Origin of the sequence: Nitratireductor pacificus pht-3B, from assembly GCF_000300335.1 — a bacterium.
In the GTDB taxonomy this organism is placed as follows: Bacteria; Pseudomonadota; Alphaproteobacteria; order Rhizobiales; family Rhizobiaceae; genus Nitratireductor; species Nitratireductor pacificus.
The window spans coordinates 56842-113492 of record NZ_AMRM01000014.1 but is presented as its reverse complement, the minus strand read 5'-3'; the positions used below and the strand labels follow the sequence as shown (position 1 = coordinate 113492).

Sequence of the window (56651 nt, the reverse complement as noted above, 5' to 3'; positions counted from 1 at the left end):
GCTCTTCATCGGTCGCCGGCTGGTGCGCATGGCAGTGGAGGACATCGGGCTTGCCGATCCGCAGGCGCTCGGCATCGCCAATGCCGCCAAGGACGCTTATGACTATCTCGGTTCGCCGGAGGGGGAGCTGGCGCTCGCGCAGGCCTGCGTCTATCTCGCCACGGCGCCGAAGTCGAATGCGGTCTATACCGCCTTCAAGCAAGCGTTCGCCGCCGCCAAGGAGCACGGTTCGCTGCTGCCGCCGAAGCATATCCTCAACGCGCCGACCAGGCTGATGAAGGAGAGCGGATACGGCGCTGGCTACGCCTATGATCACGATGCGCCCGACGCCTTCTCCGGGCAGGACTACTTTCCCGAGGCGATGGGCCGCCGCCAGTTCTACGATCCGCCGGAGCGCGGTTTCGAGCGTGAGATCCGCAAGCGGCTCGACTACTGGGCGAAGCTGCGCCGGGAACGCGGGGAGGGGGCGTGATGGCGCTTGTTGCTTTTTGCGCAGCTTCTGCGAAAAGGGCGCCATGAGTCATTTGCTGATCGTTGCTGCCGGCGGCGCAATCGGCGCGAGCCTGAGGCACCTGACCGGGCTGGCGGCGATGCGCCTGTGGGGCGCCGGCTTTCCCTGGGGAACGCTGACCGTCAACTTGGTCGGCTCGTTCATCATGGGTCTCTTCATCGAGTGGCTGGCACGGCGGGCCGGGACGCCGCCCGAGCTGCGGCTCCTGATCGCGACCGGGCTTCTGGGCGGGTTCACCACCTTCTCGGCCTTTTCGCTGGATGTGGCCGTGCTGTGGGAGCGGGGCGCCGTCGTCATGGCTGCGGCCTATGTCCTCGTCAGCGTTTGCGGGGCGATCGCCGCCCTTTTTGCCGGCCTGTGGCTGGCGCGGCACTTCGCGTAAGCGCGTTTGCCCGGATTTCAGAACGGATTCTTCGTCATGGCGGGTGTGCAGCAGATGGAAGTGCAGAAGGACGAGGCGGATATGCGCCTCGACCGCTGGTTCAAGGTGCATTTTCCCGGTCTGGGTTTCGGCCATCTGCAGAAACTGCTGCGTTCCGGGCAGGTGCGGGTCGATGGTGGCCGTGCGAAGGCAGATACGCGGGTCAAGGCCGGCCAGATGGTGCGCATCCCGCCGCTCGCCGTCGACCGCAAGGGCAGTGACGGCATGACGGCGCGCAGCCTGCGCGACACGGGCGACGCCGAGGCGCTGTCGCAGATGCTGCTCTACGAGGACCCCAAGGTCTTCGTCTTCAACAAGCCGGCGGGCCTCGCGGTGCAGGGCGGCTCCGGCGTTCACCGGCATGTGGATGACATGCTGGAGGCCTGGCGCAACAAGAAGGGCGAGAAGCCGCGTCTCGTGCACCGGATCGACAGGGACACATCCGGCGTGCTGGTCGTCGCACGCACGCGGCAGGCGGCGATGCGGCTCGCCGAGGCTTTCCGCGCGCGCGAGACCAAGAAGACCTATTGGGCACTGGTCAAGGGCGTGCCGAAGCAGCGCGAGGGCCGCATATCGACCTGGCTGGTCAAGGAACAGACGCCCGATGGCGACCGCATGCGCGTGACCAAGCATGGCGAGCCCGATTCCGATCACGCCGTGTCCAACTACCGTCTGATCGAGCAGGCGGGGATGACGCTCTCATGGCTCGAGATGGAGCCCTATACCGGCCGCACGCACCAGCTGCGCGTTCACGCGGCCCATATCGGCTGCCCGATCATCGGCGACCCGAAATATTTCGAGGCCGACCAGAACTGGGAGTTTCCCGGCGGCCTCCAAAACAGGCTGCACCTGCATGCGCGACGGATCGTCATCCCGCATCCCGATCAGGGCAGGATCGACGTGACCGCGCCGCTGCCGCCGCACATGCGGCAGAGCTGGAACCTGCTCGGCTTCGAGGAATCTGCGGCGGAGGATGAGCGATGAGCGTCGTCGCAGCAAATGGCGGACGGCACGACGCGATCGACACCTTTGCCGCGACCACGATGGTCTGCCTGTGCTTCTTCTGGGGCCTGAACCAGGTGGCGATCAAGGTCGCCAATACGGGCTACGACCCGATCTTCATGGTCTTCTCGCGCTCCGCCCTCGCGGCGGTGCTGGTGTTCTTGTGGTGCCGCTATCGCGGCATCCGCCTGTTCGAGAAGGACGGGACGCTCATTCCCGGCATTGTTGCAGGCGTTCTGTTCGGCCTGGAGTTTGCCTGCCTTTTCGTCGCCATGGAGTATACCAGCGCGGCGCGCGGCGCCCTGATGCTCAACGCAATGCCGTTCTGGGTGCTGATCGGCGGTCATTTCCTGCTCGGCGAAAAAATCTCGGTGGTGAAGTTCCTGGGGCTCCTTCTGGCCTTCACGGGTGTCGCTCTCGTCTTCTCGGACGGATTGAGCCTTCCCGGTCCCGATGCGCTCATCGGTGACGTCCTTTGTCTTGTCGGCGGCGTCCTGTGGGCTGCCACGACCATCGTAATCAAGCAATCGCGACTGACAGACGCCAGCGCGGAGAAGACGCTCCTTTACCAGTTGACAGTCTCCGGATTGATGGCCGGGCTGTTCCTCCCCTTTGTCGGGCCGCTGCTGCGGGATGTCTCGTGGCTTGCCACCGGGGCCTTCCTCTACCAGGCGGTCTTCGTCGTCGCCTTCACCTATGGGCTGTGGTTCTGGCTGATGCGGCGCTACCCGGCGTCGGGCCTGTCGAGCTTCGCCTTTCTGACACCTGCCTTCGGCGTGCTGAGCGGCGCGCTCTTCCTCGGCGAGCCGCTGACACTGAAGATCGTCCTGGCGCTGTTCCTGATCGGGCTTGGCCTGGTAGTGGTCAACCGGCCGCATCGTCGTGTCGTTCCGGGCTGAAAGGACTATATGTGAACCATGCGTGATCTCCTGAACGACCTCGAGAACGGGAAAACCGCCGCCGAACAGGATCCCGTGCGGCGCGCCCAGAGCACCATGAAGCGGCCGCTGCCGAAGCGGTTCTACGGTGCGGCGTCCGTCGGGGAGGAAGGCGATGCCTTCACGGTTCTTCTCGACGGCCGCATGGTCCGGACGCCGGGCGCGGCCACCGTCCTTCTCCCGACGCGCGTCGCCGCCGAGCTGGTGGCGAATGAATATGCCGGGCAGGGGGAGGTGATCGACCCCGCGACCATGCCGGTGACGCGTCTCGTCAACACGGCGCTCGATGGCGTGGCGCATCACGCCCAGCCGGTGCTGGAGGATGTGCTGCGCTACGCCTCGAGCGACCTTCTGTGCTACCGCGCGCCCTCGCCGGAAAGCCTGGTCGCCAGGCAGGCGGAGCTCTGGGACCCGGTTCTTGACTGGGCGCAGCAGGCCATGGGTGCGCATTTCGTCCTGGCCGAGGGGATCGTCCATGTGGAGCAGCCACGCGCGGCGATCCAAGCCGTCAGCGCGCATCTGCGGCAGCGTTCGCAGCCGCTGCGCCTGGCCGCCCTGCATGTGATGACGGCGCTTACCGGTTCGCTGCTTCTGGCGCTTGCCGTCGAGGCAGATGCGATCAGCGCCGCGGATGCATGGAGCGCTGCCCATGTCGATGAAGACTGGAACCGGGCGCAGTGGGGCGAGGATGCGGAAGCCGCCGCACGGCGCGCGGCGCGCGAGCGCGACATGATGGGGGCGGCGGCCCTTCTGGCGGCGCTATAGGCTATTGCAGTCAGGTGGAAACACCTGACGCCCGCATGAACACGGAAAACAGAGTGATGGATTCATCCGGCGTTTCAATGAAACGGCGAACGAGACCGGACGTCTGAAGCCTATCTGTTTCCGAACGCCTGATAGATCATGCCGGCGATCTCGCTTTCCAGCGGGAAGGACAGCATGCCCATGACCGAATAGCCGAGCAGCCAGGGCATCAGGTAGAAGCGGATCATGAAGAAGAACCACGCCACATAGACCGGGATCAGCGGCTCCAGCAGGAAGCCGGGGGTGATCGGGCGGAACAGCCGCAGGATCGGGTTTGTCGCGCGCACGAAGAAGCGCATGAAGAAGAAGCTGGAATCCTCGGGCAGGAAGATGCCCATCGCCGCGCGGCCGATCAGCGTCCACATGATGACGCCGAGAGCGTAGTCGAGCGCGATCACCCAGATGGGAAAGGCGGCCATGGTTTCCGGCATTCAAACAGTCCTCCCGACGCGAATCGGGGGCGGGTAAACCCGCCCCCGTCGTCACTTTAGCCCGATCAGTGCTTCGAGCCTAGAATGGTCGGACCCGTCGGAACGCGGGTTTCGTCCACCATGCGCTGGATCTCCTCGTCCGGAGCCGGCGTCAGCAGCGTGACGACGACCATGGCGACGAGGCTGACGGCCATGCCGACAATGCCGAACCGCAGATGGTCGAGACCGAACCACGGCGTGCCGCCCGTGTAGACGTAGTAGAGATAGAGCGAACCTGCGATGAAGCCCGCCGCCATGCCGGCGATTGCGCCTTCCCGGTTGGCCCGCTTCCACCAGACGCCGAGGGCGAGCGGGAAGAAGAGGCCGGAGCAGGCAAAGCAGAAGGCCCAGGCAACCGCGCCGAGGATGCCCGTGAGCTGCAGCGAGGCGATCAGGGCGCCGAGCGCGCCGATGGCCAGGAGAAGCACGCGGGCAACGATCAGCCGGACGGCCGTGTCGGCCTTCGGGTCGATCATCTTGTAGTAGAGATCGTGGCTGAGCGCGTTGGCGATGGCCAGCAGCAGTCCGTCGGCCGTCGACATGGCTGCCGCCATGCCACCCGCGGCGACGAGGCCGGAGATGACGTAGGGCAGGCCGGCGATCTCCGGCGTGGCCAGAACGACGATGTCGGGCCGCATGAAGAACTCGTTCAGCTGCAGGATGCCGTCCGCATTCTGGTCGGCGATGGCCAGGAAGCCGACGGAGGACCAGTTCTGGATCCAGTCCAGCGCGGCGACTTCGGCAAAGGGCTTGCCGATGATGGCCGTGGGCAGGTTGGGATCGAGAAGCTGGAGCTTCGTCAGCGTGGCAAGCGCCGGCGCCGTGAAGTACAGCAGGAAGATGAACAGGAGCGACCATGCGACCGACTTGCGGGCCGAGCGCACGGACGGCGTCGTGAAGTAGCGCATCAGGATGTGCGGCAGCGATGCGGTGCCGGCCATCATGCAGAGCGCCAGCGTGACGAACTTCCACTCCGCGTAGTCGCCCACCGGACCGGTGTGCGGGGTCGTCAGGACCGACAGGCCCCTGATCGCTTCGGCAGGCGCGTTGAGGCCGTATTGCGTCTCGAACTGCGCCATGGAGGTCGCCGCTTCGCCATAGGTGAAGTGCGGGATGATGCCGAAGCCCTGCGCGTTGGACATCCAGATCACCGGTACCAGATAGGCGACGATGAGGACGATGTACTGCGCCACCTGGGTCCAGGTGACGGCGCGCATGCCGCCCAGCATTGAACACAGCAGGATGCCCAAAAGGCCGAACCATACGCCGTAGCTATAGGGGATGTGCAGGGCGCGCGCGGCGATCGTGCCGGTGGCGTCGATCTGCGCGGTGACGTAGGTGAAGGACGCAACCACCAGAACGATGACGGCGCAGAGGCGTGCAAGATTACCGCCGTAACGCGTGCCGATGAAATCGGGCACGGTGTAGCAGCCGAACTTGCGCAGATAGGGCGCCATCAGCGAGTTGACGAGCACATAGCCGCCGGTCCAGCCGACGATGAAGGCCATGTAGCCGTAGCCACCGAAATAGATGCCGCCGGCGAGCGCGACGAAGGATGCTCCCGACATCCAGTCGGCGGCGGTCGCCATGCCGTTGTAGACAGCCGGCACCTGACGCCCGGCCACGTAGTAGGCGTCGACCTCCATGGTGCGCGAAAGCCAGCCGATGATGGCGTAGATGGCGATCGTGAAGGCGACGAACAGAATGCCGATCGTATTCGCGCTAACGCCGAGCTGTTCCAGGATCGCCATCAGGATGATGAAGGCGACGAAGCCGCCCGTGTAGATTCCGTAAACCCGACCGATGTTGTCGATGAACCGTCCCTGTATCAAAGCCATGTCGGGTCCTCCCTATTCTTCGTCGCCGAAGCCGAACTCATCATCGATCGCATCCTGGCGCCAGTTCTGCACCCAGATGATGACCACGAATGCGATGAGCGAGCCCTGTGCGATCATGTAGAAGCCCAGCGGAAAGCCGATGAACGTGTACTGATTGAGCGTTCCGGTCATCCATGGGACAACCAGCGAGAAAAACGCCCAGAGCGCCAGGACGACAATCGTCAGATTCCTGGTCTTCGCCCAATAGCGATCCCTCGCATCGTCAGCGTTGTTAGTGGACATGATGTCCTCCTCCCTAAGATCCGTTAGCGACGAAAGTCGTTAACCGCCGCCATTGCGATCCGCGTGAATCGGAATCACAATGGCTTGTCTCAAGCATTGGGCATCTCCTTACCAAAGGGAATTGAGACATTGGTCGTATCCGGGAGGGAGCGCGATGGGCGTCGAGTGGTCGAAAAGCATGGCGTTCCTGCGCGAGGCGGCGGGGCGGCTGCGTTTCCGGCGGGAGCGCGCGCCGATCGACACGGTCGATGCGCTTTGCGGGTTCGTCAGCACGCGGGCAGCCTTCGTGGCGCAGAAGAAGCTGTACGGTTACCTGAAGGCGCGCATGGGCACGCGCTATCCGACCATGTTCGAGGACGATGTCTTCGTCGGATCGATCAACGTGGCGAAGCTGCATGTCTTCGCCGCCTGCCTGTCCGATCTGTCGCTCCACGGTGTGGCGCGGGTCGTGGCGGCCGGCGGCCTCGGGCGGGAAGGGGGAACAGCGCTGGCGCGCCATTGCTTCCAGGCGGGCCTCGCCGACAATGAAGCGCATCTGCCCGAACCCGGCGTCACCGATGCCTGGCGGGCCGCGTTTGAGGCCCGTCTTGCCGACGTGCACTGGGACAATCTCGCCGCCGGCGGGGACAGTTTCACCGAAAGCCCGAAGGCGCTGTTTCACTGGGCGCCGATCGCCGAAAAGCTGAAACGCTACGATCAGGAGATCGTCGAGAACTCCATCCGCTTCGCCTTCGGCGAGGTGACGCGGGAGTTCCGCCAGCGCGCCGTTCCGGCATCGATCGCGGCAGACTGGAGCGCCCGCGGCCGCGCATGAAAAAGGCCCCGCCGGCGGGGCGGGGCCTTGATCGTTCGGAGGACTGCGTCAGACCGAGTAGTACATGTCGAACTCGACCGGGTGCGGCGTCATCTCGTAGCGCAGCACTTCGGCCATCTTGAGCTCGATATAGGCATCGATCTGGTCGTCGTCGAAGACGCCGCCGGCCTTCAGGAAGCCGCGGTCCTTGTCGAGGCTCATCAGCGCCTCACGCAGCGATCCGCAGACGGTCGGCACCTTCTTCAGTTCCTTCGGCGGCAGGTCGTACAGATCCTTGTCCATGGCCTGGCCGGGATGGATCTTGTTCTTGATGCCGTCGATGCCGGCCATCAGCATGGCGGCAAAGGCCAGATACGGGTTCGCGCCCGGATCGGGGAAACGGACTTCCACGCGCTTCGCCTTGGGGGACGAGCCGAACGGGATGCGGCAGGAGGCCGAGCGGTTGCGCGCCGAATAGGCGAGCAGAACCGGCGCCTCGAAGCCCGGCACCAGGCGCTTGTAGGAATTGGTCAGCGGGTTGGTGAAGGCGTTGATGGCCTTGGCATGCTTGATGACGCCGCCGATGTAGAACAGGCAGGTCTCGGAGAGGCCTGCATACTCATTGCCGGCGAAGGTCGGCTTGCCGTCCTTCCAGATCGACTGGTGCACGTGCATTCCCGAGCCGTTGTCGCCATAGATCGGCTTCGGCATGAAGGTGGCCGTCTTGCCATAGGCGTTGGCGACCTGATGCACGGCATATTTGAACTTCTGCACGCTGTCGGCGCTCTGCAGCAGCGGCTCGAACTTGATGCCGAGTTCGTGCTGGGCGGCGCCCACCTCGTGGTGGTGCTTCTCGACGAGCACGCCCATCTCGGAAAGGACCGTCAGCATCTCGGAGCGCATGTCCTGCGCGGAATCGATCGGCGGAACCGGGAAATAGCCGCCCTTCATGCGCGGGCGGTGACCCAGATTGCCGGTCTCGTAGTCGGTGTCGTCGTTGGACGGCAGTTCGCTGCAGTCGAGCTTGAAGCCGGTGTTGAACGGGTCGGCCTTGTATTTGACGTCGTCGAAGATGAAGAATTCCGGCTCCGGCCCGATGTAGATGGCGTCGCCGAGGCCTTCCGACTTGACGAAGGCTTCCGCCTTCTTGGCCGTGCCGCGCGGATCGCGGTTATAGGCTTCACCGGAGATCGGATCGAGAATGTCGCACAGGACGACCATGGTCGACTGGGCGAAGAAGGGATCCATATGGGCCGTTTCCGGCTCGGGCATCAGGACCATGTCGGACTCGTTGATCGCCTTCCAGCCGCCGATGGACGAGCCGTCGAACATCACGCCATCGGCGAACATGTCCTCATCGACAGCCGCCACATCCATCGTCACATGGTGCAGTTTGCCCCGGGGATCGGTGAAGCGCAGATCGACGAATTTCACGTCATTGTCCTTGATCTGCTTCAAGAGGTCCTGTGCTGTCGTCATAATTGCTTTCCTGTTTGGGATGGTATTGCCTGGGTGGCCCCAGCGAATGCCGGGACCGGAAGAAAAATGGATCAGACGGCGTCCGCGCCGGTCTCGCCGGTCCGGATGCGGATCACCTCCTCGACATTGGTGACGAAGATCTTGCCGTCGCCGATGCGGCCGGTCTGGGCCGCCTTGCGGATTGCCTCGATGGCCGCCTCGACCATCTCGTCGGGGATGACGACCTCGATCTTCACCTTGGGAAGAAAGTCGACGACATATTCGGCGCCGCGATAGAGTTCCGTATGACCCTTCTGACGGCCAAAACCCTTGGCCTCGATGACGGTGATGCCTTGCAGCCCGACTTCCTGGAGGGCTTCCTTCACCTCGTCGAGCTTGAAGGGTTTGATGATCGCTTCGACCTTTTTCATGCCGGGGTAGTCTCCAATGGTTTCGAGGACGGGTACGGCGCCCCTTGTCGTTCCGGTTCGGTTAAAGCACGAAACATGCCAAGTCTCGCCGAGGCCTTGCACGAAGCGTGCCAAGCGCTGCATTGTGGGGTTCCGCGCCGCAAATGGCAGGCTTTGCCGCGCCGAAGCAGGGAAGGGTGCCGGCTGAAAGCGGCAAAATGCGTCAGACGCCCCACAGGCCAGTCTGGCCCGTGCCCAAAAAATATGCAATGCGCCGAAGAAAGCGGCAGGAGAGCGATGCCATGGAAGTCCTGACGCCGGAGGAGATGAGCGCGATCGACCGCCGGGCGGCGGAGGCCGGGCCGTTCGACGGATACCATCTCATGCGCAATGCGGGCGCCGTGGCGGCGGCGGAGATTCTCGTGCGCTTCGCCGATGCAGCCGGCTTCGACGTCCTGTGCGGTCCCGGCAACAATGGCGGGGACGGCTATGTGGTGGCGCGGCTGCTGGCGGAGCGCGGCCTGGACGTGCGCCTGCTTGCCGCCGTGCCGCCGCGCAAGGGCAGCGACGCCGCTCGGGCTGCTGACGACTGCCCGCTCGCCGCCCGGCCGCTGGATGCCTTCCGGCCCGCACCGGATCGTATCGTTGTCGACGCCCTGTTCGGCGCCGGGCTGTCCAGGCCCGTATCGGGGGCGGAAGCCGCCGCCATCGCCGGGGTCGCCGCGGCCGGCGCGCGCGTTGTCGCCCTCGATCTCCCGTCGGGTATATCAAGCGATAGCGGGCAGGTCATGGGCGCTGCGTTCGACGCGGCGCTGACCGTCACCTTCTTCCGCAAGAAACCCGGGCATCTCCTCTATCCCGGCCGCGCCCGGTGCGGCGAGACGGTGCTCGCCGATATCGGCATTGCCGGTGCGCTGCTTGAGGCAGCGGGCACGACGCTCTGGGAGAACCTGCCGGCGCTCTGGCGGTCTGCTCTACCGACCGCCGGGCCGGACACGCACAAATATAACCGCGGCCATGTCGCCGTCTTTTCGGGAGGGCCGACCAGCACGGGCGCCGCGCGGCTCGCCGCGCGCGCCGCGGCGCGGTCTGGCGCCGGGGCGGTGACGCTTCTGTCGCCGGCGAGCGCCCTGATGGTCAACGCCATGCACCTGACCGCGATAATGCTCAGGCGCGCCGAGACTGTGACAGAGGTCGAGCAGTTCCTCGCCGATCGCCGTCCGGCCGCAATTGTCCTCGGACCGGGTTTCGGCGTGGGCGACTGGGTTCGGACGCTGGCTCTCCTGCTACTGCGGCAGGCGGCAGCGGAGCGGGGCGGGCTGGTTCTCGACGCGGACGCGATCAGCGCTTTTGCCGCCAATCCCGGCGAACTGTTCGACGCGGCACGCGGGGAGACGGCCCCGCCGCTGGTCCTGACACCACATGAGGGCGAATTCGCGCGGCTCTTTCCGGATCTCGCCGAGCGGGAAGGTTCGAAGATTGTCCGGGCGCGCCGGGCGGCGGAGCGCGCCGGCGGGGTCATGGTGCTGAAGGGAGCCGACACGGTGATCGCATCTCCCGACGGCCGCGCGGCGATCAATGGCAACGGGACGGCGTTCCTCGCCACGGCGGGCTCGGGCGACGTTCTGGCCGGCATCATCGCCGGCCTGCTGGCGCAGGGCATGCCGGCCTTCGAGGCGTCCTGCGCGGGCGTCTGGCTGCATGCGGAAGCGGCCCGGCTGTTCGGGCCGGGACTGATTGCGGAAGATTTGCCCGAGCTTCTGCCGGAGGTTCTGGCCGGGCTGATCGATTGAAGGCGACGCGGGACGATTTCGTGCTTTCAGAGTGCGGTTTGATGATCGGAGAAGAGGGGTGCCTGCCTTCTGCACAGGGTGTTGTGCGTGGTTCGACAAGCTCTCCATGAGGAAGGTGGAGCTTGGCGGGAAGCGCTGGTTCGGGGACGGTCACAGGTGCGTTTTGCAACCCGCACCCTTCCTCGTAATGAGCTTGTCGAACCACGCATCACGCTGCTGCAAACAAGACCGAAGGCGAACGAGACCGTCACGCATTGCGGATCGCGGACCCCAAAAGAAAGACCCCAGCGCCTGATCCCGCGCATTCATGCAGATTTGGGCTGACCCCAGCCGACTGTGTCAGTCGACCCGCTTCATGAACGCCTGCGCGGCCTGCGGCGCGCGGATCTTGCCTTCGTGGATGAAGTAGACGAACACGTCGCGCGGCTTCTTCTCCGGCACGGAGGAGGGGTCGGCGAGCGGCAGGTCGTCGGGCTGTCCGCCCGCGGCCCACAGCTCCGCCCGCTTCGCCCAGGCGTCGAGTTCGGCCGGCGGATAGGCGGTCGGAACGGAATCCTCGCCGCGTTGCAGCCGGGCATAGACGAAGTCCGCCGTCACGTCGGCGAACTCCGGATAGGTGTTGTGGTGCGCGTAGCAGATGGTCGCGCCATATTTGCGCGCCAGCGCGACGAATTCGGGAACGACGAAACTGTCGTGGCGCACCTCGAGCACATGGCGCAGCCCGACGCCGTCGCGGCTGGCCGGAAGCAGCTTTAGAAAACCCTCGAAATCCTCGGGATCGAACTTCTTCGTCGGCGCGAACTGCCAGACGAGGGGACCGAGCTTTCCGCCCAGTTCTGAAATGCCCGATCCAAGGAATTTCTCAAGAGATTCAGCGGCATCCGATAGAATCTTGCGGTTTGTGACGAAGCGGTTGCCTTTCAACGCGAAGACGAAATCGTCCGGCGCTTCGCTGCCCCATTTGGCATAGACCGCCGGCTTCTGGCTGCCATAATAGGTGCCGTTGACCTCGATGGTCGGGATCTGCCGGCTGGCATATTCGAGCTGCCGCTTCTTCGGCAGGTCGTCGGGATAGAAGGTGCCTTCCCACGGCTCGAACGTCCAGCCGCCGATGCCGGCGCGAATGGTGCCCTTGGTCATGTTCACTCCGCTGCCTGTGCCTTGCCGGCGGGGCGCCGCTCGAGCAGCTCCTTCAGGAACTTGCCCGTGTAGCTGCGCGGCTCCGCCATGATGTCGTCGATCGAGCCGGCGGCAACCAGCTCGCCGCCGCCGTCGCCGCCCTCGGGGCCGAGGTCGAGCACCCAGTCGGCGGTCTTGATGACCTCCAGATTGTGCTCGATCACCACCACCGTGTTGCCCTGATCGACCAGCTCGTGCAGCACCTCGAGCAGCTTCGCCACGTCGTGGAAATGCAGACCGGTCGTCGGTTCGTCCAGGATGTACAGGGTGCGGCCCGTTGCGCGTTTCGACAGTTCCTTGGCTAGCTTGATGCGCTGCGCCTCGCCACCCGAAAGCGTGTTGGCCTGCTGGCCGACATGGATGTAGCCGAGGCCGACGCGCGACAGGGTGACAAGCTTGTCGCGCACGGCCGGCACGGCGGCGAAGAATTCGACGCCCTCGTCGACCGTCATCTCGAGCACGTCGGCGATCGACTTGCCCTTGAAGGTGACGTCGAGCGTCTCGCGGTTGTAGCGCTTGCCGTGGCAGACGTCGCAGGTGACGTAGACATCCGGCAGGAAGTGCATCTCGATCTTGATGACGCCGTCGCCCTGGCAGGCCTCGCAGCGGCCGCCCTTGACGTTGAAGGAGAAGCGGCCCGGCTGGTAGCCGCGCGCCTTCGCCTCCGGCAGGCCGGCGAACCAGTCGCGGATCGGCGTGAAGGCGCCCGTATAGGTGGCCGGGTTGGAGCGCGGCGTGCGACCGATGGGCGACTGGTCGATGTCGATGACCTTGTCCAGATGCTCCAGACCCTCGACACGGTCGTGCTCGGCCGGATGCTCGCGCGATCCCATGATGCGGCGCGAGGCGGATTTGAACAGGGTCTCGATAAGAAGCGTCGACTTGCCGCCGCCCGACACGCCGGTAACGGCGGAGAAGGTGCCGAGCGGGATCTCCGCCGTGACATTCTTCAGGTTGTTGCCGCGCGCGCCGACGACGCGGATGCGCCGCTTCTTCGGAATCTCGCGCCGCGTCTCCGGCATGGGGATCGCCAGCGCGCCGGTCAGATACTTGCCGGTGACGGAAGCCGGGTTGGCCATGATGTCGCGCGGCGTGCCCTCGGCGATGATCCGGCCGCCATGCACGCCGGCCGCCGGGCCGATGTCCACCACGTGGTCGGCGGTGAGGATGGCGTCCTCGTCATGCTCGACGACGATGACCGTGTTGCCCAAATCGCGCAGGTGACGCAGCGTGGCGAGCAGACGGTCGTTGTCGCGCTGGTGCAGGCCGATGGAGGGTTCGTCGAGCACGTAGAGCACGCCGGTGAGGCCGGAGCCGATCTGCGAGGCAAGGCGGATGCGCTGGCTCTCGCCGCCCGACAGCGTGCCCGAATTGCGCGACAGGGTCAGATAGTCGAGGCCGACATCGTTCAGGAAGGTCAGGCGCTCGCGGATCTCCTTGAGGATACGCGCGGCGATCTCGTTCTGCTTGTCGTTGAGGCGCTCGGGCAGGGTCTCGAACCACTGGCCGGCCGCGCGGATGGACATCTGCGTGACCTCGCCGATGTGCAGCCGGTCGACCTTGACGGCCAGCGCCTCGGGCTTCAGCCGGTGGCCGCCGCAGGCGGGGCAGGGATGCGCCGACATGTAGCGCTCGATCTCCTCGCGCATCCAGGCCGATTCCGTTTCCTTCCAGCGGCGCTGCAGATTGACCACGACGCCCTCGAAGGGTTTTGTCGTGCGGTAGCTGCGCAGGCCGTCGTCATAGTCGAAGGCGATCTTCTTTTCGCCGGTGCCGTTGAGGATCGCGTCCTTGGCCTCCGCCGAGAGATCGCGCCAGCGGTCGCCGACCTTGAAGCCGTATTCGCGGCCGAGCGCCTCGAGCGTCTGCAGATAATAGGGCGAGGTGGATTTCGCCCAAGGGGCGACGGCACCCTCGCGCAGCACGATGCTGTCGTCGGGCACGACCATGTCCGGGTCGATGGCGCGCTGGCTGCCCAGCCCGTCGCATGTGGGGCAGGCGCCGGCCGGATTGTTGAACGAGAACAGACGCGGCTCGATCTCGGCGATGGTGAAGCCGGAGACCGGGCAGGCGAATTTTTCCGAGAAGACGATCCGCTCATGGGTCTCGTTCTTCGACTTGTTGGCGCTGCCGCCCTCCGCCGTCTCGGCGTCCGGCAGCGGCCTGTCGGCGAACTCGGCGACCGCCAGGCCCTCGGCGAGATGCAGGCAGGTCTCCAGCGAATCCGCCAGCCGGGTCGCCAGATCGTCGCGCACCACGACGCGGTCGACCACCACGTCGATGTCGTGCTTGTACTTCTTGTCCAGCGCCGGTGCGTCGGCGATCTCGTAGAAGGCGCCGTCGATCTTGACGCGCTGGAAGCCCTTCTTCTGCAGTTCGGCCAGTTCCTTGCGGTACTCGCCCTTGCGGCCGCGCACGATGGGGGCGAGGATGTAGAGCCGGGTGCCTTCCTCAAGCGCCATCACCCGATCGACCATCTGGCTGACCGTCTGGCTCTCGATCGGCAGGCCTGTCGCCGGCGAATAGGGCACGCCGACGCGGGCGAACAGCAGGCGCATGTAGTCGTAGATCTCCGTCACCGTGCCGACGGTGGAGCGGGGGTTGCGCGAAGTGGTCTTCTGCTCGATGGAGATGGCGGGGGAAAGCCCGTCGATCTGGTCGACATCGGGCTTCTGCATCATCTCCAGGAACTGGCGCGCATAGGCCGACAGGCTCTCGACATAGCGCCGCTGGCCCTCGGCATAGATCGTGTCGAAGGCGAGCGACGACTTGCCCGAGCCAGACAGGCCGGTCATGACGATCAGGCTCTCGCGCGGCAGGTCGAGATCGACATTCTTCAGATTGTGCTCGCGCGCGCCGCGAATGGAAATGAACTTGTGCTCGGGCATGCCCCGTTGCTGCCTTCTCGAAAAGATGGATGGACCGGCGGCTTGCCGGCCTCGCTTCATTTAGGAAACGCAGCGCAAATGTCGATGGCCGGAAAGACCATGCAGGGCGGCCACGTCTCGCCGCTGATGCGGTTTTCCCGTTTTTTGCCGCAAAGGGCAAGCGAAAAGAACAAAGGCCGAACAACCTCCTGACAAATCGGCCACGCACGACTTCAGCGCCTCCCGATCACATTTTGTCTCGCGGCGGCCGGCCCGCTTGACCCTTATCCGGCAAAGGCGCAGTATCGCCTGGTCAGGGCTCGCAGGCGCGACGACGCCGTTCTGACCGGGCGCCGGTGGGCGCCACGAACCGGCCAGCGCCGCTTGAGCCGCCTGACGACCGAGCAACGGACCGAAGCACGAACCGGGAGGGAGGCATGACTCCACCTGACCGAACGCCTTGGCTTCGCAATGCAGGCGAAGCCACAGTCGGCTGATCCGACCGCCCGTTCATCGAAGGCGCGCCTGCCTTCGCGCAGCGGCGACGGAACGATCCGAAGGCGATACGCGCTCCATCGGGGATGCGTCGCCGGGAAGCGTGACCACGCTGGTGGCCGGCTGCCCCCACTCATCGACAATCTTGCAATCCAACGGGAGCGGCAGGGCCGCATATCCCGAGAGCAAGCCGGTAAAACTCTCCCGGCACAAGGGTCAGCGACCCCAAGCCCCGCGCGCTCGAAACGGTAGCGGCGGGGCTTTTCCATGTCCGCTCCCGGCGTCGGCCTGGCCAGTCGGTGAAGGGGTGTTGACAGCATCCCGCCAGAATGAGAACATAATAGGAACAAAATGAACTGTGGACGATGCGGCGCATGGTTCAGCCAGCCGGCGCGCCGGTTGGCCGATTGCGATAAAGTGCGCCGCAGATTTCGGACAAGCGTGGAGAAGCGTCATGGCGGGCAGCGTCAACAAGGTCATACTGGTGGGCAATCTGGGCGCGGACCCTGAAATCCGCCGGCTCAACTCGGGTGATCCGGTGGTCAACATGCGGATCGCCACATCCGAGACCTGGCGCGACAAGGCCAGCGGCGAGCGCAAGGAAAAGACCGAGTGGCACAATGTCGTGATCTTCAACGACAATCTGGCCAAGGTCGCCGAGCAGTATCTGAAGAAGGGTGCCAAGGTCTATATCGAGGGCCAGTTGCAGACGCGCAAGTGGACCGACCAGAGCGGGCAGGACCGTTACACCACGGAAGTGGTCCTGCAGAAGTTCCGCGGTGAATTGCAGATGCTCGACGCGCGCGGCCAGGGCGGCGGCGACCAGGCCGGCTATGGCGGGCAGGGCGGTTACAGCGGCGGCGGCCGCAGCTCCGATTTCGGCCAGTCCGGCCCGGCGGACAATGCCGGCGGCGGCGGTGGGTATTCGCAGAATCTGGACGACGAAATCCCGTTCTGAGCATCCCCAAAGGGCCGCCACGATCCCGTGGTCTCGCGGGCTCGATACATGACTTCCGATGAGCCGGTCCAGCGACCGGCTCATCGCATTTGAAGCGCCTGTTTACACAATGATCCGCAGGCGGCTTCCGGACAGCGCCCGTCATGCCGGATCGGCCGAGCGCTTCATCCAGTGGATGAACGAATTTACTTCTTTGTTTTTCGTCGGTTATGCCGACTTCCTGATATTCTTGCTGATGACGGGATGCGCAGGCGGTCGATGCGGTGACTATCCCAGGAGCAGCACGCGGCAGCGTGCGCCGGTTTCGGCAGCTGCGGCGCCCGGCTCGCGGACGATCAGCGCGTTGGAGGCGGCCAGTGTCGTCAGCATCGACGAATCCTGTACCGGGAACGGGGTTGCGATCAGCCCGTCGGGACCCGCCGCCACGGAGGCGCGCACATAGTCGCGGCGCTCGTCATTGGCGCGCAGCGGGGCGCTCAGAACGGCGCTGCGCAGGTCCGGCGTGAAGGCGCGCTGCCCCAGCCGCGCCACCAGCGGGCGCAGGAAGAGGTGCGCGCAGACGAGGCTCGACACCGGGTTTCCCGGCAGACCGAGAACACGCATCTCGTCCAGGCGCCCGAACATGAGCGGCTTGCCCGGGCGCATGGCGATCTTCCAGAAGTCGAGCGACATGCCGGCATCGAGCAGGGCCTGGCGCACCAGATCGCGGGCGCCGACGGACGCGCCGCCCAGCGTGACCAGCACATGGGCGCCGGCATCACGCGCCCTGAGAACCGCGGCGGTGATCGCGCCGGCGTCGTCGGGGATGATGCCGAGATCGAGAATCCGCGCGCCTTCCGCCCGGGCGAGCGCGCCGATGGCAAAGCCGTTGGAGGCGACGATCTGGTCCGGTCCGCAGGGTTCTCCCGGCAGGACGAGCTCATCGCCGGTGGCAAGCACGGCGACCAGCGGACGCTGCGTCACGGGCAGGGTCGGATGCCCTCCCGCCGCCGCAAGGCCGATGGTTGCGGCGCCCAGGAGCCGGCCTTCCTCGAGCATCGGTTGGCCGAGGCGAAAATCCAGTCCGGCGCGGCGGATATGGCGCCCTTTCTCGACGGGGTGCAATGCCTCGATCCGTCCATCGGCAAGGGATTGCGCATTCTCCTGGATCAGGATCGTGTCGGCCCCTTCCGGGACGGGCGCCCCGGTGAATATGCGCACGGCCTGGCCCGGGCCGACTTTTCCGTGAAAACGGTTTCCCGCGGCGGATTCGCCGATGACGTCGAGCTCCGCCGGCGTGGTTTCGACATCAGCAGCGCGCACGGCATAGCCGTCCATGGCCGAGGCATCGAAAGGCGGCTGGGTGCGCGCGGCGGTCAGGGCGCGCGCCAGAACGCGCCCATCGGCCTCCGCGATGCGCACGGCCTCCTCCGGCAGCGGCTTGACGCCGTCAAGGATCCGTTCCAGCGCTTCGTCGACGGGCAGCAGCGCCATGGTTCAGCGCTCTCCGGCGCGCCAGGTGCCGGACTTGCCGCCAGTCTTTTCCAGCAGGCGGATGCCGTTCAGGGTCATTGCCTTGTCGAGCGCCTTCGCCATGTCGTAGATCGTCAGGCAGGCCACCGAAACCGCCGTCAGCGCCTCCATCTCGACGCCGGTCTGGCCGCTGACGCGGACCGTCGCGCGGACGCGAAGGCCGGGCAGGGCGGTGTCCGGATCGATGTCGATCGTAACCTTCGACAGGGCGAGGGGATGGCACAGCGGAATGAGGTCGTGCGTCTTCTTCGCCGCCATGATGCCGGCGATGCGCGCCGTCGCCAGCACGTCGCCCTTCCTGGCATTGCCCGAAAGGATGGCGTCGAGGGTCGCCGCCTGCATGACGACGGTGCCTTCGGCGATCGCCTCGCGGCGGGTTTCCTGTTTGTCGCCGACATCGACCATATGCGCCTCGCCGGAGGCGGACAGGTGGGTCAGCTTGTCCTGCGCCGCGCCCATGGCGTCAACCGGCCGCCTGCGCGGTGTCGAGGCCGAGCAGCGCCCGGGTCGCCGCCGCGACGTCCGCCTGCCGCATCAGGCTCTCGCCGACCAGAAAGGCCGTCATGCCCGAGCGCGCCAGGCGCTGGCAGTCCTCATTGGTGAAGATGCCGCTCTCGCCGATGACCATGCGGTCCTCGGGCACCCGCGGCGCCAGGCGCTCGCTGGTCTCGAGCGCGGTTTCAAATGTGCGCAGGTCGCGGTTGTTGATGCCGATCATCCGCGTCGAAAGCTCCAGGGCGCGCTCCAGCTCCGCCTCGTCATGGATCTCGACCAGCACGTCCATGCCAAGATCGAGCGCGGTATCCTCGAGCGCCTTCGCCTCGCTGTCCGTCACGCTCGCCATGATGATGAGGATGGCGTCGGCACCCCAGGCGCGCGCCTCGTAGACCTGGTAGGGCTCGAACAGGAAATCCTTGCGCAGCGCCGGAAGGCCGCACGCGTCGCGCGCCATGCCGAGATATTCCGGCGCGCCCTGGAACGAGGGCGTGTCGGTGAGCACGGACAGGCAGGTGGCGCCGCCCTCCTGATAGGCTTTCGCCAGCGCCGCCGGCTCGAAATCCTCGCGGATCAGCCCGCGCGACGGGCTGGCCTTCTTGATCTCGGCGATCAGCGCGAAGCGGCCGGCCGCCTTGGTCGTCCTGAGCGCCTGCGCGAAGCCGCGCGGCGGGGCGGCGTCGCGTGCCCTGGCTGCCAGCTCGGACAGCGGAAGCATTGCCTTGGCGGCCTCGATTTCGGCGCGCTTGTAGGCCTCGATGCGGCGCAGAATGTCAGTCATCGGGGCGGCTCCTGGCGTTGGACACGGCGATCAGCCGCTCAAGAGCAGCTTCGGCCTGGCCGCGGTCGATCGATTCGACGGCGAGCTTGACGCCGTCCTTCAGGGTTTTCGCGCGGCCGGCCACCACCAGGGCGGCGCCGGCGTTGAGGACGGCGATGTCGCGATAGGCGTTCTTCTCGCCCTTGAGGACCCCGCGCAGGGCGCGGGCGTTGTGGTCGGCGTCGCCGCCCTTCAGGTCGGCCATAGAAACGCGGCGCAGGCCGATCTCTTCCGGGGCGATCTCGAAATGGCGGATCTGTCCATCCTCGAGCGCGGCCACCTGGCTGACGCCGGCGGTGGTCATTTCGTCCAGACCGGCGCCATGGACCACCCAGACGGTTTCGGCGCCGAGCTGCTGAAGAACCTTGGCCAGCGGCGCGACCCATTCGGGCGCGAACACGCCGACGAGCTGGCGGCGAACGCCGGCGGGATTGGAGAGCGGGCCGAGCAGGTTGAAGATCGTGCGCGTGCCGAGTTCGACGCGCGAGGGGCCGACATGGCGCATCGCCGAATGATGCGCCGGGGCGAACATGAAGCCCAGCCCGGCCTCGGCGATGCAGGCGGCGATCTCCTTCGGTCCCAGTTCGATATTGATGCCAAGCGCCGCCAGCGTGTCGGCGGCGCCGGAACGGGAGGAGAGGGCGCGGTTGCCATGCTTGGCGACCGGAACGCCGGCCCCGGCGACGATGAAGGCGGCGCAGGTCGATACGTTGTAGGAGCCGGAAGCATCGCCGCCGGTGCCGACGATATCGACGGCGTCGTCGGGGGCCGCGACAGTCAACATCTTGTCGCGCATGGTGGCGACGGCGCCGGAAATCTCCTCGACGGTCTCGCCGCGCACGCGCAGCGCCATCAGGAAACCGCCGATCTGGCTCGGCGTCGCATCGCCCGACATGACGATGTCGAAGGCGTCGCGGGCCTCGTCGAATGTCAGCGACGCGCCGGAGGCGACCTTGGCGATATGGGCTTTGAAATCGCTCATCGCCGGGATCAGAAGCTCAGGGCTTCCTGCATGGCGGCGCGGTTGACCGTCACGGGATACTTGCCCTGCAGGCGCGCCACCATCTGGTCGAGCAGGTCGTCGGCGAGTGCTGCGCGAACGGCGTCCCGCTCGTTCTCGGGCACGCTTTCGGGGCTGGCGGATGCCGGCTCGAAGACTTCGGTCACCCGGAACAGGAACTGCCCGTCGCCGGCTGGATTGGCGAAGATGCCGGTGCCGTTGCGCGGCACGGAGAAGACGGCGGCGACACCCGACTGGCCGAGATCGGCGTCGTTAGCGGTGCGCCGGAGGCCGCGCTTGGTCTGCTTCTCCTGACCGATGGCCGTGGCGATCTCGTCGAGCGACTTGCCGTCCTTCAGTTCGCCGGCAAGTTCGGCGGCGCGTGTCGCAAGGCGCTGCACGGCCTCGGCCTGCGTCCAGTCGGCGGCCACCTTCTCGCGCACCTCGTCCAGCGTCCGGTCCCGCTCGGGCGTTATGCCTTCCACCTCGTAGAAGATGAAGCCGCTGCCGCCGAGGGAGAGCGGCGCGTTCTCGACGCCCGAATCCGTATCGAACACCTCGCGCAACAGCTCGGCCGATTGCGGCAGGTCGTTGACGATGGAGCCGTCCGGGCGCTGCGCATTGCGGTCGACGGCCTCGATGGTGCGCGGCGTCAACTTCAGGCGCTCCGCAGCCTCGGCCATGGTGGCACCGCCGGCGCGCGCATCCTCATAGGAATCGTGCACGTCGAGCAGGATGCGGCTTGCTTCCTCCAGCGCCAGATCCTGGCGGATCTCGTCTTCCACCTCGGCCAACGGCTGGACGACCTCCGGGGTGATCTGCGTGACATTCAGGATCACCGGACCAAAGGCGCCGTCGATCACGTCGCTGAACTGGTTCTCGTCCAGCGCGAAGGCGGCCTCGGCCAGCGCGCTGTCGGGGATTTCCGACCTGGCCAGCGTGCCGAGTTCGGTGTCCTGCGCCGTCTTGCCGGCCGCGGTCGCGACATCGGCGAAGCTCTTGCCGTCGAGCAGATCCTTCAGCGCGGAAGCGGCGGCATCCTTGTTCGCGAATACGATCTGTTCGATCGCGCGCTTTTCCGGCGTGGTGTAGCGGTCGCGCAGGTCCTCATAGGCCTTCTGCACCTGATCGGCGGAAATCGAAGACGGGTCCGCAATGTCGGACGGTTCGAGCTTCACATAGGTGAACTTGCGGTATTCCGGCGCGGCGTAGTCCGCCTTGCGCTCGTCGAACCAGGTCTGCAATGCGGCGTCTTCCGGCTGTTCGATCGGTTCGACTAGCGCGCGGGGCAGCGGCAGGTACTCCACGGTGCGGTCCTCGCCGCGGTAGAGCGCCATGTTCTTCAGCAATTCGTCGGGTACGGCGATGCCGTCCGTCGCGGCCTCGACGATCTGCTGACGGATCGCCACCTGCTCGCGGTTCTTCAGATAGTCTTCGGGGCGCATGCCGATCTGCCGCAGGACGAAATCGAACTGCTGGCGGTCGAAACGGCCATCGGCACCACGAAACGCGGGATCCTCGGCGGTGAGCTGGGCCAGCTTGTCGCTCGACAGGCCGAGGCCGAGCTGGCGGGCTTCCTCGTCGAGCAGCACGCCGGCGGCCAGCTGCTGCATCACCTGGTCGTCGAGGCCGAAGGCGACCGCCTGTTCGCGCGTGACGCGCGTGCCGAGGCGCTGCGACAGCGCATTGATCTGCCGGTCGTAGGCGAGACGGAAATCAAGCATGGAAACGGACGCGTCGCCGGCCGTCAGCACGCTGCGCGACTGGTCGTTGAGAATTTGCCCGGAAATACCCCAGACCGCGAAGCTGACGACAAGCAGGCCAAGCAGCAGCTTGGCGATCCAGGTGGAAGCGGCTTTTCTGAGACTGTCGAGCATGGCGGTTCCGGTATTCCTCGATGAATTCTTCGATGCTTTTCCCCACACAGCGCAATAGCGCCCCTGACGCCCAGTGTCGATAGTCCTGTGCCATAGTCCTGTGCCATGTCGGTTGTCGGGAGCCGCGCCGCCGCCGGCGCGCCGATTGCTTTGTCACGGGTTTTTGCTACGAGGGGGCAGCGCAAATGGAACAGCAAGGAAAAGCCCCATGACGCCTGGTATTCGTCCTCTCATCGCCGGCAACTGGAAAATGAACGGCACGGGCGCCGCTCTGGTGGAACTGACTGCCATGACCGCCGGCGACTTCGCCGCATGCGAGGCGCTCATCTGCGTGCCGGCCACGCTGCTGACGCGGGCGAAGGGCGCGCTCGAAGGCAGCGCGGTGCAGCTCGGCGGGCAGGATTGCCATGCGCAGGCCTCAGGCGCCCATACGGGCGATGTTTCTGCGGAAATGCTGGCCGATGCCGGCGCAAGCCACGTCATCGTCGGCCATTCGGAGCGGCGCACCGATCACGGCGAGACCGATGCCATCGTGGCCGCCAAGGCGGAAGCGGCCTGGCGTGCGGGCCTGACGGCGGTGATCTGCATCGGCGAGACGAAGGACGAGCGCGAAGGCGGCGAGACCTTGGCGGTGCTGTCACGCCAGATTGCCGGTTCCGTGCCGAAGGCGGCGAAAGCAGCGGGCACCGTGATCGCCTATGAGCCGGTATGGGCCATCGGCACCGGGCTGACCCCGACTGTCGGCGATGTCGCGGAGGCGCACGCGCATATCCGCGCGGAGCTGACAGCGCTTTTGGGCGCCGAGGCCGGGTCGATGCGCATTCTCTATGGCGGTTCGGTAAAGCCGTCCAACGCCGCCGAACTCCTGTCCGTCGCCCATGTGGACGGCGCGCTGGTGGGCGGGGCGAGCCTGAAGGCCGCCGACTTCCTCGGCATCGTCGCCGGCTGCCCTGCCTGAAGCTTCCGTTTCGCGGCGGACGATCTACGTCATTGATGGAGCATCGGAGTAACCGAAAACCGGTTTCCACTTTTCGGTCCGATGCATTAAATCGCCGTGCGTCCTTTCGGACGCACAAAGGACGATCTAAATCATTGATGGAGCATCGGAGTAACCGAAAACCGGTTTCCACTTTTCGGTCCGATGCTCTGATGGACTTGCGCCCGCCGTTCCACAACCTATTTTCTGTGGATCGGCCTGGCGGGGCGCCGCCGGGCCGGGGAATCCGGGTGTTTTCGTTCTTCCGCGGCGCAAGCGGCGCTCCTCCTGCGGAAAGAAGCGTCGCATCGGTCTTGGAAAAGCGGCGAAAGCCGTGTAATGAGCCGCGTCCGCATCTTGGCGGGCGCATCGAGCCGGAGAGCCGGCCGGAAAGCCGGAAGATAACATGCAGACCGTCATCATCGTCATTCATCTGATCGTCGTGGTCGCGCTGGTCGGCGTGGTCCTCATGCAGCGCTCCGAAGGGGGCGGGCTCGGCGTCGGCGGCGGTTCCGGTTTCATGTCGGCGCGCGGCGCGGCCAATGCGCTGACCCGCACGACCGCCATTCTGGCCGCGGCATTCTTCGCCACCTCGCTGGCGCTCTCGCTGATCGCCCGCTACGGCGCGAGCCCGACCGACATTCTGGACCGCATTCCCGCAGGCAGCCAGCAGACGCAGGGCGGCTCTGGCGTTCTCGACCAGCTCGGCGGCAGCGGTGCTTCGACCCCGGGTGAGGTGCCGACCACCGATGGCGCCCAGCCGGCGTCGGCCGGCGAGGGCAACGCCGAAGACCAGGTGCCGACAGGCCAGTAATCCTCTGTTTTTGCCGGGTGTTGCGACCGCCTTCGCGGGGGCGGTGGCATTCGGCTGGCGGAAACGGTGTTCGCCGGGAGACGCAAAAAGATTTGCGGCTTCCTGATTTTTTGCTGGCGGAATCGCCTGCGTACGGTTAAGCGATGAGTCCCATGGCGCGATATGTATTCATAACTGGCGGCGTGGTCTCCTCCCTCGGAAAAGGCATAGCGGCAGCAGCCCTTGGCGCGCTGCTCCAGGCCCGTGGGTACCGCGTTCGCATCCGCAAGCTCGATCCCTATCTGAACGTTGATCCGGGCACGATGTCGCCCTATCAGCACGGCGAGGTTTTCGTCACCGACGACGGGGCGGAGACGGATCTGGATCTTGGCCATTACGAGCGTTTCACCGGTCGCTCGGCCAACAAGCAGGACAACATCACCACCGGCCGCATCTACCAGAACATCATCGAGAAGGAGCGGCGCGGCGACTATCTGGGCGCAACGGTCCAGGTGATTCCGCACGTCACCGACGAGATCAAGCAGTTCGTGCTTGAGGGGAATGACGACTACGATTTCGTGTTATGCGAGATCGGCGGCACGGTCGGCGACATCGAGGCGATGCCGTTCCTCGAGGCGATCCGCCAGCTGGGCAACGAGTTGCCGCGCGGCAACGCAGTCTATGTCCATCTGACGCTGATGCCGTGGATCCCGGCCGCCGGCGAATTGAAGACCAAGCCGACCCAGCACTCGGTCAAGGAACTGCGCTCGATCGGCATCGCGCCGGACATTCTCCTGGTGCGCGCGGACCGGGAAATCCCGGCGGAGGAGCGCCGCAAGCTGTCGCTGTTCTGCAATGTGCGCGAATCGGCGGTCATCCAGGCGCTCGACGTGGCGCATATCTACGACGTGCCGATGGCCTATCATCACGAGGGGCTCGATTCGGAAGTGCTGGCTGCCTTCGGCATCGACCCGGCGCCGAAGCCGCGCATGGAACGCTGGCAGGAAGTCGCCGACCGGATCCACAATCCCGAAGGCCAGGTCACCATCGCCGTCGTGGGCAAGTACACGGGCCTCAAGGATGCCTACAAGTCGCTGATCGAGGCGCTATCGCATGGCGGCATGGCGAACCGCGTTCGCGTCAAGCTCGAATGGATCGAAGCGGAGATCTTCGAGAAGGAAGACCCCGCGCCCTGGCTTGAGAAGGTGCACGGCATCCTGGTGCCGGGTGGTTTTGGCGAGCGTGGCGCGGAAGGCAAGATCCTGGCGGCGAAATTCGCCCGCGAGCGCAAGGTTCCGTATTTCGGCATCTGTTTCGGCATGCAGATGGCCTGCATCGAGGCGGCGCGTTCGCTGGCCGGCATCGAGAACGCGTCCTCGACGGAGTTCGGCCCGACGAAGGAGCCCATCGTCGGCCTGATGACCGAATGGCTGAAGGGCAACATGCTGGAGAAGCGGACGGCGTCCGGCGATCTGGGCGGCACCATGCGCCTCGGCGCCTATGATGCCAAGCTGACGCATGGGACGAAGATCGCCGAGATCTACGGCAGCGAGGACATTTCCGAGCGCCATCGCCATCGCTACGAGGTCAATATCGGCTATCGCGAGACGCTGGAGAAATGCGGCCTCGTCTTCGCCGGCCTGTCGCCGGACGGCGTGCTTCCGGAAACCGTCGAATATCCGGACCATCCCTGGTTCATCGGTGTGCAGTATCATCCCGAGCTGAAGAGCAAGCCGTTCGAGCCGCACCCGCTGTTCGCCTCGTTCATCGGCGCTGCCATGGAACAGTCGCGCCTCGTGTGATAGGTTTTTCCCGCTTGCGCTCAGGCGGGGGAAAAGGCTGTGGCGACGCCGCTCGACGTTCTTTTCGACGATCCCGAGAATCAGCCCGAGGACGGTGCGGTTCCGCAGTCCGTTCTCGATGAGATGCGTGCCTTCTCCGCCTATCTGGACCAGACGGTGCCGCCAAAGCGCGCCATCGACCGCAACATCCTCATCGCCACCTGGAACATCGCCCATTTCCGCTCGCTGACGCGCAAATGGTCCGTTCCCCTCAGCTCCGACGACAGCCCCAAGCGCGACTACCGCTCGCTGTGGGCAATCACCGAGATCCTGTCGCGCTTCGATGTGATCGCCGTGCAGGAGGTGGGGGAGGATTTTGGCGCGCTGCGCTCGGCGATGAAGGTGCTCGGCCCGAACTGGAGCTTTCTGATGACCGACCGCAATGCGGGCGTCGGCGGCAATGACGAGCACATGGCCTATCTGTTCGACACGACGCGCGTCGCGCTTTCGGGCCTCGCCGGCGAGCTGGTCGTGCCCGACGAGGCGGAGGAATTCGGCTTCGATGCCGGGAGCTTCAAGAAGCAGTTCGCGCGCAATCCCTATGCCGTGTCGTTCCGCACGCGCGACACGACCTTCATCCTGGTGACGACGCATATCGACTATGGCGACGTGGACAAGGAACGCCTGCCGGAACTGCGCGGCATTGCCCGCTGGATGCAGAGCTGGGCGGCGCGCGAGCGTCGCTGGCACCACAATCTGATCGTGCTCGGCGACTTCAATCTCGAACGCACCGGCAACAGGCTCTACGAGGCCTTTGTCGAAACGGGTCTCGAAGTGCCCTTCGTCCTGCAGAGCCATCCGCGCACCATCTATGCGCGGGCGTCGGAACCGGAGAAGGCGAGCTATCACGACCAGATCGCCTGGTTCTCCAAGGGTAACGCCGCCCTGATCGGCCTGGAACTGACGGATGGCGGCATCGTTGAAATCTGGGGGCGGCTTCTGAACGATCTCGGTCTCACGAAACGTAATTTCGCGTTCCGCATTTCCGATCACCACCCGCTGTGGGTGGAGTTCCGCCTGCCGCAGGATGTGACTGGCTGACACGCTTGCATTGCGGCGGCGCATCGGGCACATGCGAGGCATGGCTTCCAGCAACGAAGCGCCGCCGGCGCGCAGGCTCGATCATTGCGTTCTGCCGACCGCCGGTCTGGCGGAAGCGCGGGGCCGGCTGACGGCGCTCGGCTTCACCGTCGCTCCCGATGCGGCGCATCCCTTCGGCACCGGCAATTGCTGCGTCTTCTTCTCAGACGGCGCCTATCTGGAGCCGCTGGCGGTCCTCGATGCGGCTGCCGCCCGGGCGGCGATCGACGGCGGAAACGTGTTCGTCGCTCGCGATGCCGCCTTCCGCGCGGCGGCGGGCGAAGAGGGTTTCTCCGCCGTGGTTCTGGGCACGACGGATGCCGCCGCCGACCATGCCCGTTTCGTCGCCGGCGGCATCTCGGCGGGGCCGCTGCTCTCTTTCTCGCGGCCCTTCGTCGATGCGGCGGGAGCGGAGGCTGTCGCGTCGTTCAGGCTCGCCTTTGCCGTGCCGGCCATGGGGGGCGACCGGTTCTTCTTCACCTGCGAGCGGGTCAATGCGCCGAAGGTCGACCGCGCCGCGCTGGAGCGGCACGCCAACGGGGTGTCCGGAATCGCCCGCATTGTCGCCGTGGCGGCGCGTCCGGAAGGCGAGCGCGCTTTCCTCGAACTTTTTAGCGGGCGGGAACCGGCTTCGGTTGGGGCAGGCGGCATCTCGCTTCCGCTTGCCGGTTCCGGCCTGTCCCTGATGACGTCTGTATCGTTTTCCGCCTTATATGGCGTCGAGCCTTCCGGCGCGGCGGCGCCACTGGATTTCGCCGCCATCGTCTTCCGCGTTCCGGCTTTCGCCGCGCTGCGGTCGCAGTTGGCGGCCAATCGTGTCGCGTTTTCCGAACATGGCGGGCGCATCGTCGTTCCGCCGGCCGCAGGGCAGGGCGCCCTGTCCATTTTCGAGGAGTTTACCGCATGAAGCCCAATCCACGCGTCGCCATCGGCGAATCCGTCTTCGCCAATGATGCGCCGCTGGCGTTGATCGCCGGTCCCTGCCAGCTCGAATCGCGCGATCACGCCTTCGACATGGCTGGCGCGCTGAAGGAGCTGACCGCGAAGCTCGGTCTCGGCTTCGTCTACAAGACCAGCTTCGACAAGGCCAACCGCACCTCGCTTTCGGGCAAGCGCGGCGCCGGCCTCGAAAAGGCGCTGCCGATCTTCGCCGACCTGCGCAAGGAACTGGGCATAACGATCCTCACGGATGTGCATACGGAGGACCAGTGCCGCACCGTCGCGGATGTGGTCGACGTGCTGCAGATCCCGGCGTTCCTGTGCCGGCAGACCGATCTTCTCATCGCCGCCGCGGCGACCGGCAAGGTGGTCAACGTCAAGAAGGGGCAGTTCCTCGCGCCTTGGGACATGAAGAACGTCATCGCCAAGGTGACCGATTCCGGCAATCCGAACGTGCTGTTGACCGAACGGGGCACCTCGTTCGGCTACAACACGCTGGTTTCCGACATGCGCGGCCTGCCGCAGATGGCCGAGATGGGCGCGCCGGTCATCTTCGACGCGACCCATTCCGTGCAACAGCCGGGCGGGCAGGGCGGCTCGACCGGCGGCGAGCGCCGCTTCGTGGAAACCCTGGCGCGCGCGGCGGTGGCGGTCGGTGTCGCCGGCGTCTTCATCGAGACGCATGAGGATCCGGACAACGCGCCTTCGGACGGGCCGAACATGGTGCCGCTCAAGGACCTGCCCGCGCTGCTCGAACGGCTGATGGCGTTCGACCGGGTGGCGAAGGGGGCGTGAGCGGGAGATCGGCCGGTCAGGCATGGGCCTTTGGGTCAAGCCCGAGGATGACGAATGGCAGGACAGCCGCATCGATCGCCTATGCCGGCGGTTCGCATCATTCGTCATATCCGACCTCCGAGCCGGGCATCCATGCCGGAACGGCAATCATCGCTCCCGCCCACCGTCATTGTCTTTTGCAAGGTTTTCGCTAAGACAGGCGCTGACAATCCCTCCAGCCCAACTCCAGACCAGAGAGAGCCAACATGACCGCCATTATCGACATCGTCGGACGCGAAATTCTCGACAGCCGTGGCAACCCGACCGTCGAGGTCGATGTGGTTCTGGAAGACGGCTCGATGGGCCGCGCCGCCGTGCCATCGGGCGCCTCGACGGGCGCGCATGAGGCGGTCGAGCTGCGCGACGGCGGCAAGCGCTATCTCGGCAAGGGCGTCGAAGACGCGGTGGATGCGGTGAACGGCGAGATTTTCGAGGCGCTGAGCGGTCTCGACGCGGAAAACCAGATCCAGATCGACCGCGCCATGATCGCGCTCGACGGCACGCCGAACAAGAGCCGGCTCGGCGCCAACGCCATTCTCGGCGTTTCGCTTGCCGTCGCCAAGGCCTCCGCCGAGGCGGCCGGCCTGCCGCTCTACCGCTATGTGGGCGGGGCCTCGGCGCATGTGCTGCCCGTGCCGATGATGAACATCGTCAATGGTGGCGCGCATGCCGACAACCCGATCGACTTCCAGGAATTCATGGTCATGCCGGTCGGCGCGCCGACGCTGCGCGAGGCCGTGCGCTGGGGATCGGAAATCTTCCACACGCTGAAGGCGGGCCTCAAGGCGGCCGGCCACAACACAAATGTCGGCGACGAGGGCGGCTTCGCGCCGAACCTGAAGAGCGCCGAGGCGGCGCTGGACTTTGTTCTCGCCTCGATCGAGAAGGCCGGCTACAAGCCGGGCGAGGAAGTGGCGATCGCGCTCGACTGCGCGGCGACCGAGTTCTTCAAGGACGGCAAGTATGTCTATGAGGGCGAGGGGCAGACGCGCGACGGCAAGGCGCAGGCCGAGTATCTCGCCAAGCTCGTTGGCAATTACCCGATCATCTCCATCGAAGACGGCATGTCGGAAGACGATTTCGAGGGCTGGAAGATCCTCACCGACCTGGTGGGGGCCAAGGCGCAGCTCGTCGGCGATGATCTGTTCGTGACCAACTCCGCCCGCCTCCGGGACGGCATCAAGATGGGCGTCGGCAATTCGATCCTCGTCAAAGTCAACCAGATTGGCACGCTGACCGAGACGCTGGATGCGGTCGAGACCGCGCACAAGGCCGGCTACACGGCGGTGATGTCGCATCGTTCCGGAGAGACCGAGGATTCGACGATCTCCGATCTCGCCGTCGCCACCAATTGCGGGCAGATCAAGACCGGCTCGCTGGCGCGTTCCGACCGGACGGCGAAGTACAACCAGCTGATCCGCATCGAGGAGGAGCTTGGGGCTCAGGCGCAGTATGCCGGCAGGTCGATCCTGCGCGGATGAAGCCGCGGGTGACCCGACGGAAATAACGGTCCATTAAACAACATATGTTCACATGCGGAAGAAGGGTTTTTCCGCATGTGGACACGTCATCACAAACGCCGCAACACAGGCCGATTGATCGTGCCGGTGATCACCGGTCTGTTTCTCGCCTATTTCGGCTTCCACGCCTATCACGGCGAATACGGCATCTATTCCAAATATCAGCTCGATGCGCGTATCGCGGAAGCGCAGGCGCGGCTCGACGCCCTGACCGCCACGCGGGAGAAGCTGGAGGCGCGCGTCGCGCTTCTTAAGGACGGTTCGATCGAGAAGGACATGCTCGACGAGCAGGCCCGAAGGGCGCTTAATCTTGCCCGCGCCAATGAGGTGGTGATCCTGCTGGATGACCCGCGCTAGATTAACTGAAATCAAGTTAATCGTATAGAAATCGAATAAATCCATAATCTTAGCTGCATGGCAGCTATGCGAAATTCGGATGGCCGAATAAGCCGGCTCGTGTTAGCTTCTCTGATTATAAGCGGGAGGTGACGGGAGGCACGCAGCGCGATCTTCAAGCTGCACACTGCCGTAACCCAAATTCCCCGAAAATTTCAGCTAGGGAGTTGAGGCATGGCGCGCGCCGCAAGCAAAACCACTGCGACGAAGGCACGGCCGGCGAAGAAACCGTCGGCAGGAGGCGCCGTTCAGGCGCCGAAATCCCCACCACCGGAGAATTTCGACAAGGAGCAGGAACTCGCCGCCTATCGCGAGATGCTGCTGATACGCCGCTTCGAGGAGAAGGCCGGCCAGCTCTACGGCATGGGCCTGATCGGCGGCTTCTGCCACCTCTATATCGGTCAGGAAGCCGTGGTGGTCGGCATGCAGATGGCGCTCAAGGAGGGCGACCAGGTCATCACCGGCTACCGCGACCACGGCCACATGCTGGCGGCCGGGATGGAAGCGCGCGGCGTGATGGCGGAGCTGACCGGACGCCGCAGCGGCTATTCGCGCGGCAAGGGCGGCTCGATGCACATGTTCTCCAAGGAGAAGAATTTTTATGGCGGTCATGGCATCGTCGGCGCGCAGGTGCCGCTCGGCACGGGCCTTGCCTTCGCCAACCGCTATCGCGGCAACGACAATGTCTCGCTGACCTATTTCGGCGATGGCGCGGCCAATCAGGGCCAGGTCTACGAGAGCTTCAACATGGCGTCGCTGTGGAAGCTCCCCGTGGTCTACATCATCGAGAACAACCGCTACGCCATGGGCACGGCGGTGGCGCGTTCCTCCGCCGAGACCGACTTCTCGCATCGCGGCCTGTCCTTCAAGATCCCCGGCATCCAGGTCGACGGCATGGATGTGCGCGCGGTGAAGGCCGCCGGCGATCTGGCGGTCGAATGGTGCCGCTCGGGCAAGGGGCCGATCATCCTGGAAATGCAGACCTACCGCTATCGCGGGCATTCCATGTCCGATCCGGCCAAGTACCGGACGAAGGATGAAGTCCAGAAGATGCGTTCTGAGCATGACCCCATCGAGCAGGTGAAGCAGCGCCTCCTGGCCAAGAAATGGGCCGACGAGGATGCGTTGAAGGTGATCGATAAGGAGGTGCGCGACATCGTCGGCGATTCGGCCGATTTCGCGCAGGCCGATCCGGAGCCGGATGTGTCCGAACTCTACACCGATATTTTGCTCTGAGGGGAAAGCCGACATGCCAGTAGAAATTCTCATGCCCGCGCTCTCGCCGACGATGGAAGAGGGCAATCTGTCGAAATGGCTCAAGAAGGAGGGTGACAGCGTCGCCCCCGGCGACGTCATCGCCGAGATCGAGACCGACAAGGCGACCATGGAAGTGGAAGCCGTCGATGAAGGAACCATCGGAAAGCTGCTGATCTCCGAGGGAACCGAGGGCGTCAAGGTGAACACGCCGATCGCGCTTCTGCTCGCGGACGGCGAGACCGATGCCGATCTCACCAAGGGGGCGGCGAAGCCGGCCGCCGAAGTGCCCGCCGCTTCCGAGGCGGAGGCTCCGAAGGCCGAGACCGCCAAGGTGCCGGCCGCGCCGAAGGTGGAGGCCACCGCCGACCCGGACATTCCCGAGGGCACCGAGATGGTGTCGACCACGGTGCGCGAGGCGCTTCGTGACGCGATGGCCGAGGAGATGCGCAGCGACGAGAGCGTTTTCGTCATGGGCGAGGAGGTGGCCGAGTATCAGGGCGCCTACAAGGTGACCCAGGGCCTGCTGCAGGAATTCGGCGACAAGCGCGTCGTCGATACGCCGATCACCGAGCACGGCTTTGCCGGCATCGGCGTCGGCGCGGCGTTTGCCGGCCTGAAGCCGATCGTCGAATTCATGACGTTCAACTTCGCCATGCAGGCGATCGACCAGATCGTCAATTCGGCGGCGAAGACCCTGTACATGGCCGGCGGCCAGATGGGCGCGCCCGTCGTCTTCCGCGGACCGAACGGCGCGGCTGCCCGCGTCGCCGCGCAGCATTCGCAGTGCTACGCCGCCTGGTACGGCCACATTCCGGGTCTCAAGGTGGTGATGCCCTACACGGCAGCGGACGCGAAGGGCCTGCTCAAGGCGGCGATCCGCGATCCGAACCCGGTCATCTTCCTCGAGAACGAGATTCTCTACGGCCAGAGTTTCGACGTGCCGAAGCTCGACGATTTCGTGCTGCCGATCGGCAAGGCGCGCATTCACAAACAGGGCAAGGACGCCACCATCGTCTCCTTCGGCATCGGCATGACCTATGCGGTCAAGGCGGCCGAGGAACTGGCGGGCGCCGGCATCGACGTGGAGGTGATCGACCTGCGCACCATCCGGCCGATGGACCTCGACACGGTGATCGAGTCCGTCAAGAAGACCAACCGGCTGGTGACGGTCGAGGAAGGGTTCCCGCAATCCTCCGTTGGCGCGCATATCGCCAGCCAGGTGATGCAGCGGGCCTTCGACCATCTCGATGCGCCGGTCATCACGGTCGCCGGCAAGGATGTGCCGATGCCCTATGCCGCCAATCTGGAGAAGCTGGCGCTTCCCAACGTGGCGGAAGTCGTCGAGGCGGTGAAGGCCGTCACCTATCGGACCTGAGCGGGAGGACATCATGCCGATCCAAATCACCATGCCCGCCCTCTCGCCGACCATGGAGGAGGGCAACCTCGCCAAATGGCTGGTCAAGGAAGGCGACAGCGTCGCGCCGGGCGATGTCATCGCCGAGATCGAGACCGACAAGGCGACCATGGAAGTGGAAGCCGTCGACGAGGGCACCGTCGCCAAGCTGGTCGTGCCGGCCGGCACTGAAGGCGTGAAGGTCAACGCGCTGATCGCCGTGCTCGCCGCCGAAGGCGAGGATGTGGGCGATGCGGCGAAGGCCGCCGCCAATGGCGGCGCTGCTGCCGAGAAGCCGGCCGCCGCGCCGCAGCAGGAGGCGAAGGCCAGCCCGGTCAACAATGACGGCCCGGGCACGGAGCCGACGCCCAAGCCTTCTGGCGGATCGGGCGAGCGCGTCTTCGCCTCGCCGCTTGCACGCCGCCTGGCGAAGGACGCCGGACTTGATCTCGCCGGCGTGTCCGGTTCGGGACCGAAGGGGCGGATCGTCAAGGCCGACATCGAGGCCGCGGCGAAGGGTGGGGGAGCGGCAAAGGCCACGACGCCTGCCGCCGGCGCCCCCGCATCGGTCAAGCCGATGTCCGACGAGGCCGTGCTAAAGCTGTTCGAGGAAGGCTCCTACGAGCTGGTGCCGCATGACGGCATGCGCAAGACCATCGCCCGCCGTCTCGTCGAGGCGAAGTCCACCATTCCGCATTTCTACCTGACGCTCGACTGCGAGATCGACGCGCTGCTGACCCTGCGCAAGCAGCTCAACGATGCGGCGCCGGTGATCAAGGGCGAGGGCGGCGACAAGCCGGCCTACAAGCTCTCGGTCAACGACATGATCATCAAGGCGATGGCCAAGGCGCTGATGGCGGTTCCCGACGCGAACGTCTCGTGGACGGAGAGCGCCATGGTGAAGCACAGCCACGCCGATGTGGGCGTTGCGGTGTCGATCCCGGGCGGCCTGATCACGCCGATCGTGCGCCGCGCCGATGAAAAAACCCTGTCGGTCATCTCCAACGAGATGAAGGACTTGGCGGCAAGGGCACGCAACCGCAAACTGAAGCCCGAGGAATACCAGGGCGGTACGACGGCGGTGTCCAATCTCGGCATGTTCGGGATCAAGGATTTCGCCGCCGTCATCAACCCGCCGCATGCGACGATCCTTGCGGTCGGCGCCGGCGAGCAGCGGGCGGTTGTGAAGGATGGCGCGGTGGTGGCCGCCACCATCATGTCGGTGACGCTGTCTACGGATCACCGGGCGGTGGACGGCGCGCTCGGCGCCGAGCTGCTGGCCGCCTTCAAGCAGGTGATCGAGAATCCGTTCGCCATGCTGGTGTAGACGGGGACAGGCGATGGTTCCGGGAACGACGGCATGAAGACCATCCTGTGCTACGGCGATTCGCTGACATGGGGGTACGATCCCGTCGGTCCCGCAAGGCACGCCTACGAGGATCGCTGGCCGAGCGTTCTCCAGGACGCGCTCGGCAGCGGCGTCCGCGTCATCGCCGAGGGGCTGAACGGCCGCACGACAGCCTATGACGATCACCTTTCGGGCGCCGACCGCAACGGCGCCCGCCTCCTGCCGACCCTGCTGACCAGCCATGCGCCGCTCGACCTGGTGATCCTGCTGCTCGGGTCCAACGACATGAAATCCTACATCTGCGGCAGCGCCTTCGGCGCGTGGCAGGGGATGCGGCGGCTGGTCGATATCGTGCGGCGGCACGACTATCCAATGGGGCAGCCCGCGCCGGCGGTCCTTGTCGTCGCGCCGCCCGCGCGCGGCCCAAGCGAGGATCCGCAGGCCGACGCGGTGTTTGCGGATGCGCTTCATGAGACCACCAAGCTCGCCGGCTTGTACCGGCAGCTTTGCGAAGAGGTTTCCTGCGGGTTCTTCGATGCGGCCACCGTGGCGCGGCCCAGCCCGATCGACGGATTGCACCTCGACGCCGACAACACGCGCGCCATCGGCGCGGGGTTGGCGCCGATCGTCAGAGACATTCTGGAACTTTGACCAAGGAGGAATGATCATGACCAACACTGTCGGGACTCAATCCATCCACGCATCCTGGGGCTGGCTCGCGCTGCTCGGCGCGATCTCGCTCATCGGCGGCATTCTGGCGCTTGCCAATCCCTTCGCGGCGACCCTGACGGCAGCCCTTCTCGCCGCCTGGACCTTCGTCCTGTTCGGCGTATTGCAGATCATCCAGGCGTTCCGCGTCCGCGGCTGGTCCGGCTTCCTGTGGTCGCTGCTTCTAGGCGTGGTGACTCTGGCCGTCGGCATTTCCATTCTGGTGCGGCCCGGCGCCGGCATCGTCTCGCTGACGGTCCTGGTGGCGATCATGTTCCTGGTTCTGGGCGTGGTCAAACTGATGTATGCGTTCTCGCTCCGGCCGATCTCCGGCTGGGTCTGGGTGCTCGTGTCGGGGCTGATCTCGCTGGTGCTCGGCGTGATGATCCTAGCGGAAATGCCTTGGGCCGCTGCTGCCGTCCTCGGCATCCTGCTTGCCATCGAGCTGCTGTCGAACGGCGTTTTCCTGCTGCTCGTGGCATTCGGCCTGAGGGCCGCGCGGCAGGCGTGAAGTTTTTTTGCAAGGCGCGCCGGCGGCGCGCCTTGAAGCGTGATTGACCAAAGGAGAGACCAGCCGTGGCTGAAAATTACGACGTCATCATCATCGGATCCGGTCCCGGCGGCTATGTCACGGCCGTACGCGCAGCGCAGCTTGGCCTGAAGACGGCCATCGTCGAGCGGGAGCATCTGGGCGGCATCTGCCTCAATTGGGGCTGCATCCCGACCAAGGCTCTGCTGCGCTCGGCGGAGATCAAGCACTATGCCGAGAACGGCAAGGATTACGGCCTGACCATCGAGGGCAAGGTCTCGGCCGACGTGGCCGCCGTGGTCGACCGCTCCCGCAAGGTTTCTCTCAGGCTGAACGGCGGCGTCGGCTTCCTGATGAAGAAGAACAAGGTGGACGTCATCTGGGGCGAGGCGAAGCTTTCCAAGCCGGGCGAGGTCGTCGTCTCTTCTTCCTCGAAGAAGGCGATGCAGCCGCAGCCGCCGGAACCCAAGGGCGCCAAAGGGGCGGGAACCTACACCGCCAAGCATGTCATCCTCGCCACCGGTGCGCGGCCGCGCGCGCTGCCGGGCATCGAGCCGGACGGCGAGAAGATCTGGACCTACTTTGAGGCGATGGTGCCGAAGGCGATGCCCAAATCGCTCGTCGTCATGGGATCGGGCGCAATCGGCATGGAGTTCGCCTCCTTCTACCGCACCATGGGCGCCGAGGTGACCGTGGTCGAGCTGATGCCGCAGATCCTGCCGGTCGAGGATGCCGAGGTGTCAAAATTCGCCAAGCGGCAGTTCGAGAAGCAGGGCATCAAGTTCCACCTCGATTCCAAGGTGACGAAGGTCGAGAAGACCAAGGACGGCATCACGGCCCATGTCGAGGGCAAGGACGGCAAGGTCGAGAAGATCTCCGCCGAGAAGCTGATTTCGGCCGTCGGCGTGCAGGGCAATATCGAGAATCTCGGCCTCGAGAAGCTCGGCGTGAAGACGGATCGCGGCTGCGTCGTGGTCGATGGCTACGGCCGGACCAATGTCGCCGGCCTCTATGCCATCGGCGACGTCGCCGGCCCGCCCATGCTGGCGCACAAGGCGGAGCATGAGGGCGTCATCTGCATCGAGAAGATCGCCGGCGTGCCGGGCGTCCACGGCCTCGACAAGGGGCTGATTCCGGGCTGCACCTATTGCCAGCCGCAGGTGGCGTCCGTCGGCCTGACGGAGGAGAAGGCGAAGGCCGCCGGCCGCGAGATCCGCGTCGGCCGCTTCCAGTTCGCCGCCAACGGCAAGGCCATCGCGCTCGGCGAGGATCAGGGGTTCGTCAAGACGATCTTCGACAAGAAGACCGGCGAACTGCTCGGCGCGCACATGATCGGCGCCGAGGTGACCGAGCTCATCCAGGGTTTTGTCGTCGCCATGAACCTGGAGACGACCGAGGAGGAGCTGATGCACACGGTCTTCCCGCATCCGACGCTGTCGGAAATGATGAAGGAGAGCGTGCTCGACGCCTATGGGCGTACGTTGAACGCGTAAGGGGCTTCCCCCTGTTTCCCCGCGCCGTTCTGGACTATATGCGGGGGAACGCGAAACGAGGACCGACCCGATGGAACAGGATTTTGGAATCATGGGCATGCCGGGCGTCGGCTTCTTCGGCCTTCTCTTGATCGGCTTTCTTGCCGGTTACGTGGCCGAGAAGACGATGAACCGCGACCATGGTTTCCTCACCAACATCCTCGTCGGCATCGCCGGCTCCTTCGTCGGCGGCACGCTGGCGGGGCTGGTCGGCGTCTCGTTTTATGGCTTTCTGGGCAATCTGGTGGTCGCCATCCTCGGCGCGATCCTGATCCTGTGGATTTTTGGCCGTTCGGAATCCCGCCGGACGCGATAGGACAAACATGGTCACCGTTCTCGATACCGTCAGCAACAAGCCGCGCCTGCGGCACCCCGAAAAGGCGCACCGGCCCGATCAGGAGGTGCTGCGCAAGCCGGAGTGGATCCGCGTCAAGGCACCGACGTCGAAAGGCTATCTGGAAACGCGCGAGATCGTGAAGTCGCACAAGCTCGTCACGGTCTGCGAGGAGGCGGGCTGCCCGAACATCGGCGAGTGCTGGGACAAGAAGCACGCCACCTTCATGATCCTCGGCGAGATCTGCACCCGCGCCTGCGCCTTCTGCAACGTCGCGACCGGCATTCCCGGCCCGGTGGACATGAACGAGCCGGAGAACGTAGCCAAGGCAGTGCGCGAGATGGGCCTGAAGCATGTCGTCATCACCTCGGTCGACCGCGACGACCTGGCCGATGGCGGCGCGCAGCACTTTGCCGACGTGATCGGCGCCATCCGTGCCTCGTCACCCGGCACGACCATCGAGATCCTGACGCCTGACTTCCTGCGCAAGCCCGGTGCGCTCGAGGTGGTGGTGGCGGCCAAGCCGGATGTCTTCAACCACAATCTGGAAACGGTACCGTCGAACTATCTGACCGTGCGTCCCGGGGCGCGCTATTTCCACTCGATGCGGCTCCTGCAGCAGGTGAAGGAACTGGATCCGACCATGTTCACCAAGTCGGGCATCATGGTGGGGCTCGGCGAGGAGCGCAACGAGGTGCTGCAGCTGATGGACGATCTGCGCGCCGCCGACGTGGATTTCATGACCATTGGCCAGTATCTGCAGCCGACCCGCAAGCATCACCCGGTGAAGAAGTTCGTTACGCCGGAGGAATTCAAGTCCTACGAGACCGTCGCCTACACCAAGGGCTTCCTGATGGTCTCTTCCAGCCCGCTGACGCGTTCGTCGCATCACGCCGGCGAGGACTTCGCCAAGATGCAGGCTGCGCGCGAGGCGCGTCTCAAGTCGGCCTGATCGCCTCGATGCCGAAATTCGAGACCGTACGCCGCGTCGCCCACGCGCCGGACCAGATGTTCGCGCTGGTGGCGGATGTGGAAAAATATCCGGAATTCGTGCCGATGTGCGAAGCGCTCACGGTGCGCACACGCAAGGAGCGCGAGGGGGTGACGCTGCTCGTGGCTGACATGACGGTCGGCTACAAGGCGTTGCGCGAGACTTTTACCAGCCAGGTGACCCTGAAGCCCGCCGACTGCGCCATCGACGTGCGCTATGTCGATGGGCCGTTCCGCTTCCTGAAGAATGAATGGCGCTTCGAGCCTGCGGGCGAGGGCGCCTGCGACATCCATTTCTTCATCGAGTACGAATTCAAGAGCCGCATGCTCGGCATGGTGATGGGCGCCATGTTCGACCGGGCGTTCCGGATGTTTTCCGAGGCCTTCGAGCGGCGGGCCGATTTGGTCTACGGCACCGCTGCTTGACGATTGACGCGGTTGCGGGCGGGGCGCTGGCGTTCGGCCTTTTCCAGTCAGGCATGGATCCTCGGGTCAAGCCCGAGGATGACGAATTGCACGGGCGGCGTTGTTGATCGGCAAGCTGATGCAAGGGTGGTGATCGGCATTGCCCTGTCCATCACTCGTCATCCTCGGGCTTGACCCAAGGATCCATGCCGGAACGTTGGTGTGGTCGCCGACGCTAGAAAAACGTCTAGCCCGCCTTCAAGGCATCGAGAACCATCCGCAGCGCCGAATCGACCGTGGCGGCGCGAACGCCGGCGCGGTCCAGCCCGGTAAAGAGCCGGTTTTCGGCAACCACCTCATGGCCCTCCAGCGCCAAGCCGAACCACACGAGGCCGACCGGCTTTTCCGCCGAACCGCCTCCCGGTCCGGCGATGCCGGTCACAGCGATGGCGATGCCTGCGGCCGACCTTGCCAGCGCGCCGGCGGCCATTTCCCGCGCGGTCTCCGCAGACACCGCGCCATGGGCGTCGAGCGTGGCGGTCTGAACGCCGAGCATCTCTGTCTTCGCCGCGTTGGAATAGGTGACGAAACCCCGGTCGACCACCGAGGAGGAGCCGGCGATGTCGGTGAGTGCTGCGGCGATCATGCCGCCGGTGCAGGATTCGGCGGTCGCCAGCAGCAGCCCGCGTTCCTCGCAGACGGCCAGCACCGCGCTGGCGAGGTTTTTGGCTCCGCTCACGCCGGCACCTCGCCGGGATAGATGACGCTGGCCGTGGCGATGGCGGCGATGCCTTCCTCGCGGCCGATGAAGCCCAGCTTCTCGTTGGTCGTCGCCTTGATCGAGATGCGGCCTTCGGCAATGCCGAGCATCGTGGCCAGCGCCGCCGTCATCGCGGCGCGGTGCGGCCCAACCTTCGGCGCCTCGCAGATCAGCGTGACGTCCGCATTGGCGATGCGGCCGCCGGCCTCGCGGACGATCCTTGCGGCATGCTCCAGGAAGATATGCGAGGCCGCGCCCTTCCATTGCGGGTCGGAAGGCGGGAAATGCGTGCCGATATCGCCGGCGCCGCAGGTGGCGAGCAGCGCGTCGGTCAGCGCATGCAGGCCGACATCGGCGTCCGAATGGCCCGAAAGGCGCTTTGTGTAGGGAATGCGCACGCCGCACAGAATGACCGCGTCGCCTTCGGTGAAGGAGTGCACGTCATAGCCGTTGCCCGTGCGCACATCGGGGAAGAGCGCCGCTCGATTGAGGCGCTGGTCGGCAAGAGCGATGTCGCGCGCCCAGGTGAGCTTGATGTTGTCGACGGAACCGGCGACGATGCGGACGGGAATGCGCGCCCATTCGGCGATCGCCGCGTCGTCGGTGAAGTCGTCGCGCCCCTGGTGGAAGGCCCGGTCATGGGCTGCCGCGATCAGGGCGAAGGGAAAGCCCTGCGGGGTCTGGGCCGCATGCAGGTCGTGGCGGGGAACCGTTTCCTCGATGGTGCCGCCGGGGCCGGCGCGCTTCAGCGTTTCGGCGACGGGGAGGGCGGGCAGTGCGCCCTTTCCTTCCTCCACCGCACGGATGATGCGGTCGATCAACTCGCCGTCGATGAACGGGCGGACGCCGTCATGGATCAGCACCGTTTGCGGCGCGGGATCGTGTAACGCCAGCAGTGCGAGCCGGGTCGAGGCCTGGCGCGACGCGCCGCCATGCAGCGCGATCACCCGGTCGGTCAGGCCGGCTGCGGCTTCGGCGAAAAGCGCTTCGTCATCGGGGTGGATCGCGACCACGACGCGGCCGATGCGGGGATCGGCCAGAAAGGTTTCCAGCGTATGGCGCAGCACCGGCTTGCCGCCGATGAGGCGGTACTGTTTCGGTCCCTCGGCGGATTGGCCGGCCCGCTCGCCGCGTCCCGCGGCGACGATCACCGCGGCGACCTCTCCCGCTCGGCCCCCGGTGATCCGATCCTGCCGTGTCATCTGCTTGTCCATAGGCCAGACGCATAATAACAGGCGCGGCGAAAGGCCAGTCGAATTTGCTGATCGCGTCGCCGAAGCGAAAAGCCGGTTGCGGGGCGGCCGGGAAATGTCTAAAGAATAAGCAATGAATGCTCCTGCTTCAATTTTAAGCAATGACGGGTTCGAGACGCTGCGGAAACCGCTTTCGCTGGGGCCTGTGACCATCCGCAACCGCGTGTTCCTGGCGCCGCTGTCCGGCGTCACCGACATCGCCTTCCGCCAGCGCGCGCATGCGCATGGGGCAGGACTCGTTGTCTCCGAGATGGTGGCGAGCGGGGAACTGGCGAAGGGCCGCGCCGAATCGGCCCGGCGGATGCGTCGGCCCGACATCGACGTGCACATGGTGCAGCTTGCGGGGCGCGAGGCGCGCTGGATGGCGGAGGCGGCGCGGATCGCCGCCGATGCCGGCGCCGACATCATCGACATCAACATGGGATGCCCGGCCAAGAAGGTGACGGGCGGCTATTGCGGTTCGGCACTGATGCGCGCGCCAGATCACGCGCTTTCGCTGATCGAGGCTGTCGTCGGGGCGGTCACCGTTCCCGTGACGGTGAAGATGCGGCTCGGCTGGGACGAGACGACGCTCAACGCGCCGGAGATCGCGCGGCGCGCCGAGGACGCCGGTGTCGCGATGGTAACGGTCCACGGCCGCACGCGCTGCCAGTTCTACAAGGGACGCGCGGACTGGCCGGCCATCGCCGCCGTCAAACAGGCGGTCGGCATCCCCGTGGTGGCGAATGGCGATGTGATGGACGCCGGGGACGCTGCGACGATCCTCGACCAGTCTGGCGCCGACGCGATCATGGTCGGCCGGGCGCATTATGGAGCGCCATGGGCGGCAGGGGCCATCGCCTCTGGCCGCGACCTGCGGCCGGAGGCGATGGCCGATTACGTCGTCGATCACTACGAGGCGATGCTCTCGCTCTACGGCATCGACCAGGGCCTGCGCCATGCCCGCAAGCATCTGGGCTGGTATCTCGACCGTCACGCGCCTCCGCTCGAAGCGGACGAGCGCAAGGCGATCATGACGGGAACGGATCATCGCGCGGTGATCGCCGGCATACGAGCGGCTCTCGATGCCGGGAAAGGTGTTCTGGCCGCATGACCGTGCAGATGTCGGATGGATCGGCCTCGGCCACCGCGCAGCTTCTCCTGAACACGCTGCGCCATCCCGTGGTGATGATCGACAGCGATGGATTCATCGTCCAGGCGAATGCCGAAGCGGAGGATTTCTTCCGGTCTGGTGCGACGATCCTGGCGCGCAGCCGGTTGTCCGATTTCGTGCCCTTCGGCAGTCCGCTGGTCGCGCTCGTCGAACAGGTGCGGGCGCAGCGCGTGGCGATCAACGAGTACCGCGTCGACATTTCCTCGCCGCGCCTCGGGCCGGAGCGCATGGTGGATATTCACGCGGCGCCTGTTTCCGAAGTGCCGGGCGCCGTCGCTCTTCTTCTGCAGGAGCGCTCGATGGCCGACAAGATCGACCGGCAGATGGTGCACCGCGGCGCGGCGCGCTCGGTCACGGGGCTTGCCGCCATGCTGGCGCATGAGATCAAGAACCCGCTGTCCGGCATCAGAGGCGCCGCCCAGCTGCTCGAACACGCGGTGACGGACGAGGACCGGGCGCTGACGCGGCTGATCACCGATGAGACCGACCGCATTGTCGCTCTGGTCGACCGGATGGAGGTCTTTTCCGACGAACGGCCGGTCGAGCGCGCGCCGATCAACATCCATCTCGTCCTCGACCACGTGAAGGCCGCCGCCCGCAACGGCTTTGCCCGCAAGGTGACCATCGTCGAGGACTACGATCCCTCGCTGCCTGCAGTCTGGGCCAATCGCGACCAGCTCGTGCAGGTGTTCCTCAACCTGGTGAAGAACGCCGCCGAGGCGATCGGCGACCGGGCAGACGGCGAGATCCGCCTCACCACGGCGTTTCGGCCCGGCATCCGGCTCTCCGTTCCAGGTTCCCCCGACCGGGTGGCGCTGCCGCTCGAATTCTGCGTTCACGACAACGGGCTGGGCGTGCCGGAAGACATGCGGCCGATCATCTTCGATCCCTTCGTCACCTCCAAGCAGAACGGGTCCGGCCTCGGTCTTGCGCTGGTGGCGAAGATCGTCGGGGCGCATGGCGGGGTGATCGAGTGCGAATCCTCCGGCCAGCGCGGCACCATGTTCCGCATCCTCATGCCGGCCTGGCGCGGGGCGAGCGGCTTCTCCTACGGGCAGGAAGAGGAAACGGCATCATGAGAAGCGGCAGCATTCTGGTCGCCGACGACGATGCGGCGATCCGCACCGTTCTGAACCAGGCGCTGTCGCGCGCCGGGCACGAGGTGCGCGTCACATCCAACGTTGAGACGCTGTGGCGCTGGGTTTCGGCGGGCGAGGGGGATCTGGTGATCACCGATGTGGTCATGCCGGACGGCAACGCCTTCGACCTCCTGCCGCGCATCCGCAAGGCGCGGCCCGACCTGCCGGTCATCGCCATGAGCGCCCAAAACACCTTCATGACGGCAATCCGCGCCTCGGAAGTGGGAGCCTATGACTACCTGCCGAAGCCCTTCGACCTGACGGAGCTGGTCAACATCGTCGGCCGGGCGCTGGCCGAGCCGAAAGCCGGTCATCGTGAGACCGCGAACCCGGAAGCGCCCGACGCCCTGCCGCTGATCGGCCGGTCGGCGGCAATGCAGGAGATCTACCGGCTGCTGGCGCGCATGATGCAGACCGACCTGACGGTGATGATCAGCGGCGAGTCGGGAACCGGCAAGGAACTGGTGGCGCGCGCGCTCCATGAGTATGGGCGCCGGCGCAAGGGACCGTTCGTTGCCATCAACATGGCGGCGATCCCGCGCGACCTGATCGAGTCAGAACTGTTCGGCCACGAGAAGGGCGCATTCACCGGCGCCCAGGCGCGCTCCTTCGGCCGTTTCGAGCAGGCCGAGGGCGGCACGCTGTTTCTCGACGAGATCGGCGACATGCCGATGGAGGCGCAGACCCGCCTCCTGCGCGTCCTGCAACAGGGCGAATACACGACCGTGGGCGGGCGCACGCCGATCCGCACCGACGTGCGCATCGTCGCGGCGACCAACAAGGATCCGCGCGGGCTGATCGACCAGGGCATGTTTCGCGAGGACCTGTTCTACCGGCTCAACGTGGTGCCGCTGCGCCTGCCGCCGCTGCGCGAACGGGCGGAGGACATTCCCGATCTGGCGCGGCACTTCTTCGCACGCGCTGAGAAGGAGGGACTGCCGTCGAAGCGCATCAGCGCCGAGGGGCTGATGCGGATGAAGCATTATCGCTGGCCAGGCAATGTGCGCGAACTGGAGAATCTGGTGCGCCGCCTGGCGGCGCTCTACCCGCAGGACGAGATATCGGCGGAGGTGATCGAGCAGGAACTGCGCGCCGCCGGCTCGCTGCGCGACGGCGATGCCGAGGTTCCGGTCGAGGAGGGATCTCTGGAACAGTCGGTCGAGCGGCATCTGCAGCATTATTTCGCGCGGTTCGGCGAGCAATTGCCGCCGGCCGGTCTCTACCAGCGGGTTCTTGCCGAAGTCGAGCAACCGCTCCTCATCGCTGCGCTGACGGCGACCGGCGGCAACCAGCTGAAAGCCGCCGATCTTCTCGGGCTCAACCGAAACACGCTGCGCAAGAAGATCCGCGAATATGGCGTCAACATCTATCGCGGAGCGAACTGAGGGCCGCCCAGCATCCAGAGCGGTTCATCGTTCGATGGAGACAATGAACCGCTCTATCTCGTTGTTTTTCCGCATTTATGCGGACGTCAGGTGATTCCACCTGACTGCAAAATGCTCTATTCGGCGCGAGCGGCGGTACCGTCGAGGATCATTGCTCCGATCGGATCGGCGGTGTCAGGCGGAGCTTCGTAGGAAAGAGCGGTGGACGGCGTGGCTTTTCCCATTGCTGCGGCGGTCCTTTCGATCGGTGGTGGCTGCACACGCTGCGTCACCTGATTGCGGGGACGCTTCTCGTAGAAGGCGTTGCCGCCGGCAACCAGCACATAGTGCATGTTCCTGTAGGGAAATGTCAGGCCGGCGGTGTGGAAGAATTTCGACTGCTGCACGCCGGGATGGCGTTCACCCCGCAGCACGGCGTCGGCGGCCGCCTGCACGTCGGGCAGGGCCTTCGAGTTCATCGGCCGGCTCATGACGCCCGGCGCGAACTGGCCTTTCTGGCCGACGACACCGCAGACCGTGTCGGGGAACGCTTCCGAGGCCACCCGGTTCATCACCACCGTGCCGACAGCCACCAGCCCATCGCGGCTCGAGCGGTTGGATTCGAAGAACATGGCCCGCTCCATGCATTCGCGTTCCTTCTGCGAATAGCGGAGCGGCTTGGGGGTGAGGGAAGCGGTGGCGATGGCATCCACGCCCTGCGTGCAGCCGGCAAGCGCCAGAAACGTCACGGCAAGGCCTGCCGCGCGCCGCGTCGAACCGGCGCGGTTCACGATATGCGCCTCATGCTGATGTCCTCTCCGATATGCCGCCCATCCCGCCTGAGATCAGAAAAAGCATGTTCGGGGCGAAATGATGTCGAACGCCTTGCTTCAGGCCTCGATTGCCGCGTGAATTCCCACTCTGCCCCAGCATTGCCGCAATGTTTGACGAATGAAGTGTTGCCTGTACGCTACAGTCGTTGCATATATGCAACATCTTCTGAGTCCAGTTCGCGAGCGCAGATGCCGGAGTGATGGTCAGCTTGTCAGAGAGTTCGACAATACAGCCGCTTGCAGCGGCGTCGCCGGTCAGAAACGGCCGGTCGCCCTCGCTTTACCTGGGCATCGGCGCGGCGGTCGGGGCGCTGGTCACCGCCGTGGTGTCGTTCACGGTGCTGCTCGGCCTCACGCCGCTGACACCGGATTCCGGCACGACGCTCCTGCTGATCGCCATCAATCTGGGCTTCATCCTACTCTTGTTCGGGCTCATTTGCGCCGAGGCCTTCCGCATCTACAAGAGCCGCAAGGGCCGCAGGGCGGCGTCGCGGCTGCATGTGCGCATCATCGCGATGTTCTCGCTGGTGGCGGCGATCCCGGCGATCCTCGTCGCCGTCATCGCCTCGGTGACTCTCGAACTCGGCCTCGACCGCTGGTTCGAGATCCGCACCAAGGTGATCATCTATTCGTCGCTTTCGATCGCCGATGCCTATGTGCAGCAGAACGCCCGCAGCCTGCAGGTGACCACGGAGAGCATGGCCGTGCGCCTCGATCAGGCGCGCACGCTGTACAATCTCGACCGCTACGGATTCCGCGACTTCATGACCCGGCAGGCGGCCCTGCGCGGACTGGCCGATGCGGAGCTGGTGCGCGCCGACGGTTCCGTCATCATGAGCGCGCAGATGCCGGAGGATATTCCGTTGCCGCGGCCGGACCGGGCGGCGATCGGCACGGCGGACAATGCGGAGATCGCCTTCAACGAGATCGGCGGAACCAACCTGGTGACAGCCGTCTACAAGCTGCAGGAGATCCCGGACGCCTATCTCTACACGGGCGCGCTTCTCGACCCGGATGTCCTGAAGGCGCGGCAGATCGTGCGGACCAACACGGACGAGTACCGCTCGCTGGAGGACAATCGCGGCAACACGCAGCTCGCTTTCGCGCTCCTCTATCTGGTGGTGACGCTCGCCATCGTGCTGGCTGCGATCTGGACGGGCATCGCGGTCGCGGACCGCCTGGTGCGGCCGATCCGCCAGCTGATCGGTGCCGCCGGAGACGTTTCGACGGGCAATCTCGATGTTTCGGTTCCCGTCCGTTCGTCGGATGGCGATGTCGGCCTTCTGGGCGACACATTCAACAAGATGACCCAGCAGCTCAAGTCGCAGCGCGACGAGTTGATCGCCGCGAAGGACGTGATCGACGAGCGCCGGCGTTTCACCGAGGCCGTGCTTTCGGGCGTCACCGCCGGCGTCATCGGCGTCGATGCGCACGGCACCGTGGCGATGGTGAACCGGTCGGCGGAGGCCATGCTGGCGATCCCGGCGCGCAACGCGGTCGCGAAGAACCTGTCGAGCGTCCTGCCGCATGTCGGCCGCGTGTTCGAGGCCGGGCGCAAGTCGGGCCGTCCGGTCTACCGAGAACAGGTGGCCTTCTTCCGCGCCGGCGCCGAACGCACGTTCAACATCCAGATCACCACCGAGGAGGGGGTCAACGATACGGACGAGCACTCCTATGTGGTGACCGTCGACGACATCACGGACCTGATGCAGGCGCAGCGCTCCATGGCCTGGGCGGACGTCGCGCGCCGCATCGCGCACGAGATCAAGAACCCGCTGACCCCGATCCAGCTTTCGGCGGAGCGTATCCGCCGCCGCTTCGGCAAGGTGATCGAGCAGGACCGGGAGATCTTCGACCAGTGCACCGACACGATCATCCGGCAGGTCGGCGATATCGGCCGCATGGTTGACGAGTTCTCGGCCTTCGCCCGCATGCCGAAGCCGGACATCCAGCTGCTGGATCTCCGCGAGCCGCTGCGCGAGGCGTCGTTCCTGGTCGAGGTGGCGCGCAACGAGATCGCCTTCGAGCGCGATTTTTCCGACACGCCCCTGATGGGACGGTTCGATGCGCGCCTGATCGGGCAGGCCTTCGGAAACGTCATCAAGAATGCCGCCGAGGCCATCGAGGCGACGGAGAAAACGCACGGCCAGAACGGCGCGATCCGCGTCGTGGCGCGTCGCGACGACCGTTTCATCCAGGTGGATGTCATCGACAACGGCAAGGGATTGCCGCGCGAGAACCGGCAGCGCCTGCTCGAACCCTATATGACGACGCGCGAGAAAGGCACGGGCCTTGGCCTCGCTATCGTCAAGAAGATCGTCGAGGACCACGGCGGACGGCTGGAACTGCACGATGCGCCGGCCGATTTCCACCGGGGCGTCGGTGCGATGATCCGGATAATCCTTCCCGCCACCCGGCCGGCCGACGCGCCGGCCCAGGGCGGCACAGAGACGATAAAAAGGTAAGCCATGGCGTCCGACATCCTGATCGTAGACGACGAGGAAGACATCCGCGAGCTCGTCGCGGGAATCCTCAGCGACGAGGGCCATGAGGCGCGCACCGCCCATGACAGCGACAGCGCCCTCGCGGCGATCTCCGAGCGCGCGCCGCGCCTGATCCTGCTCGACATCTGGCTGCAGGGATCGACGCTCGACGGCCTGGCCCTGCTCGACAAGATCAAGGAGATGCACCCGGACATGCCGGTGGTGATGATCTCCGGGCACGGCAACATCGAGACCGCCGTCTCGGCCATCAAGCGCGGCGCCTATGATTTCATCGAGAAACCGTTCAAAACCGACCGGCTGATCCTGATCTGCGAGCGGGCGCTGGAGATCTCCAAGCTCCGGCGCGAGATGACGGACCTGAAAAAGCGCAGCGGCGATTCGTTCGACCTCGTCGGCCAGTCGGCGGCGCTGAACCATCTGCGCCAGACCATCGAGCGGGTCGCGCCGAACAACAGCCGCATCATGCTGATGGGGCCCTCCGGATCGGGCAAGGAGCTGGTGGCGCGCGCCATCCACGCCGCCTCGCTGCGGAAGAACGGCCCCTTCGTCGCCCTGAACGCGGCGACGATCACGCCGGAACGCATGGAGATCGAGCTGTTCGGCACCGAATCGAACGGTCACGAACGCAAGGTCGGCGCATTGGAGGAGGCGCATGGCGGCGTCCTCTATCTCGACGAGATCGCCGACATGCCGCTCGGCACGCAGAGCAAGATCCTGCGCGTCCTGGTCGACCAGCAGTTCGAACGGGTCGGGGGAACGCGGCGCGTCAAGGTGGACGTGCGGATCATCTCCTCGACGGCGCAGAACGTCGAATCGCTGATCGCCGAGGGCGGTTTCCGGGAAGATCTGTTCCACCGGCTGGCGGTCGTTCCGGTCGGCGTGCCGCCGCTTGCCGAACGGCGCGAGGACATTCCGCTCCTGGTCAATCACTTCATGCAGCAGATCGCCGAGCAGGCGGGCATCAAGCCGCGGCCGCTTGGCAACGACGCGATGGCGGTGCTGCAGGCGCACAACTGGCCGGGCAATGTCCGGCAGCTGCGCAACAACATCGAGCGGCTGATGATCCTGACGCGCGGCGACGGGCCCGACACGCCGATCACGGCAGACCTTCTGCCGGCGGAGATCGGCGATGTGATGCCGCGGCTCCCGACCCAGTCGGATCAGCACATCATGGCGCTGCCGCTGCGCGAGGCGCGCGAAATGTTCGAGAAGGAGTATCTGCTGGCGCAGATCAACCGCTTCGGCGGCAACATTTCCCGCACCGCGGAATTCGTCGGCATGGAACGCTCGGCCCTGCACCGCAAGCTGAAGTCGCTGGGGGTTTAGGGTAGGGCGGGCGCTCATCGCGCCTGTTCCCTTCCCCTCGGAAAAGCGATAGAGCAGAGCCGTTGCCAGGACCCCTCGACAGGGCAGGAGTGGACGATGAAGGTCATTATTTGCGGTGCGGGCCAGGTCGGCCACGGCATTGCGGAGCGTCTCGCCGCCGAGCAGAACGATGTCTCGGTGATCGATACCTCACCGGAGCTGATCCGGGCCGTACGCGACACGCTCGACGTGCGTGGTTTCGTCGGCCATGGCGCGCATCCCGACGTGCTGGCGCAGGCCGGCGCCAGCGAAGCGGACATGATCATCGCCGTCACCCTGTTCGACGAGGTCAACATGGTGGCCTGCCAGGTGGCGCATTCGCTGTTCAACGTGCCCACCAAGATCGCCCGCATCCGCTCGCAATCCTATCTGCAGGCCCATTACATGGATCTGTTCTCGCGCGATCACCTGCCGATCGACGTGATCATCTCGCCAGAGGTCGAGGTCGGCGAGATGGTGATGCGGCGCATCGCGCTGCCGGGCGCCACCGACGTGGTGCGCTTCGCCGACGACCATGTGCTGATGGTGGCGATCGAATGTCTTGAGGAATGCCCGGTCATCAACACGCCTCTGGCGCAGCTGACCGAGCTTTTCCCCGATCTGCCGTCGACCGTGGTCGGCGTGTGGCGCGACGGAAAGCTGTTCATCCCCCATTCGGGTGACCAGCTCATCGCCGGCGACCTTGCCTATGTGGTGACGACCCGCGAGCAGGTGCGCCGGACGCTGGGCCTGTTCGGGCACGAGGAACGGGAAGCGACGCGCATTGTCATTGCCGGCGGCGGCAATATCGGCCTGTTCGTGGCGCGGACCATGGAGAAGAAGCAGAGCCGTACCAAGGTCAAGATCATCGAGAACACGCGCGAGCGCGCCGTGGCGCTGGCCGACAAGCTGCGCCGCACGGTGGTGCTCCATGGCAGCGCGCTCGACCAGAAGCTGCTCCTCGAGGCAGATATCCAGCATGCCGACCTGATGGTGGCGCTGACCAATGACGACCAGGTCAATATCCTGTCGAGCGTCATCGCGAAGCGACTCGGCTGCCGATCGAACCTGGTTCTGATCAACAACCCGACCTATCATGATTTCGCCAAGACGCTGGGCATCGACGCGCATGTGAACCCGCGTTCGGTGACCATCTCGAAGGTGCTGCAGCATGTCCGGAGGGGGCGCATCCGCGCGGTCCACAACATCCAGCGGGGAGCTGCCGAGGTGATCGAGGCCGAGGCGCTGGAGACCTCGCCTCTGGTCGGGCCGCCGCTCTCCGAAGTGGAATTTCCCGACGGGATGCGCATCGGCGCGGTCTATCGCGACGGCGCGGTGATCAAGCCCAGCGGCTCGCTCAGGATCAAGCCGAAGGACCGGGTGGTGATCTTCGCTCTCGAGAGCGCGGTCCGGCAGGTGGAGCAGATGTTCCGGGTCAGCCTCGAATTCTTTTGAGCCAGTTTGCGCGGCGGCTTGAAATGCACGTCGCACCCCTGCAAAAGAATGCAGTCATCATTCTTGCCTTGCCGCCTGGAACAGGGCGCGGCATTCACCAGCACGGAGAGTCCAGATGCCACGCATTGCCTATGTGAATGGGCGCTACGTTCGCCACGCCGACGCCGTCGTCCATGTGGAGGATCGCGGCTATCAGCTGGCCGACGGCGTCTACGAGGTGTGCGAGATCGCGCGTGGCTTCATCATCGACATGAAGGGGCATCTCGACCGGCTCGACCGCTCGCTGAGCGAGTTGCGCATGGGCTGGCCGCTGGAGCGCAGCGCGCTCGAACTCGTCATGCGGGAGGTCATCCGGCGCAACCACGTCCGCAATGGCCTGGTCTATCTGCAGGTGACGCGCGGCGTTTCGCCGCGCGACCATGCTTTCCCGACGAAGCCCGTGCGGCCGGCGCTGGTGGTGACGGCGAAGCGCACGGATCCGCGCGTTTCGGCGCGAAAGGCCGAGAAGGGCATGGCGGTCATCACCGTCCCGGAGAACCGCTGGGAGCGGGTCGATATCAAGACGATCGGCCTTCTGCCGAACGTCCTGGCGCGGCAGGCGGCGGTGGATGCAGGCGCGCAGGAAGCCTGGTTCGTCGATCCCGACGGCACGGTGAAGGAAGGCGCCTCGACCAATGCCTGGATCGTCAGCAAGGACGGCGTTCTGGTCACGCACCCGGCCGATTTCGGCATTTTGCGCGGCATCACGCGCGCCACCGTCATGAGGATCGCCGCCGAGCATGACCTGAAGGTCGAGGAGCGGCATTTCACGGTGGAGGAGGCGCAGGCGGCGCGCGAAGCCTTCGTCACCAGCGCCACCTCCGTCGTCACGCCCGTGATCAGCATCGACGGCAAGGCCATCGCGAACGGACATCCCGGCTCGATTGCACGCTCCCTGCGCGAAGCGTTTTTTGCAATTGCGGAAAAAAGTCCTACCTGTTAACCAACGGACATGGTAGCGGCTCAACACGAGCAAGGAAAACCGGCGTCAAACGCGCACGCGACTTCTGTCATTGGATTTCTTGACAGAGGCGGGTGATATTTGCGCTACTGGCTGCCTTGACGGCAGCGAATGGGTGAAAGACCAAGAAATGGCGGAACGATCACAAAATTTGCAGGACCTGTTCCTGAACACCGTTCGCAAGAGCAAGAACCCGTTGACGATCTTTCTCATCAACGGCGTCAAACTGACGGGCATTGTCACATCCTTCGATAATTTCTGCGTGCTTCTGCGTCGCGACGGGCACTCGCAGCTCGTCTACAAGCATGCGATCTCGACAATCATGCCGAGCCAGCCCGTGCAGCTGTACGATGCAGAGGAAGGCGCTCGGGAATCCTGATTGACCCAGCCACGCAAGCCTGAGGGCAGGGGGCAGACCGACGACAGCGGGACGCGCGGCGCCGTGGCGACGCGCGCTTTCGTCGTTTCGCCTGTGCTTGCCGCGGACCGGCGCGCTGCAGAAAGCGGCACCACGCCGGCGCGCTCGCCGGAAGCACGCTCGGAAGAAGCCGTAGGGCTTGCCGAGGCGATCGACCTCCAGGTGGTTTCCGCGGAGATCATCCCGGTCGGCACGCCGCGCCCGGCGACGCTCATCGGCACCGGCAAGCTCGACGATCTCGCCGCGCGCGTCGCCGAGGCCGAGATCGAAGTGGTCATCATCGATCATCCGCTGACGCCAGTGCAGCAGCGCAATCTCGAAAAGGCGCTGAACGCCAAGGTGCTCGACCGGACCGGCCTGATCCTCGAGATCTTCGGCAGGCGGGCGCGCACGAAGGAAGGGCGCCTGCAGGTCGAACTGGCGCATCTCGAATACCAGCGCGGCCGGCTGGTGCGGAGCTGGACCCACCTGGAACGGCAGCGCGGCGGCGGCGGCTTCATGGGCGGCCCGGGCGAAACGCAGATCGAGGCCGACCGCCGGCTGCTGCAGGACCGCATCGTGCGCCTGAAGCGCGAGCTGGAAACGGTGCGCCGCACGCGCGATCTGCACCGGTCCAAGCGGCGCAAGGTTCCGTTCCCGATCGTCGCCATCGTCGGCTACACCAATGCCGGAAAATCCACGCTGTTCAACCGGCTGACCGGTGCCGCGGTGATGGCCGAGGACATGCTGTTCGCAACGCTCGACCCGACGCTGCGGCGGGTGCAGCTGCCGCACGGCACGACCATCATCCTGTCCGACACGGTGGGCTTCATCTCGGATCTGCCGACCCATCTCGTCGCCGCTTTCCGGGCGACGCTGGAAGAGGTCATCGAAGCCGATCTGGTGATCCACCTGCGCGATATCTCCGATCCCGCTTCCAGCGCGCAGGCGGCGGATGTCGAAGAGATCCTCGGCGATCTCGGCGTCGACGTGGCCGACAAGAAGCACGTGCTGGAAGTGTGGAACAAGATCGACAATCTCGACGCGGAGAAGCGCCGGGCGCTTCTCGACGGTACGCGGGGAGCGGAGGCGCCCCTGGCGGTCTCCGCCGTCACCGGCGAAGGGATCGACGCGCTTCTGGCCCAGGTGGAGGCGCGGATATCGGGTGTCGTCAAGGCGATCACCATCTCCCTGACGCCAGCGCAGATGCCGCTGCTCGACTGGGTCTATCGGAATGGCGACGTGACGGAGCGCTCCGACAATGACGACGGCAGCGTCACGATGACGGTGCGCGCCACCGATGCCGCCCGGCGCGAGATCAGCGAGCGCCTGGGCTCGAGACCCGCCGAGGAAGCATAGGGTCCTGCTACAGGGACTTGGCCTGCTGCCAGAGCTCTTCCATTTCAGCAAGGCTCGCCTCTTCGAGCGAGCGTCCGGCACCGTCCAGCGCCCGCTCGACATGATCGAACCGCTTGCGGAACTTGTCGTTGGCGGCCGAAAGCGCGGCTTCGGGATCGTGCCCCAGATGACGGCCGAGATTGACGAAGGCGAACAGGAGGTCGCCGTATTCCTCGGCAATATGGGCTTCGTCGCGGCTCTCGATGGCCTCGCGCAGCTCGCCGATCTCTTCCTCGATCTTGTCGAAGACCGGGCCTGCCGCGCCCCAGTCGAAGCCGACGCGGGCGGCGCGCGACTGCAACTTGAGGGCGCGCATCAGCGCGGGCAGGGCGCGTGGCACGTCGTCGAGATAGGCGTTCTCTTCCAGCGTCTGGCCATTCGCCGCGCGGCGCGCCCGGCGGTCTGCCTTCTCCTGCGCCTTGATCGCCTCCCACATGCCCTTGGCAAGGCCCTTGCCGCGCGCCTCGGCCGGGCCGAAGACATGCGGGTGCCGGCGGATCATCTTGGCCGTGATGGCGTGCACGACGTCGCCGAAGGCGAAGCGGCCTTCTTCCTCGGCCATGCGGGCGTGAAACACGACCTGCAGCAGCAGGTCGCCGAGCTCGTCGCGCAGATCGTCCATGTCGCCGCGCTCGATGGCGTCCGCCACCTCATAGGCTTCCTCGATCGTGTAGGGGGCGATGGACGAGAAATCCTGCTCCACGTCCCACGGGCAGCCGGTTTCGGGCGTGCGCAGCGCGGTCATGATCTCCAGCAGGCGGGCGATGTCGGTCGAGGGCTGCATGGATGATCCTTTCGCTGTCGCTCGGCGGGGCGTCATAGCATGGATTGGCGGTCGGGGGAGGGAGACCGCGGGATGTCTCCACCGTTTCTTCCGCCACGAGGCCGTCTTGCTGCGGTGGAGTGTTGCTGCTAGAAACCGCTCCCGGCCCGCACGCAAGACGGGCCTGAACAGGACGAAAGCAGATGACGGGAAGCACCAAGTCCGCAGACAAGTGAGCCGCAACGCCATTTCAGGTCGTTGCGGCGTCTGATCCGTCATCGTTCAAGAAATCATGCCGGCAGGGCGCCGCCAAATGCAGTTCATTTGTGCGGATTTTTGCCATGCTTCGTCCCAGCTCTTCTGTCTGGAACCATTCTCTCGCCACGGCGCTCATGCTTATGGCGCCATTCGACATTCTCGCCTCCCTGGCGATGGACATCTATCTTCCCGTCATCGTGCAGATGCCGGAAAGCCTGCAGACCACAACGTCTGTGGTGCAGCTCACGCTCAGCCTGTACATGGTGGTGCTTGGGCTCGGGCAGATGGTCTTTGGCCCGTTGTCCGACCGTGTCGGCCGCCGTCCGGTCCTCATCGTCGGGGCGCTTCTGTTCGCCGCCAGTTCCCTCGGCCTGGCGCTGACCGCATCGGCCATCTTCTTCGTGATCCTGCGCATCGTGCAGGCGGCGGGCGCCTCGGCGGCGCTGGTCGCGACATTTGCCACGGTACGCGATGTGTACGCGGAGCGTCCGGAAGGTGCGGTGATCTACAGCCTGTTCGGGTCCATGCTGGCTTTCGTGCCGGCTCTGGGGCCGATCGCCGGGGCGCTGATCGCCGCACATTTCGGCTGGCGCGCAATCTTCGCCGTTCTGGCCGGCCTGGCCGTCGCGGCGCTCGTACCTGCTCTCGTCCGATGGCCCGAGACGCGGCCGGCCGAGACGCCTTCGTCCTCCACCGCATGGCGCGCCATTCTCACAAGCGGTGCCTTCTGGATCTACACGCTCGGCTTCAGTGCCGCGATGGGTTCGTTCTTCGTCTTCTTCTCCACGGCGCCGCGTGTCCTGATCGACGGCGCCGGCTTTTCGCAGATCGGGTTCAGCCTGTCGTTCGCCAGCGCGGCATTCGCCATGATCATCACCACGCGTTTCGCCAGTCGATTCGTGACGCGCTGGGGTCAGGCAGGTTGCCTGGCGCGGGGCATGGTCATGCTGCTCCTGGGGGCCGTTCTTCTGGCGCTGGGCCAGATGTTCCTCACGCCGTCCTTCGCCAGCTTCGTGATGCCCATGTGGGTGATCGCGGTCGGCATCGTCCTTGCCTCGTCGGTGACGGCGAACGGCGCGCTGGCGGCTTTCGGCGCATCGGCGGGAATGGCCGTCGCGTTCTATTTCTGTGTTCAGAGCCTGATCGTCGCGCTGGCGGGAACGCTGTTCGTCATCTGCCTGGATGGTGACACCGCCTGGCCACTGGTCGGCTATGCGGGTTCCATGGCGCTGCTGGTGCTCGCCGGGCTGGCGATCCTGAGGCGCTGATGGCCAAGGCCGGGCAGGGGCGTTGCCGCCTGCCCGGCCATGTCCACCCGTGCCCTGCTACTCCTTCATCGGCGGCGCTTCGCCGATGCTTGGCGGAACATAGCTGAAAAGATCCTGACCGCGTTCGATCGCCGGTTCCGAACCGCCCTGGTAGGACAGGTTCCAGTCGGTGACGATCTGGATCGTCCCGTCGTCGTTGCGCCGCGCGTAGCCGGTCCAGCCCGTCGCCGATCTGCAGTCCTGGGTGCCGTTCCGCCAGGCCACAGAAAAGGCGATGAACTGCCCGTTGACGCGGCCGGTGAGCGGGTAGGGCGTGTTCTGGCAGCCGGTGTCGCGGGCGTGGTTGACGTAGTGGCCGCTCACCTGGTCGGTCGTGCTCACGGTGATCGTCATCATCGACCCGTGCTCATTGACCCAGGTGGTCGATGTGGCCACCAGGCCGGAAAAATCCTCGAAACCGGTCTGGTCGAGCGTCTCATAGGCGGTCGCGGATGTGGCGAGCGTCAGGAACGACGCTGCAACAGCATGTCTAAGCATGGCATCAATCCTCATTGTGAAGGCGTTGACGAGGCCGGCTGCCTGCATGCTCGTGGAATTGCTGTGCCGTTCTGCGGCGTGTCGGTGGTGGAACCTCGAAAACACTCTGACACCAGCCGGCACCGGGGTAAAGGCCGGCGTCACGCTTCAGGGGAGGAGGTTTGACGGCTTATGGCGGCGTGGGGGCCACCGGCCCCCACGTCGATACGGGCTTGGTCTACCGGTCGGCGGCAGGCATGGAGTGGCCCGGCGCGGCATGACCCCGGTTCCCGTCCTGCAGGGTCATGCGGCTCTGTGCCAGGGCGAGCCCGGCGCTGATTGCAAGTGCCGCAGCAATGAAGATCGGAGTGAGCCTGTTCATGGCGCTTCTTCGATCAGCGCGCGGTTGCCGGAAAGCCGGCTTCATCGAGGACCGTCTGCACCGCTG

At 65.5% G+C, this 56651-nt stretch carries 53 protein-coding genes and 1 pseudogene (2 of these 54 only partly in view); 35 read left to right on the top strand and 19 right to left on the bottom strand.

Going from position 1 to position 56651, the window contains the following annotated elements; translation table 11 throughout:
- The 5 genes in view from NA2_RS13535 to NA2_RS13515 are tightly spaced (at most 43 nt apart) and all read left to right on the top strand, a layout consistent with a single transcriptional unit that may run on beyond the window.
- Positions 1-472, top strand: partial view of a replication-associated recombination protein A gene (locus NA2_RS13535; RefSeq protein WP_008597533.1) — the final stretch only. 845 nt of this gene lie to the left of the window's left edge; the window shows 472 of its 1317 coding nt (coding positions 846-1317); the start codon falls outside the window, past its left edge; the stop codon is at positions 470-472.
- Between the two features lie 43 nt (positions 473-515).
- Positions 516-893, top strand: a complete 378-nt coding sequence (gene crcB / locus NA2_RS13530; protein WP_008597532.1) for a fluoride efflux transporter CrcB — start codon at positions 516-518, stop codon at positions 891-893.
- A 36-nt stretch (positions 894-929) separates the two neighbouring features.
- Complete coding sequence (locus NA2_RS13525) at positions 930-1916, top strand: RluA family pseudouridine synthase (RefSeq protein ID WP_008597531.1); 987 nt, start codon at positions 930-932, stop codon at positions 1914-1916.
- Positions 1913-2833: a DMT family transporter gene (locus NA2_RS13520; protein ID WP_008597530.1), complete on the top strand. Its 921-nt coding sequence runs from the start codon at positions 1913-1915 to the stop codon at positions 2831-2833. The genes NA2_RS13525 and NA2_RS13520 overlap by 4 nt, the downstream gene beginning before the upstream one ends.
- An 18-nt stretch (positions 2834-2851) precedes the next feature.
- A complete protein-coding gene (locus NA2_RS13515) occupies positions 2852-3637 on the top strand; it encodes an ATP12 family chaperone protein (RefSeq protein WP_008597529.1) in 786 nt (261 codons plus the stop codon).
- A gap of 110 nt (positions 3638-3747) precedes the next feature.
- On the opposite strand, the gene NA2_RS13510 is transcribed toward NA2_RS13515, so the two are convergent.
- From NA2_RS13510 to NA2_RS13500, 3 genes are all read right to left on the bottom strand, one after another.
- Positions 3748-4107: a YggT family protein gene (locus NA2_RS13510; RefSeq protein WP_008597528.1), complete on the bottom strand. Its 360-nt coding sequence runs from the start codon at positions 4105-4107 to the stop codon at positions 3748-3750.
- A 65-nt stretch (positions 4108-4172) separates the two neighbouring features.
- Positions 4173-5984: a sodium:solute symporter family protein gene (locus NA2_RS13505; protein WP_008597527.1), complete on the bottom strand. Its 1812-nt coding sequence runs from the start codon at positions 5982-5984 to the stop codon at positions 4173-4175.
- Positions 5985-5996: 12 nt separating this feature from the next.
- Positions 5997-6266 carry a DUF4212 domain-containing protein gene (locus NA2_RS13500; protein ID WP_008597526.1) on the bottom strand — a complete coding sequence of 90 codons (270 nt, stop codon included), beginning with the start codon at positions 6264-6266 and terminating at the stop codon, positions 5997-5999.
- 154 nt (positions 6267-6420) lie between these two features.
- Here NA2_RS13500 and NA2_RS13495 point away from each other — a divergent pair, with 154 nt between their 5' ends.
- The gene (locus NA2_RS13495; RefSeq protein ID WP_008597525.1) at positions 6421-7080 is read left to right on the top strand and encodes a hypothetical protein; all 660 of its coding nucleotides are present in this window, start codon (positions 6421-6423) and stop codon (positions 7078-7080) included.
- A gap of 48 nt (positions 7081-7128) precedes the next feature.
- Here NA2_RS13495 and glnA read toward each other — a convergent pair whose 3' ends face one another.
- Positions 7129-8538 carry a type I glutamate--ammonia ligase gene (glnA, locus tag NA2_RS13490; RefSeq protein WP_008597524.1) on the bottom strand — a complete coding sequence of 470 codons (1410 nt, stop codon included), beginning with the start codon at positions 8536-8538 and terminating at the stop codon, positions 7129-7131.
- A 71-nt stretch (positions 8539-8609) separates the two neighbouring features.
- On the bottom strand, positions 8610-8948 hold the full coding sequence (locus NA2_RS13485; RefSeq protein WP_008597523.1) for a P-II family nitrogen regulator: 339 nt from the start codon (positions 8946-8948) through the stop codon (positions 8610-8612).
- A 248-nt stretch (positions 8949-9196) separates the two neighbouring features.
- Here NA2_RS13485 and NA2_RS13480 point away from each other — a divergent pair, with 248 nt between their 5' ends.
- Complete coding sequence (locus NA2_RS13480; RefSeq protein WP_244423647.1) at positions 9197-10720, top strand: NAD(P)H-hydrate dehydratase; 1524 nt, start codon at positions 9197-9199, stop codon at positions 10718-10720.
- A 339-nt stretch (positions 10721-11059) separates the two neighbouring features.
- Here the strand turns inward: NA2_RS13480 and NA2_RS13475 are convergent, their stop codons facing one another.
- Positions 11060-11860 (bottom strand): DUF72 domain-containing protein, encoded by an 801-nt coding sequence (locus NA2_RS13475; protein ID WP_008597521.1) that lies wholly within the window; start codon positions 11858-11860, stop codon positions 11060-11062.
- 2 nt (positions 11861-11862) lie between these two features.
- Entirely contained in the window at positions 11863-14787 is a 2925-nt protein-coding gene (gene uvrA / locus NA2_RS13470) for an excinuclease ABC subunit UvrA (protein WP_008597520.1), read from the bottom strand.
- Positions 14788-15715: 928 nt separating this feature from the next.
- Here uvrA and NA2_RS13465 point away from each other — a divergent pair.
- Positions 15716-16219, top strand: a complete 504-nt coding sequence (locus NA2_RS13465; RefSeq protein ID WP_008597519.1) for a single-stranded DNA-binding protein — start codon at positions 15716-15718, stop codon at positions 16217-16219.
- A 267-nt stretch (positions 16220-16486) separates the two neighbouring features.
- Here the strand turns inward: NA2_RS13465 and NA2_RS13460 are convergent, their stop codons facing one another.
- Genes NA2_RS13460 through NA2_RS13440 form a run of 5 tightly spaced genes read right to left on the bottom strand, consistent with a single transcriptional unit; the run spans position 16487 to position 21923 of the window.
- Positions 16487-17692, bottom strand: coding sequence for a molybdopterin molybdotransferase MoeA (locus NA2_RS13460; RefSeq protein WP_008597518.1), 1206 nt, complete (start codon positions 17690-17692; stop codon positions 16487-16489).
- Positions 17693-17695: 3 nt separating this feature from the next.
- Positions 17696-18190, bottom strand: a complete 495-nt coding sequence (moaC, locus tag NA2_RS13455) for a cyclic pyranopterin monophosphate synthase MoaC (RefSeq protein WP_008597517.1) — start codon at positions 18188-18190, stop codon at positions 17696-17698.
- Positions 18191-18194: 4 nt separating this feature from the next.
- A complete protein-coding gene (gene trpC / locus NA2_RS13450; protein WP_008597516.1) occupies positions 18195-19007 on the bottom strand; it encodes an indole-3-glycerol phosphate synthase TrpC in 813 nt (270 codons plus the stop codon).
- Positions 19000-20028 (bottom strand): anthranilate phosphoribosyltransferase, encoded by a 1029-nt coding sequence (gene trpD / locus NA2_RS13445; protein WP_008597515.1) that lies wholly within the window; start codon positions 20026-20028, stop codon positions 19000-19002. The genes trpC and trpD overlap by 8 nt, the downstream gene beginning before the upstream one ends.
- Before the next feature lie 8 nt (positions 20029-20036).
- A complete protein-coding gene (locus tag NA2_RS13440; protein WP_008597514.1) occupies positions 20037-21923 on the bottom strand; it encodes a SurA N-terminal domain-containing protein in 1887 nt (628 codons plus the stop codon).
- 208 nt (positions 21924-22131) lie between these two features.
- Between NA2_RS13440 and tpiA the strand changes: the two genes are divergently transcribed.
- The 17 genes from tpiA to NA2_RS13355 all read left to right on the top strand — a co-directional run bounded on the left by tpiA (position 22132) and on the right by NA2_RS13355 (position 38819).
- Positions 22132-22881: a triose-phosphate isomerase gene (gene tpiA, locus NA2_RS13435; RefSeq protein ID WP_008597513.1), complete on the top strand. Its 750-nt coding sequence runs from the start codon at positions 22132-22134 to the stop codon at positions 22879-22881.
- Between the two features lie 424 nt (positions 22882-23305).
- Positions 23306-23713: a preprotein translocase subunit SecG gene (secG, locus tag NA2_RS13430; protein WP_008597512.1), complete on the top strand. Its 408-nt coding sequence runs from the start codon at positions 23306-23308 to the stop codon at positions 23711-23713.
- A 152-nt stretch (positions 23714-23865) separates the two neighbouring features.
- Entirely contained in the window at positions 23866-25494 is a 1629-nt protein-coding gene (locus tag NA2_RS13425) for a CTP synthase (protein WP_008597511.1), read from the top strand.
- Positions 25495-25533: 39 nt separating this feature from the next.
- Complete coding sequence (locus tag NA2_RS13420) at positions 25534-26574, top strand: endonuclease/exonuclease/phosphatase family protein (RefSeq protein WP_008597510.1); 1041 nt, start codon at positions 25534-25536, stop codon at positions 26572-26574.
- Between the two features lie 40 nt (positions 26575-26614).
- Positions 26615-27520: a VOC family protein gene (locus tag NA2_RS13415; RefSeq protein ID WP_040677834.1), complete on the top strand. Its 906-nt coding sequence runs from the start codon at positions 26615-26617 to the stop codon at positions 27518-27520.
- Positions 27517-28347, top strand: coding sequence for a 3-deoxy-8-phosphooctulonate synthase (gene kdsA, locus NA2_RS13410; protein WP_008597508.1), 831 nt, complete (start codon positions 27517-27519; stop codon positions 28345-28347). Before NA2_RS13415 ends, kdsA begins: the two co-directional genes overlap by 4 nt.
- Positions 28348-28592: 245 nt before the next feature.
- The gene (eno, locus tag NA2_RS13405) at positions 28593-29867 is read left to right on the top strand and encodes a phosphopyruvate hydratase (RefSeq protein ID WP_008597507.1); all 1275 of its coding nucleotides are present in this window, start codon (positions 28593-28595) and stop codon (positions 29865-29867) included.
- A gap of 75 nt (positions 29868-29942) precedes the next feature.
- Positions 29943-30263, top strand: coding sequence for an FtsB family cell division protein (locus NA2_RS13400; RefSeq protein ID WP_040677831.1), 321 nt, complete (start codon positions 29943-29945; stop codon positions 30261-30263).
- A 213-nt stretch (positions 30264-30476) separates the two neighbouring features.
- Positions 30477-31538, top strand: coding sequence for a pyruvate dehydrogenase (acetyl-transferring) E1 component subunit alpha (gene pdhA, locus NA2_RS13395; RefSeq protein ID WP_008597505.1), 1062 nt, complete (start codon positions 30477-30479; stop codon positions 31536-31538).
- A 13-nt stretch (positions 31539-31551) separates the two neighbouring features.
- Complete coding sequence (locus NA2_RS13390; RefSeq protein ID WP_008597504.1) at positions 31552-32934, top strand: pyruvate dehydrogenase complex E1 component subunit beta; 1383 nt, start codon at positions 31552-31554, stop codon at positions 32932-32934.
- A 13-nt stretch (positions 32935-32947) separates the two neighbouring features.
- A complete protein-coding gene (locus tag NA2_RS13385; RefSeq protein ID WP_008597503.1) occupies positions 32948-34279 on the top strand; it encodes a pyruvate dehydrogenase complex dihydrolipoamide acetyltransferase in 1332 nt (443 codons plus the stop codon).
- Between the two features lie 33 nt (positions 34280-34312).
- Entirely contained in the window at positions 34313-34951 is a 639-nt protein-coding gene (locus tag NA2_RS13380; protein ID WP_008597502.1) for an SGNH/GDSL hydrolase family protein, read from the top strand.
- 16 nt (positions 34952-34967) lie between these two features.
- Entirely contained in the window at positions 34968-35519 is a 552-nt protein-coding gene (locus NA2_RS13375) for an HdeD family acid-resistance protein (protein ID WP_040677889.1), read from the top strand.
- 65 nt (positions 35520-35584) lie between these two features.
- On the top strand, positions 35585-37030 hold the full coding sequence (gene lpdA, locus NA2_RS13370; protein WP_008597500.1) for a dihydrolipoyl dehydrogenase: 1446 nt from the start codon (positions 35585-35587) through the stop codon (positions 37028-37030).
- 70 nt (positions 37031-37100) lie between these two features.
- Positions 37101-37385, top strand: coding sequence for a GlsB/YeaQ/YmgE family stress response membrane protein (locus NA2_RS13365; RefSeq protein ID WP_008597499.1), 285 nt, complete (start codon positions 37101-37103; stop codon positions 37383-37385).
- A gap of 7 nt (positions 37386-37392) precedes the next feature.
- A complete protein-coding gene (gene lipA, locus NA2_RS13360) occupies positions 37393-38355 on the top strand; it encodes a lipoyl synthase (protein WP_008597498.1) in 963 nt (320 codons plus the stop codon).
- Positions 38356-38363: 8 nt separating this feature from the next.
- Positions 38364-38819, top strand: coding sequence for a type II toxin-antitoxin system RatA family toxin (locus NA2_RS13355; protein WP_008597497.1), 456 nt, complete (start codon positions 38364-38366; stop codon positions 38817-38819).
- Positions 38820-39045: 226 nt separating this feature from the next.
- Here the strand turns inward: NA2_RS13355 and NA2_RS13350 are convergent, their stop codons facing one another.
- Positions 39046-39537: a CinA family protein gene (locus NA2_RS13350; protein WP_008597496.1), complete on the bottom strand. Its 492-nt coding sequence runs from the start codon at positions 39535-39537 to the stop codon at positions 39046-39048.
- Positions 39534-40760 (bottom strand): bifunctional 2-C-methyl-D-erythritol 4-phosphate cytidylyltransferase/2-C-methyl-D-erythritol 2,4-cyclodiphosphate synthase, encoded by a 1227-nt coding sequence (locus NA2_RS13345; RefSeq protein WP_040677886.1) that lies wholly within the window; start codon positions 40758-40760, stop codon positions 39534-39536. Before NA2_RS13345 ends, NA2_RS13350 begins: the two co-directional genes overlap by 4 nt.
- A gap of 124 nt (positions 40761-40884) precedes the next feature.
- Between NA2_RS13345 and dusB the strand changes: the two genes are divergently transcribed.
- From dusB to ntrC, 3 genes are read left to right on the top strand one after another with little or no spacing between them, the layout of a single operon-like run.
- Complete coding sequence (gene dusB, locus NA2_RS13340) at positions 40885-41904, top strand: tRNA dihydrouridine synthase DusB (protein WP_051011645.1); 1020 nt, start codon at positions 40885-40887, stop codon at positions 41902-41904.
- Positions 41901-43043: a two-component system sensor histidine kinase NtrB gene (locus NA2_RS13335; RefSeq protein WP_008597493.1), complete on the top strand. Its 1143-nt coding sequence runs from the start codon at positions 41901-41903 to the stop codon at positions 43041-43043. The genes dusB and NA2_RS13335 overlap by 4 nt, the downstream gene beginning before the upstream one ends.
- Positions 43040-44488, top strand: a complete 1449-nt coding sequence (gene ntrC / locus NA2_RS13330) for a nitrogen regulation protein NR(I) (protein ID WP_008597492.1) — start codon at positions 43040-43042, stop codon at positions 44486-44488. Before NA2_RS13335 ends, ntrC begins: the two co-directional genes overlap by 4 nt.
- 277 nt (positions 44489-44765) lie before the next feature.
- Here the strand turns inward: ntrC and NA2_RS13325 are convergent.
- Positions 44766-45126, bottom strand: a pseudogene (locus NA2_RS13325) (cell wall hydrolase); the annotation flags it as partial.
- Positions 45127-45500: 374 nt separating this feature from the next.
- On the opposite strand from NA2_RS13325, the gene NA2_RS13320 reads away from it, so the two are divergent.
- The 6 genes from NA2_RS13320 to hflX all read left to right on the top strand — a co-directional run bounded on the left by NA2_RS13320 (position 45501) and on the right by hflX (position 53359).
- Positions 45501-47765, top strand: coding sequence for a sensor histidine kinase NtrY-like (locus NA2_RS13320; protein WP_008597490.1), 2265 nt, complete (start codon positions 45501-45503; stop codon positions 47763-47765).
- 3 nt (positions 47766-47768) lie between these two features.
- Positions 47769-49130: a nitrogen assimilation response regulator NtrX gene (gene ntrX, locus NA2_RS13315; RefSeq protein ID WP_008597489.1), complete on the top strand. Its 1362-nt coding sequence runs from the start codon at positions 47769-47771 to the stop codon at positions 49128-49130.
- A 96-nt stretch (positions 49131-49226) separates the two neighbouring features.
- Positions 49227-50603: a Trk system potassium transporter TrkA gene (gene trkA / locus NA2_RS13310; protein WP_008597488.1), complete on the top strand. Its 1377-nt coding sequence runs from the start codon at positions 49227-49229 to the stop codon at positions 50601-50603.
- 115 nt (positions 50604-50718) lie between these two features.
- Positions 50719-51585: a D-amino-acid transaminase gene (locus NA2_RS13305; protein WP_008597487.1), complete on the top strand. Its 867-nt coding sequence runs from the start codon at positions 50719-50721 to the stop codon at positions 51583-51585.
- 148 nt (positions 51586-51733) lie between these two features.
- A complete protein-coding gene (gene hfq, locus NA2_RS13300; RefSeq protein WP_008597486.1) occupies positions 51734-51982 on the top strand; it encodes an RNA chaperone Hfq in 249 nt (82 codons plus the stop codon).
- Entirely contained in the window at positions 51983-53359 is a 1377-nt protein-coding gene (gene hflX, locus NA2_RS13295) for a GTPase HflX (RefSeq protein WP_008597485.1), read from the top strand.
- 7 nt (positions 53360-53366) lie between these two features.
- Here hflX and mazG read toward each other — a convergent pair whose 3' ends face one another.
- Positions 53367-54182, bottom strand: a complete 816-nt coding sequence (gene mazG, locus NA2_RS13290; RefSeq protein WP_008597484.1) for a nucleoside triphosphate pyrophosphohydrolase — start codon at positions 54180-54182, stop codon at positions 53367-53369.
- 320 nt (positions 54183-54502) lie between these two features.
- Here mazG and cml point away from each other — a divergent pair, with 320 nt between their 5' ends.
- Positions 54503-55687 carry a CmlA/FloR family chloramphenicol efflux MFS transporter gene (cml, locus tag NA2_RS13285; RefSeq protein ID WP_040677825.1) on the top strand — a complete coding sequence of 395 codons (1185 nt, stop codon included), beginning with the start codon at positions 54503-54505 and terminating at the stop codon, positions 55685-55687.
- Between the two features lie 57 nt (positions 55688-55744).
- On the opposite strand, the gene NA2_RS13280 is transcribed toward cml, so the two are convergent.
- From NA2_RS13280 to NA2_RS13275, 3 genes are all read right to left on the bottom strand, one after another.
- On the bottom strand, positions 55745-56224 hold the full coding sequence (locus tag NA2_RS13280) for an avidin/streptavidin family protein (protein WP_040677876.1): 480 nt from the start codon (positions 56222-56224) through the stop codon (positions 55745-55747).
- Positions 56225-56441: 217 nt separating this feature from the next.
- Positions 56442-56585 (bottom strand): hypothetical protein, encoded by a 144-nt coding sequence (locus NA2_RS21975; protein WP_157188230.1) that lies wholly within the window; start codon positions 56583-56585, stop codon positions 56442-56444.
- 13 nt (positions 56586-56598) lie between these two features.
- Positions 56599-56651 carry the 3' end of a heavy-metal-associated domain-containing protein gene (locus NA2_RS13275; RefSeq protein ID WP_008597481.1) on the bottom strand. Its footprint extends 142 nt past the window's final position, so 53 of the gene's 195 nt are visible here — the last part of the coding sequence; its start codon lies off the right edge, out of view; the stop codon is at positions 56599-56601.

What these genes read in the sequence shown, in the direction of transcription:
- crcB (WP_008597532.1), top strand. Translation starts at nt 516, where the DNA reads ATGAGTCATTTGCTGATCGTTGCTGCCGGCGGCGCAATCGGCGCGAGC.
- NA2_RS13525 (WP_008597531.1), top strand. Translation starts at nt 930, where the DNA reads ATGGCGGGTGTGCAGCAGATGGAAGTGCAGAAGGACGAGGCGGATATG.
- NA2_RS13520 (WP_008597530.1), top strand. Translation starts at nt 1,913, where the DNA reads ATGAGCGTCGTCGCAGCAAATGGCGGACGGCACGACGCGATCGACACC.
- NA2_RS13515 (WP_008597529.1), top strand. Translation starts at nt 2,852, where the DNA reads ATGCGTGATCTCCTGAACGACCTCGAGAACGGGAAAACCGCCGCCGAA.
- NA2_RS13510 (WP_008597528.1), bottom strand. Translation starts at nt 4,107, where the DNA reads ATGCCGGAAACCATGGCCGCCTTTCCCATCTGGGTGATCGCGCTCGAC.
- NA2_RS13505 (WP_008597527.1), bottom strand. Translation starts at nt 5,984, where the DNA reads ATGGCTTTGATACAGGGACGGTTCATCGACAACATCGGTCGGGTTTAC.
- NA2_RS13500 (WP_008597526.1), bottom strand. Translation starts at nt 6,266, where the DNA reads ATGTCCACTAACAACGCTGACGATGCGAGGGATCGCTATTGGGCGAAG.
- NA2_RS13495 (WP_008597525.1), top strand. Translation starts at nt 6,421, where the DNA reads ATGGGCGTCGAGTGGTCGAAAAGCATGGCGTTCCTGCGCGAGGCGGCG.
- glnA (WP_008597524.1), bottom strand. Translation starts at nt 8,538, where the DNA reads ATGACGACAGCACAGGACCTCTTGAAGCAGATCAAGGACAATGACGTG.
- NA2_RS13485 (WP_008597523.1), bottom strand. Translation starts at nt 8,948, where the DNA reads ATGAAAAAGGTCGAAGCGATCATCAAACCCTTCAAGCTCGACGAGGTG.
- NA2_RS13480 (WP_244423647.1), top strand. Translation starts at nt 9,197, where the DNA reads ATGCGCCGAAGAAAGCGGCAGGAGAGCGATGCCATGGAAGTCCTGACG.
- NA2_RS13475 (WP_008597521.1), bottom strand. Translation starts at nt 11,860, where the DNA reads ATGACCAAGGGCACCATTCGCGCCGGCATCGGCGGCTGGACGTTCGAG.
- uvrA (WP_008597520.1), bottom strand. Translation starts at nt 14,787, where the DNA reads ATGCCCGAGCACAAGTTCATTTCCATTCGCGGCGCGCGCGAGCACAAT.
- NA2_RS13465 (WP_008597519.1), top strand. Translation starts at nt 15,716, where the DNA reads ATGGCGGGCAGCGTCAACAAGGTCATACTGGTGGGCAATCTGGGCGCG.
- NA2_RS13460 (WP_008597518.1), bottom strand. Translation starts at nt 17,692, where the DNA reads ATGGCGCTGCTGCCCGTCGACGAAGCGCTGGAACGGATCCTTGACGGC.
- moaC (WP_008597517.1), bottom strand. Translation starts at nt 18,190, where the DNA reads ATGGGCGCGGCGCAGGACAAGCTGACCCACCTGTCCGCCTCCGGCGAG.
- trpC (WP_008597516.1), bottom strand. Translation starts at nt 19,007, where the DNA reads ATGACTGACATTCTGCGCCGCATCGAGGCCTACAAGCGCGCCGAAATC.
- trpD (WP_008597515.1), bottom strand. Translation starts at nt 20,028, where the DNA reads ATGAGCGATTTCAAAGCCCATATCGCCAAGGTCGCCTCCGGCGCGTCG.
- NA2_RS13440 (WP_008597514.1), bottom strand. Translation starts at nt 21,923, where the DNA reads ATGCTCGACAGTCTCAGAAAAGCCGCTTCCACCTGGATCGCCAAGCTG.
- tpiA (WP_008597513.1), top strand. Translation starts at nt 22,132, where the DNA reads ATGACGCCTGGTATTCGTCCTCTCATCGCCGGCAACTGGAAAATGAAC.
- secG (WP_008597512.1), top strand. Translation starts at nt 23,306, where the DNA reads ATGCAGACCGTCATCATCGTCATTCATCTGATCGTCGTGGTCGCGCTG.
- NA2_RS13425 (WP_008597511.1), top strand. Translation starts at nt 23,866, where the DNA reads ATGGCGCGATATGTATTCATAACTGGCGGCGTGGTCTCCTCCCTCGGA.
- NA2_RS13415 (WP_040677834.1), top strand. Translation starts at nt 26,615, where the DNA reads ATGGCTTCCAGCAACGAAGCGCCGCCGGCGCGCAGGCTCGATCATTGC.
- kdsA (WP_008597508.1), top strand. Translation starts at nt 27,517, where the DNA reads ATGAAGCCCAATCCACGCGTCGCCATCGGCGAATCCGTCTTCGCCAAT.
- eno (WP_008597507.1), top strand. Translation starts at nt 28,593, where the DNA reads ATGACCGCCATTATCGACATCGTCGGACGCGAAATTCTCGACAGCCGT.
- NA2_RS13400 (WP_040677831.1), top strand. Translation starts at nt 29,943, where the DNA reads ATGTGGACACGTCATCACAAACGCCGCAACACAGGCCGATTGATCGTG.
- pdhA (WP_008597505.1), top strand. Translation starts at nt 30,477, where the DNA reads ATGGCGCGCGCCGCAAGCAAAACCACTGCGACGAAGGCACGGCCGGCG.
- NA2_RS13390 (WP_008597504.1), top strand. Translation starts at nt 31,552, where the DNA reads ATGCCAGTAGAAATTCTCATGCCCGCGCTCTCGCCGACGATGGAAGAG.
- NA2_RS13385 (WP_008597503.1), top strand. Translation starts at nt 32,948, where the DNA reads ATGCCGATCCAAATCACCATGCCCGCCCTCTCGCCGACCATGGAGGAG.
- NA2_RS13380 (WP_008597502.1), top strand. Translation starts at nt 34,313, where the DNA reads ATGAAGACCATCCTGTGCTACGGCGATTCGCTGACATGGGGGTACGAT.
- NA2_RS13375 (WP_040677889.1), top strand. Translation starts at nt 34,968, where the DNA reads ATGACCAACACTGTCGGGACTCAATCCATCCACGCATCCTGGGGCTGG.
- NA2_RS13365 (WP_008597499.1), top strand. Translation starts at nt 37,101, where the DNA reads ATGGAACAGGATTTTGGAATCATGGGCATGCCGGGCGTCGGCTTCTTC.
- lipA (WP_008597498.1), top strand. Translation starts at nt 37,393, where the DNA reads ATGGTCACCGTTCTCGATACCGTCAGCAACAAGCCGCGCCTGCGGCAC.
- NA2_RS13355 (WP_008597497.1), top strand. Translation starts at nt 38,364, where the DNA reads ATGCCGAAATTCGAGACCGTACGCCGCGTCGCCCACGCGCCGGACCAG.
- NA2_RS13345 (WP_040677886.1), bottom strand. Translation starts at nt 40,760, where the DNA reads ATGACACGGCAGGATCGGATCACCGGGGGCCGAGCGGGAGAGGTCGCC.
- dusB (WP_051011645.1), top strand. Translation starts at nt 40,885, where the DNA reads ATGAATGCTCCTGCTTCAATTTTAAGCAATGACGGGTTCGAGACGCTG.
- NA2_RS13335 (WP_008597493.1), top strand. Translation starts at nt 41,901, where the DNA reads ATGACCGTGCAGATGTCGGATGGATCGGCCTCGGCCACCGCGCAGCTT.
- ntrC (WP_008597492.1), top strand. Translation starts at nt 43,040, where the DNA reads ATGAGAAGCGGCAGCATTCTGGTCGCCGACGACGATGCGGCGATCCGC.
- NA2_RS13320 (WP_008597490.1), top strand. Translation starts at nt 45,501, where the DNA reads ATGGTCAGCTTGTCAGAGAGTTCGACAATACAGCCGCTTGCAGCGGCG.
- ntrX (WP_008597489.1), top strand. Translation starts at nt 47,769, where the DNA reads ATGGCGTCCGACATCCTGATCGTAGACGACGAGGAAGACATCCGCGAG.
- trkA (WP_008597488.1), top strand. Translation starts at nt 49,227, where the DNA reads ATGAAGGTCATTATTTGCGGTGCGGGCCAGGTCGGCCACGGCATTGCG.
- NA2_RS13305 (WP_008597487.1), top strand. Translation starts at nt 50,719, where the DNA reads ATGCCACGCATTGCCTATGTGAATGGGCGCTACGTTCGCCACGCCGAC.
- hfq (WP_008597486.1), top strand. Translation starts at nt 51,734, where the DNA reads ATGGCGGAACGATCACAAAATTTGCAGGACCTGTTCCTGAACACCGTT.
- mazG (WP_008597484.1), bottom strand. Translation starts at nt 54,182, where the DNA reads ATGCAGCCCTCGACCGACATCGCCCGCCTGCTGGAGATCATGACCGCG.
- cml (WP_040677825.1), top strand. Translation starts at nt 54,503, where the DNA reads ATGCTTCGTCCCAGCTCTTCTGTCTGGAACCATTCTCTCGCCACGGCG.
- NA2_RS13280 (WP_040677876.1), bottom strand. Translation starts at nt 56,224, where the DNA reads ATGCTTAGACATGCTGTTGCAGCGTCGTTCCTGACGCTCGCCACATCC.
- NA2_RS21975 (WP_157188230.1), bottom strand. Translation starts at nt 56,585, where the DNA reads ATGAACAGGCTCACTCCGATCTTCATTGCTGCGGCACTTGCAATCAGC.